The sequence below is a fragment of the Kosakonia sp. S57 genome (genome assembly GCF_016516575.1).
Lineage (GTDB): Bacteria > Pseudomonadota > Gammaproteobacteria > Enterobacterales > Enterobacteriaceae > Kosakonia > Kosakonia cowanii.
In genome coordinates, this window is the sequence record NZ_JACVUL010000020.1 from 1 (window position 1) to 57,671 (window position 57,671).

The 57,671-nt window shown below is 57.2% G+C and carries 46 protein-coding genes (1 of these 46 running past the window's edge); 30 read left to right on the forward strand and 16 right to left on the reverse strand.

The window, feature by feature from the left end; genetic code table 11:
- Positions 1-165: 165 nt before the first annotated feature.
- Complete coding sequence (locus IAE48_RS17955) at positions 166-756, reverse strand: nitroreductase family protein (RefSeq protein ID WP_370569038.1); 591 nt, start codon at positions 754-756, stop codon at positions 166-168.
- A 510-nt stretch (positions 757-1,266) separates the two neighbouring features.
- Here IAE48_RS17955 and IAE48_RS17960 point away from each other — a divergent pair.
- The gene (locus tag IAE48_RS17960) at positions 1,267-2,601 is read left to right on the forward strand and encodes a sensor domain-containing diguanylate cyclase (RefSeq protein ID WP_200135173.1); all 1,335 of its coding nucleotides are present in this window, start codon (positions 1,267-1,269) and stop codon (positions 2,599-2,601) included.
- 10 nt (positions 2,602-2,611) lie between these two features.
- Here IAE48_RS17960 and IAE48_RS17965 read toward each other — a convergent pair whose 3' ends face one another.
- From IAE48_RS17965 to IAE48_RS17975, 3 genes are read right to left on the reverse strand one after another with little or no spacing between them, the layout of a single operon-like run.
- On the reverse strand, positions 2,612-3,754 hold the full coding sequence (locus tag IAE48_RS17965; RefSeq protein ID WP_200135174.1) for a PLP-dependent aspartate aminotransferase family protein: 1,143 nt from the start codon (positions 3,752-3,754) through the stop codon (positions 2,612-2,614).
- A gap of 10 nt (positions 3,755-3,764) precedes the next feature.
- Positions 3,765-5,135, reverse strand: a complete 1,371-nt coding sequence (locus tag IAE48_RS17970) for a cystathionine beta-synthase (RefSeq protein WP_200135175.1) — start codon at positions 5,133-5,135, stop codon at positions 3,765-3,767.
- On the reverse strand, positions 5,110-5,328 hold the full coding sequence (locus IAE48_RS17975; protein WP_200135176.1) for a hypothetical protein: 219 nt from the start codon (positions 5,326-5,328) through the stop codon (positions 5,110-5,112). Before IAE48_RS17975 ends, IAE48_RS17970 begins: the two co-directional genes overlap by 26 nt.
- 202 nt (positions 5,329-5,530) lie before the next feature.
- Here IAE48_RS17975 and IAE48_RS17980 point away from each other — a divergent pair, with 202 nt between their 5' ends.
- From IAE48_RS17980 to IAE48_RS18000, 5 genes are all read left to right on the forward strand, one after another.
- Entirely contained in the window at positions 5,531-6,553 is a 1,023-nt protein-coding gene (locus IAE48_RS17980; protein WP_023481044.1) for a methionine ABC transporter ATP-binding protein, read from the forward strand.
- Complete coding sequence (locus IAE48_RS17985; RefSeq protein WP_042713275.1) at positions 6,546-7,214, forward strand: methionine ABC transporter permease; 669 nt, start codon at positions 6,546-6,548, stop codon at positions 7,212-7,214. The genes IAE48_RS17980 and IAE48_RS17985 overlap by 8 nt, the downstream gene beginning before the upstream one ends.
- Before the next feature lie 18 nt (positions 7,215-7,232).
- Positions 7,233-8,045 carry a MetQ/NlpA family ABC transporter substrate-binding protein gene (locus IAE48_RS17990; protein WP_200135177.1) on the forward strand — a complete coding sequence of 271 codons (813 nt, stop codon included), beginning with the start codon at positions 7,233-7,235 and terminating at the stop codon, positions 8,043-8,045.
- A 155-nt stretch (positions 8,046-8,200) separates the two neighbouring features.
- Positions 8,201-9,382, forward strand: a complete 1,182-nt coding sequence (locus IAE48_RS17995) for an acetyl-CoA C-acetyltransferase (protein ID WP_200135178.1) — start codon at positions 8,201-8,203, stop codon at positions 9,380-9,382.
- 441 nt (positions 9,383-9,823) lie between these two features.
- A complete protein-coding gene (locus IAE48_RS18000) occupies positions 9,824-10,504 on the forward strand; it encodes an oligogalacturonate-specific porin KdgM family protein (protein WP_042713273.1) in 681 nt (226 codons plus the stop codon).
- 420 nt (positions 10,505-10,924) lie between these two features.
- Here the strand turns inward: IAE48_RS18000 and IAE48_RS18005 are convergent, their stop codons facing one another.
- Entirely contained in the window at positions 10,925-12,100 is a 1,176-nt protein-coding gene (locus IAE48_RS18005; protein ID WP_094421950.1) for an oligogalacturonate lyase family protein, read from the reverse strand.
- 497 nt (positions 12,101-12,597) lie between these two features.
- Between IAE48_RS18005 and kduI the strand changes: the two genes are divergently transcribed.
- From kduI to IAE48_RS18020, 3 genes are all read left to right on the forward strand, one after another.
- Positions 12,598-13,434, forward strand: coding sequence for a 5-dehydro-4-deoxy-D-glucuronate isomerase (gene kduI / locus IAE48_RS18010; RefSeq protein WP_200135179.1), 837 nt, complete (start codon positions 12,598-12,600; stop codon positions 13,432-13,434).
- Positions 13,435-13,493: 59 nt separating this feature from the next.
- Entirely contained in the window at positions 13,494-14,255 is a 762-nt protein-coding gene (kduD, locus tag IAE48_RS18015) for a 2-dehydro-3-deoxy-D-gluconate 5-dehydrogenase KduD (protein ID WP_023480692.1), read from the forward strand.
- A gap of 313 nt (positions 14,256-14,568) precedes the next feature.
- Positions 14,569-15,987, forward strand: a complete 1,419-nt coding sequence (locus tag IAE48_RS18020) for a sugar porter family MFS transporter (protein ID WP_023480813.1) — start codon at positions 14,569-14,571, stop codon at positions 15,985-15,987.
- 254 nt (positions 15,988-16,241) lie between these two features.
- Here the strand turns inward: IAE48_RS18020 and IAE48_RS18025 are convergent, their stop codons facing one another.
- The 5 genes from IAE48_RS18025 to IAE48_RS18045 form a co-directional block, all read right to left on the reverse strand.
- On the reverse strand, positions 16,242-17,531 hold the full coding sequence (locus tag IAE48_RS18025) for an ABC transporter substrate-binding protein (protein ID WP_128482173.1): 1,290 nt from the start codon (positions 17,529-17,531) through the stop codon (positions 16,242-16,244).
- Between the two features lie 62 nt (positions 17,532-17,593).
- Positions 17,594-18,721, reverse strand: a complete 1,128-nt coding sequence (locus tag IAE48_RS18030) for an ABC transporter ATP-binding protein (protein WP_200135180.1) — start codon at positions 18,719-18,721, stop codon at positions 17,594-17,596.
- 12 nt (positions 18,722-18,733) lie between these two features.
- Positions 18,734-19,636, reverse strand: coding sequence for a carbohydrate ABC transporter permease (locus IAE48_RS18035; protein ID WP_023480718.1), 903 nt, complete (start codon positions 19,634-19,636; stop codon positions 18,734-18,736).
- A complete protein-coding gene (locus IAE48_RS18040; RefSeq protein WP_094421947.1) occupies positions 19,629-20,519 on the reverse strand; it encodes a carbohydrate ABC transporter permease in 891 nt (296 codons plus the stop codon). Before IAE48_RS18040 ends, IAE48_RS18035 begins: the two co-directional genes overlap by 8 nt.
- A gap of 479 nt (positions 20,520-20,998) precedes the next feature.
- On the reverse strand, positions 20,999-21,325 hold the full coding sequence (locus tag IAE48_RS18045) for a cupin domain-containing protein (RefSeq protein ID WP_094421945.1): 327 nt from the start codon (positions 21,323-21,325) through the stop codon (positions 20,999-21,001).
- Positions 21,326-21,472: 147 nt separating this feature from the next.
- Between IAE48_RS18045 and IAE48_RS18050 the strand changes: the two genes are divergently transcribed.
- Positions 21,473-22,165 carry an aspartate/glutamate racemase gene (locus tag IAE48_RS18050; protein ID WP_023480863.1) on the forward strand — a complete coding sequence of 231 codons (693 nt, stop codon included), beginning with the start codon at positions 21,473-21,475 and terminating at the stop codon, positions 22,163-22,165.
- On the opposite strand, the gene IAE48_RS18055 is transcribed toward IAE48_RS18050, so the two are convergent.
- A complete protein-coding gene (locus IAE48_RS18055) occupies positions 22,162-23,088 on the reverse strand; it encodes a LysR family transcriptional regulator (protein ID WP_200135181.1) in 927 nt (308 codons plus the stop codon). The two genes, IAE48_RS18050 and IAE48_RS18055, sit on opposite strands and share 4 nt — an antisense overlap.
- Before the next feature lie 121 nt (positions 23,089-23,209).
- Here IAE48_RS18055 and lysA point away from each other — a divergent pair, with 121 nt between their 5' ends.
- The 5 genes from lysA (at position 23,210) to IAE48_RS18080 (ending at position 28,734) form a co-directional block, all read left to right on the forward strand.
- Positions 23,210-24,472: a diaminopimelate decarboxylase gene (gene lysA, locus IAE48_RS18060; RefSeq protein WP_200135182.1), complete on the forward strand. Its 1,263-nt coding sequence runs from the start codon at positions 23,210-23,212 to the stop codon at positions 24,470-24,472.
- 240 nt (positions 24,473-24,712) lie between these two features.
- Positions 24,713-26,050 carry a PTS sugar transporter subunit IIC gene (locus IAE48_RS18065; RefSeq protein WP_076769149.1) on the forward strand — a complete coding sequence of 446 codons (1,338 nt, stop codon included), beginning with the start codon at positions 24,713-24,715 and terminating at the stop codon, positions 26,048-26,050.
- Between the two features lie 7 nt (positions 26,051-26,057).
- Positions 26,058-27,485 (forward strand): glycoside hydrolase family 1 protein, encoded by a 1,428-nt coding sequence (locus IAE48_RS18070; protein WP_200135183.1) that lies wholly within the window; start codon positions 26,058-26,060, stop codon positions 27,483-27,485.
- A gap of 29 nt (positions 27,486-27,514) precedes the next feature.
- Positions 27,515-28,288, forward strand: coding sequence for a GntR family transcriptional regulator (locus IAE48_RS18075; protein ID WP_023481037.1), 774 nt, complete (start codon positions 27,515-27,517; stop codon positions 28,286-28,288).
- On the forward strand, positions 28,285-28,734 hold the full coding sequence (locus IAE48_RS18080; protein WP_200135184.1) for a GNAT family N-acetyltransferase: 450 nt from the start codon (positions 28,285-28,287) through the stop codon (positions 28,732-28,734). Before IAE48_RS18075 ends, IAE48_RS18080 begins: the two co-directional genes overlap by 4 nt.
- A gap of 612 nt (positions 28,735-29,346) precedes the next feature.
- Here IAE48_RS18080 and galR read toward each other — a convergent pair.
- On the reverse strand, positions 29,347-30,357 hold the full coding sequence (gene galR, locus IAE48_RS18085; RefSeq protein ID WP_200135185.1) for an HTH-type transcriptional regulator GalR: 1,011 nt from the start codon (positions 30,355-30,357) through the stop codon (positions 29,347-29,349).
- A gap of 599 nt (positions 30,358-30,956) precedes the next feature.
- Between galR and aas the strand changes: the two genes are divergently transcribed.
- The gene (gene aas, locus IAE48_RS18090) at positions 30,957-33,116 is read left to right on the forward strand and encodes a bifunctional acyl-ACP--phospholipid O-acyltransferase/long-chain-fatty-acid--ACP ligase (RefSeq protein ID WP_094421934.1); all 2,160 of its coding nucleotides are present in this window, start codon (positions 30,957-30,959) and stop codon (positions 33,114-33,116) included.
- The gene (gene lplT, locus IAE48_RS18095; RefSeq protein WP_094421932.1) at positions 33,091-34,302 is read left to right on the forward strand and encodes a lysophospholipid transporter LplT; all 1,212 of its coding nucleotides are present in this window, start codon (positions 33,091-33,093) and stop codon (positions 34,300-34,302) included. Before aas ends, lplT begins: the two co-directional genes overlap by 26 nt.
- 3 nt (positions 34,303-34,305) lie before the next feature.
- Here the strand turns inward: lplT and IAE48_RS18100 are convergent, their stop codons facing one another.
- The 3 genes from IAE48_RS18100 to mutH all read right to left on the reverse strand — a co-directional run bounded on the left by IAE48_RS18100 (position 34,306) and on the right by mutH (position 36,590).
- The gene (locus tag IAE48_RS18100) at positions 34,306-35,346 is read right to left on the reverse strand and encodes an NADP(H)-dependent aldo-keto reductase (protein WP_094421930.1); all 1,041 of its coding nucleotides are present in this window, start codon (positions 35,344-35,346) and stop codon (positions 34,306-34,308) included.
- A gap of 133 nt (positions 35,347-35,479) precedes the next feature.
- Positions 35,480-35,698 (reverse strand): YgdI/YgdR family lipoprotein, encoded by a 219-nt coding sequence (locus tag IAE48_RS18105; protein ID WP_023481134.1) that lies wholly within the window; start codon positions 35,696-35,698, stop codon positions 35,480-35,482.
- 199 nt (positions 35,699-35,897) lie between these two features.
- On the reverse strand, positions 35,898-36,590 hold the full coding sequence (mutH, locus tag IAE48_RS18110; protein ID WP_023481128.1) for a DNA mismatch repair endonuclease MutH: 693 nt from the start codon (positions 36,588-36,590) through the stop codon (positions 35,898-35,900).
- A 680-nt stretch (positions 36,591-37,270) separates the two neighbouring features.
- Here mutH and rppH point away from each other — a divergent pair.
- From rppH to recD, 12 genes are all read left to right on the forward strand, one after another.
- Positions 37,271-37,801 carry an RNA pyrophosphohydrolase gene (gene rppH, locus IAE48_RS18115; RefSeq protein WP_034813806.1) on the forward strand — a complete coding sequence of 177 codons (531 nt, stop codon included), beginning with the start codon at positions 37,271-37,273 and terminating at the stop codon, positions 37,799-37,801.
- A gap of 12 nt (positions 37,802-37,813) precedes the next feature.
- Positions 37,814-40,060 carry a phosphoenolpyruvate--protein phosphotransferase gene (gene ptsP, locus IAE48_RS18120; protein WP_023481129.1) on the forward strand — a complete coding sequence of 749 codons (2,247 nt, stop codon included), beginning with the start codon at positions 37,814-37,816 and terminating at the stop codon, positions 40,058-40,060.
- A 570-nt stretch (positions 40,061-40,630) separates the two neighbouring features.
- On the forward strand, positions 40,631-41,506 hold the full coding sequence (gene lgt, locus IAE48_RS18125) for a prolipoprotein diacylglyceryl transferase (RefSeq protein ID WP_042713403.1): 876 nt from the start codon (positions 40,631-40,633) through the stop codon (positions 41,504-41,506).
- 6 nt (positions 41,507-41,512) lie between these two features.
- Positions 41,513-42,307, forward strand: a complete 795-nt coding sequence (gene thyA, locus IAE48_RS18130) for a thymidylate synthase (RefSeq protein WP_042713402.1) — start codon at positions 41,513-41,515, stop codon at positions 42,305-42,307.
- A 184-nt stretch (positions 42,308-42,491) separates the two neighbouring features.
- Positions 42,492-42,953, forward strand: a complete 462-nt coding sequence (locus IAE48_RS18135) for a prepilin peptidase-dependent protein (RefSeq protein WP_094421924.1) — start codon at positions 42,492-42,494, stop codon at positions 42,951-42,953.
- On the forward strand, positions 42,947-43,510 hold the full coding sequence (locus tag IAE48_RS18140) for a prepilin peptidase-dependent protein (RefSeq protein WP_200135186.1): 564 nt from the start codon (positions 42,947-42,949) through the stop codon (positions 43,508-43,510). The genes IAE48_RS18135 and IAE48_RS18140 overlap by 7 nt, the downstream gene beginning before the upstream one ends.
- Entirely contained in the window at positions 43,507-43,914 is a 408-nt protein-coding gene (locus IAE48_RS18145) for a DUF2509 family protein (RefSeq protein WP_200135187.1), read from the forward strand. The genes IAE48_RS18140 and IAE48_RS18145 overlap by 4 nt, the downstream gene beginning before the upstream one ends.
- Positions 43,899-44,222, forward strand: a complete 324-nt coding sequence (locus tag IAE48_RS18150; RefSeq protein ID WP_042713398.1) for a prepilin-type N-terminal cleavage/methylation domain-containing protein — start codon at positions 43,899-43,901, stop codon at positions 44,220-44,222. Before IAE48_RS18145 ends, IAE48_RS18150 begins: the two co-directional genes overlap by 16 nt.
- A 12-nt stretch (positions 44,223-44,234) precedes the next feature.
- Positions 44,235-47,606 carry an exodeoxyribonuclease V subunit gamma gene (gene recC / locus IAE48_RS18155; protein WP_200135188.1) on the forward strand — a complete coding sequence of 1,124 codons (3,372 nt, stop codon included), beginning with the start codon at positions 44,235-44,237 and terminating at the stop codon, positions 47,604-47,606.
- 152 nt (positions 47,607-47,758) lie between these two features.
- The gene (gene ptrA, locus IAE48_RS18160; protein WP_200135189.1) at positions 47,759-50,647 is read left to right on the forward strand and encodes a pitrilysin; all 2,889 of its coding nucleotides are present in this window, start codon (positions 47,759-47,761) and stop codon (positions 50,645-50,647) included.
- Complete coding sequence (recB, locus tag IAE48_RS18165; RefSeq protein ID WP_200135190.1) at positions 50,640-54,188, forward strand: exodeoxyribonuclease V subunit beta; 3,549 nt, start codon at positions 50,640-50,642, stop codon at positions 54,186-54,188. The genes ptrA and recB overlap by 8 nt, the downstream gene beginning before the upstream one ends.
- A complete protein-coding gene (gene recD / locus IAE48_RS18170; protein ID WP_200135191.1) occupies positions 54,185-56,023 on the forward strand; it encodes an exodeoxyribonuclease V subunit alpha in 1,839 nt (612 codons plus the stop codon). Before recB ends, recD begins: the two co-directional genes overlap by 4 nt.
- Before the next feature lie 27 nt (positions 56,024-56,050).
- Here the strand turns inward: recD and argA are convergent, their stop codons facing one another.
- Entirely contained in the window at positions 56,051-57,382 is a 1,332-nt protein-coding gene (gene argA, locus IAE48_RS18175; protein WP_023481070.1) for an amino-acid N-acetyltransferase, read from the reverse strand.
- 224 nt (positions 57,383-57,606) lie between these two features.
- Between argA and amiC the strand changes: the two genes are divergently transcribed.
- Positions 57,607-57,671, forward strand: partial view of an N-acetylmuramoyl-L-alanine amidase AmiC gene (gene amiC / locus IAE48_RS18180; RefSeq protein ID WP_200135192.1) — the 5' portion only. The gene runs 1,189 nt beyond the window's last position; 65 of the gene's 1,254 nt are visible here — the first part of the coding sequence; its start codon is at positions 57,607-57,609; its stop codon lies beyond the right edge, outside the window.

Consider the following 57,671-nt stretch of genomic DNA (forward strand, 5'->3'; position numbering starts at 1 on the left):
CAGATGCCGGATGGCGGCTTACAGCCTTATCCGGCCTACATTCCAGGCTGCCGGATAAGCGCATTTCAGGCAGTTACTCGTAGGCCGGATAAGCGCAGCGCCATCCGGCATTTTTCCCGTGTACAGATGCCGGATGGCGGCTTACAGCCTTATCCGGCCTACGACTTATCGGGCGACAATAAATCGCTTTTCGTCGTCGATAAACGTCTTCTCCTCCGCGGGCGCGAGGATGGCACCAAAATTCATCTCGGCGCGTAACGTCCAGCTCTCGGGAATATTCCACGTGGCGCGCACATCGGCATCAATCAACAGGTGATAATGCTGCAAATTGGCGCCAATCTGCTTATCCGCCAGCGCCAGCCACACTGCGTATTGCGCAATGCCGCTGCTCTGCTCTGACCAAACCGGGAAGTGCTCGGCATAGGCAACGTACTGGCGCTGCAGGTGGCTCACCACCTCCTGATCCTCGAAAAAGAGCACCGTGCCGGCCGCCGCGCTGAAACCATCGAGCTTATCGGCGGTGGCGTGAAAACTCTCCGCCGGGATCACATTGCGCATCTGCGCCCGCACCAGCTCCCAGAAGCGTTCATGCTCATGATCGAGCAGAATCAGCGCGCGTAAGGTTTGTGAGTGAAACGCCGAAGGCGCCTGGCGGATCGCCTCCTTGATCGTGGCGATCGCCTCTTCGTGCGATACCGGCAGATCTTTCCCCAGCGCGTAGATCGAGCGGCGCGCTTTCGCCAGCGCAAGAAACATCTCCACGGGCGGAACGAGGGTCTGTATGTTGAATACCGTTTCCAGCAACGCTTGCGGCGCTACGGCGGGCGGCGTCACCTCTGTACGGGCGATAGTCGACTTCAATATTTGCTGAAACGGATCCATAAACAGCGCTCCTGTTCTGAGCTGTAACGGTGAAAGTAGCAAAGTTATCTCAACACACGCCGATAAGATTCCATTCAGCAAATAGATGAAAGAAAGCGCGGTATTTAACGCCGCCTTGCGCGCGCGTGCTCAGCGAAAAGGTTAACGGAGTTATTTGCCGTCAGCTATTATTATCCGTCGTGGCGAACGGAGCCCTTTTCCCGATAAAAAAAGGCGCTTCTGACGCTTTTTTTTACGCAAATTTGTGGCAGACCATCTTCTCTTTCATCCTGCATTTGTGCAGTGTAGAGCCTATGGCAAGTATTTATGCAGTCAATGATTCACCCCTTCATCACCTTCTCCAGCTGTTATTGAGCGCATAGTAGGTCATGCGGAACCAATGAAATGAATAATGATAAAAAAGAGCACGATCACAGGGATGAAGAGATCAGCCATCTGTTTGAATTATTAAATAATAATTCAGACTGGGTCTGGGAAGTGGATGCACAAGGGCGTTACACCTGGTCGTCAGACGTGGTGACGGATCTCCTGGGGGTTTCCCCGGAAGAGGTGATTGGCAAAACGCCTTTCGATTTTATGCCGCCTGGCGAAGCCGAGCGCGTTGCGGGGGCATTTGGTGCCATCGTGGCGGAGAAGCGCGCCTTTTCCGGGCTGGTCAACCGCAACCAGCGCGCTGATGGCGGCATTGTGGTGCTGGAGACCAGCGGCGTTCCGCTTTTCGATGAGCAGGGCGAGCTGCGCGGTTATCGCGGCATCGACAGAAATATCTCCAATCTCGGCGAACGTGTGCTGCAACTGGAGACCATTTACGACACCACCGCCGTGGCGCTCTGCATGATCGACAGCCGCGGGCATCTGGTCATGTTCAACAAAGCGATGGCGAAACTGCTCGGCGACAGCGCGCCAAAAGATACCCATTGCCACTTTCAGCAGCTGATGCCAGAGTTCTGGCCCTTCTTCGTTGCCGATTTTGCCTTAGCAAAAGCGGGCGGCGTGCCGCCGTCGCGCGAGCTGAGCTGGCATGAGCGCAGTTACGATATCCAGGCGGTGCCGGTGCGCGACGCGATGGACATTGTAGTCGGGTTGTCGGTCACCTGGGTTGATATCACCGAGCGTCGCCTGGCGGAGCAGAAGCTGGCGAACGCCAATAAGGTGTTGCAGCAGTATGCCCAGCACGATCACCTGACCGGGCTGTTTAACCGCCGCTATATGGATGAGCGCCTGTTGCAGGAGATTAGCCGCGCGCTGCAGGAGGGCTTCCCGCTCTCGGTCTGCCTGGCGGATATCGACTATTTCAAATACTACAACGATTCGCAGGGCCACCAGGCGGGGGATGACTGCCTGCGGCTGGTCGCCACTACGCTGACCTCGGCGCGGCTGCGCAGCAACAACAACGTCAGCCGCTACGGCGGGGAGGAGTTTTTAATTATCCTGCCCGGCACCAGCCTGGCGCAGGCGATGCGCGTCGCCGAAGGGGTGCGGCATGATATCAGCGCCCTCCGGCGTCCGCACGCCGCCAGTCCGACCGGCTTTTTGACCATCAGCATCGGCGTCGCAACCCTGCAAAGCGATCTCCTGCCCCTTGATGAAAAACCGCTGCATATGATTGCCAGCGGGCTAATTCACCGGGCGGATACTGCGCTCTACGCCGCGAAAAAGCAGGGCCGCAACCAGGTGGTCTCTGCCAGAGATATGCCGACCACTTCGCAGGGCGCCTGACGGCGCTTTGTTATGACAGAGCCTGTTGCCAGTCGGCAATCAGATCCGCTTCATCCTCAATCCCCACCGATAAACGGATCAATTGTGGAGTGATGCCGTTTGCCAGCCGCTGTTCGAGCGGAATGGAGGCGTGAGTCATGCTGAAAGGCTGGCTCACCAGGCTCTCTACGCCGCCGAGGCTCTCTGCCAGCGTAAACAGCTTCAGCTTCTGGATGATCTGCGTCGCGCGCGGATCATCCCCTTTCACCACCACCGAGATCATGCCGCCCGGCAGCGCCATCTGCTTACGCGCCAGCTGATAGTGCGGGTGCGACTCCAGCCACGGGAACCACACTTTTTCAACCTGCGGATGCTGCTCCAGCCAGCGGGCCAGTGCCAGCGCGTTACTGCTGTGGCGCTCAACGCGCAGGGACAAAGTGCGGATACCGCGCAGGGTCAGGAAACTGCTGAAGGGATCGAGCACGCCGCCGACCGCGTTTTGCAAATAGCCCAGCTTCTCGGCAAGCGCCGGGTTATCGCCCACCACCGCGAGGCCTGCGACCACATCAGAGTGCCCGTTAAGATATTTGGTGGCGGAGTGCACCACAATGTCGAAGCCCAGTTCAAGCGGGCGATGGATCACCGGCGAGGCAAAGGTGTTATCCGCCACGCTCAGCACATTATGGCGTCTGGCGATGGCCGCAACCTGTTGCAGATCGACCAGCTTCAGCAGCGGGTTGGTCGGTGTCTCGACCCAAATCATCCGCGTTTGTGGGCGGATCGCCGCTTCCAGCCCGGCCAGATCGTCCGGTTTTACCCAGCTCACCTCAAGCCCGGCGCTGCGCCGACGCACGTTCTCAATCAGGCGATAAGTGCCGCCATAAACATCATCAATCGCCACGATATGGCTACCGCTATCCAGCAGCTCCAGCACCGTAGAGATTGCCGCCAGCCCGGAAGCAAAAGCGTAGCCGCGCGTTCCGCCCTCCAGCTCGGCTATCGCCGTTTCCAGCGTATGGCGGGTGGGGTTGCCGCTGCGCGAATACTCATATCCGGTATGCTGCCCCGGCGCCGGTTGCGCGAAGGTGGAGGTGGCATAAATCGGCGGCATCACCGCGCCGTGTTGGTCGTGAAAAACGCCGCTGTGGACGCTCTGCGTAGCCAGTAATTTCATCTCGTGTTCCTTATTGTTCCAGTCGATTACGCCAGGTTGTTAAGACATCGCTGCGGGTAATCAGGCCGACAAAGCGGCCGTTATCGGTGATCACCACCACCAGACCGCGATCGAAAATGTCACGCATGGCGCTTTCCGGCGCGTGTTTATCCAGCACTTCCAGATTGCGGGTCATCGCTGCCTTCACCGGCAGGGCGAAGCGCTCGCTGTCGCCCTGCACATGGCTTATCAGATCCCACTCATCAACCAGCCCGACAAGCTGGCTATTTTCCAGCACCGGGAGCTGCGAAATGTCATACAGCCGCATGCGCGCCAGCACCGTTGCAAGGCTGTCGTCGGGCGAGGCGGTCACCGTTGCGCCTTCATCATGGCGAAGCGCAATAAAGTCCGTCAGATCGCCCTGCGACGGGCGCGTCAGCAAACCCTGCTGGCGCATCCAGTCATCGTTAAACATTTTTGAGAGGTATTTATTGCCGCTGTCGCAGGCAAACGTGACCACCCGCTTCGGTGAGGTTTGCGCCTGGCAGTAGCGCAGCGCCGCGCTCAGCAGCGTGCCGGTAGAAGAACCCGCGAGAATGCCTTCCTGTTGCAGCAGCAGGCGCGCGGTGGCAAAGGCCTCTTTATCGCTAATGCGAAACGCCTGACGTACACCGTCGAGCTGCGCCAGCGGCGGGATAAAGTCTTCGCCGATCCCCTCTACCAGCCACGCGCCGGGTTCGCCGTAGCGACCCGTCTCCACCTGGTCGGCAAGAATGGAGCCTGCCGGATCGGCGAGCACAAATTCGGTGTCGGGAGAGTGTTCGGCAAACCATGCCTGCAACCCGCCGAGCGTCCCGCCGGAGCCGACACCCACCACAATGGCATCAATTTTCCCCTCCAGTTGCGCGAAGAGTTCCGGCGCGGTAGAGGTGGCATGCGCCAGCGGGTTAGCAGCGTTATTAAACTGGTCGATATAGAACGCGCCCGGGGTCTCGTCGGCGAGACGGCGCGCATAATCCTGGTAATAGGCCGGATGGCCTTTGTTCACATCGGAGCGGGTGATCACCACCTTCGCCCCGAGCGCGCGCAGGTGGAAAATCTTCTCGCGGCTCATTTTGTCGGGCACCACCAGCACCAGCGAGTAGCCCTTCTGCGCGGCGATCAGCGCCAACCCAAGGCCGGTATTGCCCGCCGTGGCTTCGATAATGGTTCCGCCCGGTTTCAGCACGCCTTGCCGCTCAGCTTCAGTGATCATCGATAGCGCGACGCGGTCTTTTATCGAGCCGCCGGGGTTCTGGTTTTCCAGTTTTAAAAACAGTTCGCACGGCCCGGTCGGTAATTTGTGCAGTTGCAGCAGCGGTGTATTACCAATTAATTCAGTTACTGAATGAGAAAGTGACATAACCCATTTGCTCGCTAATCAGGGGAGTGAGCGGATGATAGGTCTCTCTTTTTGCGTGTTTAAAGAATCTTTGTTTGGTATTTAGAACGAATAGAAATATAAAGCACTGTTTAGCCATCAGGGCGGCAAGCCGTGCAGTCGTCTGGATGGGTATATCGCTAAAACGATGCTTTTTTAGCGCTTTTTTACCCATTATCTTTACCTGTTCGCCGTCGTTATGCGTTTTTCGGCAATCTTATGCTGAATAAATTCTTAGTTTGCGACGCCGCATTATAACGCTTTTAGCGCTTTCTGCTATATCTAATGTCTATTTGGTTATTTGTATTATAACGCTGGCTGATTATTATCATCTGGACATCCATACTGCTAAACCGCCAAACGGAAAATACCAACGCATGATCGTCCTCAGGAATATCTCCAAGATCTTCGACCAGGGAAAGGCATCGATTACCGCCGTCGACAACGTCAATCTGACGGTTGAGCAGGGGCAAATTTATGGAATTATCGGTTACAGCGGTGCGGGCAAAAGTACACTGATCCGCTTACTGAACGGGCTGGAAAAACCAACCAACGGCAGCGTGGTGATTAACGGCCAGGACATCGCCGCCGCGCGTGGTGAAGCCCTGCGCCAGGCGCGCCTGAAGATCAGCATGGTCTTTCAGCACTTCAACCTTTTATGGTCGCGCACGGTAAGCGAGAACATCGCCTTTTCTATGCAGATCGCCGGTGCACCGAAGAAAGCGATCAACGCGCGCGTTGCCGAGTTGATTGAGCTGGTGGGGCTGAAAGGGCGCGAAAATGCCTATCCGTCGCAGCTGAGCGGCGGGCAGAAGCAGCGTGTCGGCATTGCCCGCGCGCTGGCCAACAATCCCGATGTGTTGCTCTGCGATGAAGCCACCTCGGCGCTCGACCCGCAAACCACCGATCAGATCCTCGACCTGCTGCTTGATATCAATCGCCGCTTCAAGCTGACGATTGTGCTGATCACCCATGAAATGCACGTGGTGCGTAAGATTTGTGACCGCGTCGCGGTGATGGAAGAGGGCAGAGTGGTGGAAGAGGGCGATGTATTGCAGGTCTTTACCCATCCGCAGCAGCCAATCACCAAACAGTTTGTGCGCCAGGTGAGCCAGTATAAAGAAGAGGAAGCTTTCAACCCGGATCTGAACAGCGATCTCGACGGCACGGTGATTAAGCTGACCTTTACCGGCCACAGCACCCATCAGCCGATTGTCGGTGAGCTGACGCTGCGCTACGGCCTGCCGTTTAACATTCTGCACGGCAAGATGTCGCAGACGGCGCATGGTGTATTTGGGCAATTATGGGTGCACGTGGTGGCAACTCCGGAACAACTGAACAACATTCTTACCGATCTCGGCAAGAGCAACATTGAGAGCGAGGTCGTGACCCATGGCTGAATCACTTTTTCCGCACCTGAAATGGGAGCAACTCTGGGCGGCGACGCAGGAGACGCTCTATATGACGGCGCTTTCAGGCGCGGCAACCTTCGTGCTGGGCATTCTGCTTGGGCTGGCGCTGTTTCTCACCGCGCGCGGCGGGTTGTTCCAGAACCGTGCGCTCTATAGCGTCATTTCGATTCTGGTAAACGTCTTTCGCTCGATTCCGTTCATCATTTTGATTGTGCTGTTAATCCCCTTTACCAAGGCGATTGTCGGCTCGATTCTCGGTGCTAACGCGGCGCTACCGGCGCTGATTGTCGGCGCGGCACCGTTCTATGCGCGGCTGGTGGAGATTGCGCTGCGCGAAGTGGATAAAGGGGTGATTGAGGCGACGCGCTCAATGGGCGCGCGTCTCGGTACCTTAGTCTTTCGGGTGCTGCTTCCCGAATCATCGCCCGCGCTGGTCTCCGGTATTACCGTGACGCTGATTGCGCTGGTGAGCTACAGCGCCATGGCCGGGGTGATCGGCGCAGGCGGTTTGGGCAATCTTGCTTATCTGGAAGGATTCCAGCGGAACCATAACGACGTCACGCTGGTGGCGACGGTGACCATTCTCATCATCGTCTTCATCATCCAGTTCTGCGGCGACGTGATTACTTCTCTGTTAGATAAACGATAACTATTGGAAACCAACAACATGAAAAAGACACTGACACTGATTGCCGCAGCTACCCTCAGCGTGCTGAGTTTCTCCTCCTGGGCCGATACGCTGACCGTTGGCGCGTCTAACGTACCGCATGCGGAAATCCTTGAGCAGGCGAAGCCGATTCTGGCGAAGCAGGGCATCGATCTGGAGATCAAACCGTTCCAGGATTACATCCTGCCGAACACCGCGCTGGCGGGCCGTGAAATCGATGCCAACTACTTCCAGCACATTCCGTATCTGAACAGCGTGCTGAAAGATCACGCGGGCGACAAAACCTATGATTTCGTCAGCGCCGGTGCGATCCATATTGAGCCGATTGGTATTTACTCCAAAAAATATAAGTCGCTGAAAGATCTGCCACAAGGCGGCAAAATCATCATGCGTGACGCGGTCTCTGAAGAGGGGCGTATCCTCTCTATCTTTGAAAATGAGGGCGTGATCAAGCTGAAGCCGGGCATCGATAAAGTGACTGCGCGCATCGACGATATCGTTGAGAACCCGAAAAAACTGAAGTTCCTGCCGAACGTTGAAGCGGCGCTGCTGCCGCAGATGTACAACAACGATGAAGGCGACGCGGTGGTGATCAACGCCAACTACGCGATTGATGCCGGTCTCGACCCGGTTCACGATCCGATTGCCGTCGAGAGCGGTGAAAATAACCCGTATGCCAACATCATTACCGTGCATCGCGGCGACGAGAAGAAGAAAGATATCGTGGCGTTGGTGAACGTGCTGCACTCAAAAGAGATTCAGGAGTGGATCCGCACCAAATACAAAGGCGCGGTTATCCCGGTAAACAACTAATCACCCCTGATGCGCGGCCGCCCTGGCCGCGCCTCTCTTCCGCTTCGACCACCCCTACAATTCCCTGTGATTAATCTCACCAATTTTAAACATCCCTGATAAACCTTTTTAACAATGCTCTACTATTGCCCGGTTCAGCCACCGTGGGGGTAGAGATGAAAGATGTGGTGATTGTCGGCGCCGTGCGCACGCCAATCGGCTGTTTTCAGGGGGCGCTGTCGCGTCACTCTGCCGTTGAGCTGGGCAGCGCGGTAGTGCAGGCGTTACTGGCGCGCAGCGGCGTACAGCCGCAGGATATCGATGAAGTGATTCTGGGCCAGGTGCTGACCGCCGGGGCCGGGCAGAATCCGGCGCGTCAGTCAGCGATCAAAGGTGGGCTGCCGAATACGGTTTCCGCTATCACCATCAACGACGTGTGCGGCTCCGGGCTGAAAGCGCTGCATCTCGCCTCGCAGGCGATACAGTGCGGCGAAGCCGACGTGATAATTGCCGGTGGCCAGGAGAACATGAGCCGCGCGCCGCATGTGTTAACCGATAGCCGCACCGGGGCGCAGCTTGGCAACAGCCAGCTTATCGACAGCCTGGTGCATGACGGGTTATGGGATGCATTCAATGATTACCATATGGGCGTCACGGCAGAGAACCTGGCGCGGGAATATGGCATCAGCCGCGAGCGCCAGGATGAGTGGGCGCTCAGTTCGCAACATAAAGCGCGAATGGCTATCGACTCCGGCCGTTTTCGCGACGAAATTGTCCCTGTGCAGACGCAGAGCGCCGACGGCAAGCGTGTGCTGGTCGATACCGATGAGCAGCCGCGCACCGATGCCAGCGCTGAAGCGCTGGCGCAGCTCAGCCCGGCTTTTGAAACCAGCGGCTCGGTGACGGCCGGAAACGCCTCGCCGATTAACGATGGCGCGGCGGCGGTGCTGATGATGAGCGCGGAACGCGCAGAGGCGCTCAACTTACCGGTACTGGCGCGTATTCGTGCCTTTGCAAGCGTGGGCGTTGACCCGGCGCTGATGGGCATTGCGCCGGTTTACGCCATGCGGCGTTGCCTTGAGCGCGCTGGCTGGCAGCTGGATGATGTCGATCTGATTGAAGCCAATGAGGCTTATGCCGCGCAGGCGCTGTCGGTGGGCAAAATCCTTGAGTGGGATGAGAAGCGCGTCAACGTCAACGGCGGGGCGATTGCGCTCGGTCATCCGATTGGTGCCTCCGGCTGCCGCATCCTGGTGTCGCTGGTGCATGAGATGCAAAAGCGTAAGGCGCGCAAAGGGCTGGCAACACTCTGTATCGGTGGTGGCCAGGGCGTCGCGCTGGCAATCGAGCGTGACTAATCTTGCCCGCTTGATAATAACGCCCTCGCCCTGAGGGCGTTATTATTTGTGATCCTTCTCGCAGCTTGCGTTTCAATAAAAATAAAACCTCCGCTTTACTTCCATAAGAATTAACGCAAACACCAAAAATAGCATTATCCCCTGCGTGACCATTCTGTTTTCAACTGATAAGCCTGCTTATTAATTTTATTTGCTTTAACTTCTGCACTTGTTTTTCTCTATTTAATGCTCTCTGTGTAAAACACAATAATAATTATGTGTTGTGATCTTAAACGCTTTTTTTAACCCTAAAGGGCAACTTTTATTGATGCTCGTCACGTGCTTTTACTTCGCTATTTTCTGTAGATATATTTACGATCCAGATCACTAAAATAAAGTTACTATAAAAATAAAATGCAATTCCATAAAAATGGAACATAATTTTAATTATTGAGGTGACTCATGTTTAAGAAAACTCTGGCCCTTGCTACCCTCCTTGGCGCGTCCTTCGCTTCGTACGCTGTTACCGTCGATCTGCGCCATGAATACATTGACAGTGGCTCCAACGCCGATCGCGTAGCCGTGTCGCATCGCTTTGATAACGGCCTGGGTTTTGGCGTCGAGGCGAAATGGAAATCGGGTGGCGATGACGCTGACAAGCCGTTAACAGAGATTGTCGGCAACGGTCATGAAGAGTCGATTAACTGGCGCTGGGCCGCGACCAAAAATATTGCGCTAACGCCAGGTTTTAATATTGAAAGCAAAGATACCTTCTCGATCTATAAACCCTATATTCATGCGCAATACAGCTTTGATAACGGCGTCTATATTGCGGGCCGTTACCGTTATGAATATACCCGTAACCCGGATTCCAACGTTGTCGATAACAAAGTCAATAAATTCGATGCGTGGGTGGGCTGGGCAATGGGCGACTTCCGCACCGAGCTGAACTACGTATATGCCAAGAGCACGGAAGATGTGGTGCGTGAAAATAATAAAAACTACTCCAACGAATATAACGCTAAGCTGGCGTACAAAGTTGATAAAAACTGGTCACCGTATGTCGAAATCGGCAATGTGGGCGTGAAAAATACCGACGAACGCCAGACCCGTTTCCGTTTGGGTGTCGCTTACTCTTTCTGAATCTCCGAATATCTTAAAAAACCCGGTGCCTGGCGCCGGGTTTTTTATGCCCGCTCTATGACCATCCTACTTCTTCGCGCCGCCCGTGCCCTACGCGTAGGCCGGATAAGCGCAAGCGCCATCCGGCAACAGAGTTCGCTGCAATTATGCCGGATGGCGGCGATGCCTTATCCGGCCTACATAGCTGCGGTATCCGCCATGGTTTTCGCCTTTAAAGCATGCTCCGCATATGCCCTAAATAATTCGTGTTGCAGGTAGGCGGCGACGCAGAGCATCCCCGGGAGCTTACTGAAGTAAGTGACCGGGGTGCGCGAGGAAAGCCAACGCCCCTGCGGCGCGAAGTATAACGGGCATTAAGAGTGGGCAAAAAAAGGCCCTCCATAGGAGGGCAAGGCCAGTTACAGAAACACTCACTCAAATTCAGGGTTGTAGCAGGGTGCGCTGCTCGGGCAGTTTGGCGATATAGAGCGCCGGTTTGCCGTCTTTATCGGAACTGAACAGCACTGCGCTGTCATCCGGGGTAAACGATGGATGCGGATGCGTGACCTGGCGGCTGTTGGCAAAGGTCGCCCAGGAAGTATCGTGACGCGCGACGCGGTAATACCCTTTCTGCGCCACATCGAACACATAGAGATAGGGGTCGTTATCAATGGTGTAGCCGCCGGTATCCTTCACATCCACCGGCGTGCCGGAGCCATCACCGACCAGCAGCGTACCGTCAAAGTTACTCATCAAATGCGAGCAGGCCGGCATCGGCATAATCTCTTCATTCACGCCGCTCTCCGGGTTGTAGCGGGAGATGGTGCGCCCCTGTTCGCCTTTCAGGTAAGAGACATAGACCAGCGCCGAGCCGTTCGGCACCCAGAACTCATGGGTACAGCTCTCACCTTCAGCATGATCCTTCACCTTGCGCACGTTGCTGCCATCTTCATTCACCAGCCACATCCGCGCATCGACCAGATCGTGCGGGCCTTCATGGCAAAACGCCACGGTGTTGTCATCAAACGGGCGATAGATCGGGTGACCGAGCCAGATCTTCTCTTCATGAATCACCTTGCTTTCGCCAGTCTGTAAATCAACGCGCAGCAGGCGGCAGTGTGGCCCTTTATGGAAGAAGTCATGGAATAGCTGCCAGTCATTGAGCGGCGTCCAGTCGCTGGCGGCAATCTCAATCCCGACCAGTTTGGTGCAGTCGCTGTTGGCGACCCAGGTACCGTAACCCACCCACTCCTCGGGGACGCGGTAGATCTCGCGTTCAGCCAGCGTGTGCAGGTTAACTTCGCGCAGGGTACGATCGTTTTTCACGTAGTAGAGCGCGCTGTCATCCGGTGAGAGAAAGCCGCCAAAAGTGTTATCGCCCGCGCCTTCGGTTAACTGCACCGCTTCGGCATTCTCAATATCCAGCAGATAGTAGTTCCAGTTGCCGTCAAACTCGCCGGCAAACAGCAGGTGGCTGCCATCGTTAAAGAAGCACTTTTGATAGAAGTAGTTGCGGTGACACGTCACCTCCGGAGGGGTTAAGCGGGTCACTTCCGCGCCGGTATCCGGATCGCGGCTCACTGCATAGTTGAGTTTTACCCGCATGCCTTTCGCCATTTTTCTCTCCTGTAGAGGGGCCGGCCGCCATGTTGCGTCCCCGCATGACCCCGTATCTGCTTAAGTTTAAAAATAGGATTTCAATTTATCAAAACATCGTTTCAATATGTGTGATTGCGGGCGCAATTTATAAGAAAATTATTACGAAAGGGCTTAACAGCGGTTCTGATATCACGGTCGTGAATAATGGGCTTTGATTTTAAACGAGAAATTTTGCTGCGACGGTCAAATTTCAAAGATTGTTTTAACTTGTTGATTATTATTAATTAATTAACATGGCGCGGAACGCTTCTGCGCCCCGTATCGCTTGTCAACGCTCAACAATCGTGATCCCACTTCCAGAACGGAAAATAACTAACATAAAAATTGAAACGTTGTTTTATATAAGATTGAAAACGTGTTTTAGCCGGGATAAGATGCAGCAAAAGTTGAAACGGAACACTGTTTCTCTGTTTCGTCTCAGGCCATTTTGCTGAACATTGATGTCGGAGGTAAGTGTGGAAGTCAGACAAAGCATCCACAGCGCACACGCTAAAACGCTGGATACCCAGGGGTTGCGCAACGAGTTTTTAATCGAAAAAGTGTTCGTCGATGATGAATACACCATGGTTTACAGCCACATCGATCGCATCATCGTCGGCGGTATCAAACCGGTAGCGAAAAGCGTGTCGGTTGGCGGCGAAGTGGGTAAACAGCTGGGCGTCACCTATTTCCTCGAACGCCGCGAGCTGGGCGTTATCAATATCGGCGGCGCGGGCACCATTACCGTTGATGGCGAGATTTATGAAATCGGCCATCGCGATGCGCTCTATGTCGGCAAAGGGGCGAAAGAGGTGGTGTTCGCCAGCGTTGACGCGGCGACACCGGCGAAGTTTTACTACAACTGCGCCCCGGCTCATACCACCTACCCAACCAAAAAAGTGACGCCTGCGGAGGTTTCGCCCGTCACCCTCGGCGATCCGTTAACCAGCAACCGCCGCACCATCAATAAGTACTTTGTGCCGGACGTGCTGGAGACCTGCCAGTTAAGCATGGGGCTGACCGAGCTTGCGCCGGGCAACCTGTGGAACACCATGCCGTGCCACACCCACGAACGCCGCATGGAAGTCTATTTCTACTTCAATATGGAAGAGGATGCCTGCGTATTCCATATGATGGGCCAGCCGCAGGAGACGCGTCATATCGTGATGCAGAACGAACAAGCGGTGATTTCACCAAGCTGGTCAATCCATTCAGGTGTCGGTACGCGCGCGTACACCTTCATCTGGGGGATGGTGGGCGAAAACCAGGTCTTTGATGACATGGACCACGTCGCCGTAAAAGATCTGCGCTAATTGCGGGCAGCAAACACTCTGCCTGTCCGTGACAGGCGCTGATAGATTAAGGAACTCACATGATTCTGGATGCATTTTCTCTTCAAGGTAAAGTTGCGGTAGTAAGCGGTTGCGACACCGGTCTGGGGCAGGGCATGGCGCTGGGCCTCGCGGAAGCGGGCTGCGACATCGTCGGCATCAACATTGTTGAACCGACTGAAACCATCGAGCGCGTCACCGCGCTGGGCCGCCGTTTTCTGAGCCTGACCGCCGATCTGCGTAAGATCGATGGCATTCCGGCCCTGCTTGAGCGCGCGGTCGCCGAGTTTGGCAAAATCGATATCCTGGTGAATAACGCCGGTCTGATCCGCCGCGAAGATGCGATCAACTTCAGCGAGCAGGACTGGGATGACGTGATGAACCTGAATATCAAGAGCGTCTTCTTTATGTCCCAGGCGGCGGCGAAACACTTTATCGCCCAGGGCAACGGCGGCAAGATCATCAATATTGCTTCGATGCTCTCCTTCCAGGGCGGCATCCGGGTGCCTTCTTATACCGCTTCGAAAAGCGGCGTGATGGGCGTGACCCGTCTGCTGGCGAACGAGTGGGCGAAGCACAACATCAACGTTAACGCGATTGCGCCGGGTTATATGGCGACCAACAACACCCAGCAGCTGCGTGCTGACGAACAGCGCAGCGCCGAGATCCTCGATCGCATCCCGGCTGGCCGCTGGGGTCTGCCGAGCGATCTGATGGGGCCGGTGGTGTTCCTCTCCTCTAAAGCCTCTGATTACATCAATGGCTACACCATCGCCGTTGATGGCGGCTGGCTGGCGCGTTAATCCCTGCGCGATAAATAAAAGAACCTGCTGCGGCAGGTTTTTTTATATCTGCATATTATTTGTCCATACGCAACAAATTGAAATATCCATATCATTTACTCTTAATTATTTCGCTAACGTTAAAATATGCTTAAAAATAAGCTAATTAAAAATAGTTTAGCGCTTAAACACTATTTTCAAAATTGTAAACTCCATCACAAAACAGTAGCTGACAGCTATTTTATCCATATCTTCGCGTTTTCCTCACTGACGCTTTTCCCGTCGCTGCCTTAATTTCATATAACGTCTTATTCTGTGCAGGCAGGAAATAATAATGGCTTTTCTCAGTAATGATTCTGTCGCTTTACCCCGTGCGCTGCGTGATACCCGACGCATGAATATGTTTGTCTCTGTTTCCGCCGCGGTCGCCGGGCTGCTGTTTGGCCTTGATATCGGCGTGATTGCCGGCGCGTTGCCGTTTATTACCGATCACTTCACCTTAAGCAACCGGCTGCAGGAGTGGGTGGTGAGCAGCATGATGCTCGGCGCGGCGATTGGCGCGCTGTTCAACGGCTGGCTCTCTTTCCGCCTCGGCCGTAAATACAGCCTGATGGTGGGGGCGATTCTTTTTGTGGCCGGTTCGCTCGGCTCGGCGTTTGCTACCAGCGTCGAAGTGCTGCTCATCTCCCGTGTGCTGCTTGGCGTGGCGGTCGGTATTGCTTCCTACACCGCGCCGCTCTATCTCTCCGAGATGGCGAGCGAAAACGTGCGCGGCAAGATGATCAGCATGTATCAGCTGATGGTAACGCTGGGGATTGTGCTGGCGTTTCTCTCCGATACCGCGTTCAGCTACAGCGGCAACTGGCGGGCGATGCTCGGCGTGCTGGCTCTACCAGCGGTGCTGTTGATTATCCTGGTGATCTTTTTACCCAACAGCCCGCGCTGGCTGGCGCAGAAAGGGCGTCATATTGAAGCGGAAGAGGTGTTGCGCATGCTGCGCGATACGTCGGAAAAAGCGCGTGAAGAGCTGAATGAAATTCGCGAAAGCCTGAAGTTAAAGCAGGGCGGTTTTCAACTGTTCAAGAACAACCGCAACGTGCGCCGCGCGGTCTTTCTCGGCATGCTGCTGCAGGCGATGCAGCAGTTCACCGGCATGAATATCATCATGTATTACGCACCGCGCATCTTTAAGATGGCCGGTTTTACCACCACGGAAGAGCAGATGATCGCCACGCTGGTGGTCGGTCTGACCTTTATGTTTGCGACCTTTATCGCCGTCTTTACGGTGGACAAAGCCGGGCGCAAACCGGCGCTGAAAATCGGCTTTAGCGTGATGGCGATTGGTACGCTGATCCTCGGTTACTGCCTGATGCAGTTTGATAACGGCACGGCGTCCAGCGGTCTGTCGTGGGTGTCTGTCGGGATGACGATGCTCTGTATCGCCGGGTATGCGATGAGCGCCGCGCCGGTGGTGTGGATTTTGTGCTCTGAGATCCAGCCGCTCAAATGCCGCGATTTTGGTATCACCTGTTCCACCACCACCAACTGGGTGTCGAACATGATTATCGGCGCGACCTTCCTGACATTGCTGGATGCGATTGGTGCGGCGGGCACGTTCTGGCTCTATACCGCCCTGAACCTGGCGTTTGTGGGTGTCACCTTCTGGCTGGTGCCGGAGACGAAAAACGTCACGCTTGAGCATATCGAGCGTCGTTTGATGTCCGGGGAGAAGTTGCGCAATATCGGCGTGTGAGGAGTTGCCGGATGGCGCGCAAGCGCTTATCCGGCCTACAAAACCTAATGAAACTGCATTCGTAGGCCCGGTAAGCGTAGCGCCACCGGGCATTTTTTGCCGGATGGCGCGCAAGCGCTTATCCGGCCTACAAAACCTAATGAAACCACATTCCCAGGCCCGGTAAGCGTAGCGCCACCGGGCATTTTTTTGCCGGATGGCGCGTAAACGCTTATCCGGCCTACAAAATCTCACAGCTTCGACTTTTTACCTGATTAGCGCATGGCGCGCTTGAGGATACGCTCGGCCTGGCGCTGGAAGTCCGTCGCGGTCTCTTCAACGGTTTTCTGGCCATAATCGATGTACTGAATCGCGGTACCGAACTGCGCCACAATCTGCGGATCGTCAAAATATGGCGACACGGAGAGTTTTGCCGGCAGCGACTGCGCCAGACGCAGGCCTGCGACCGCCGGATCCTCCTCTTTGATAACCCCGCTGGCGGTCAGCGTCTCAACCGCCGCTTTGCTCAGCGGTACACCGCGCTCAAGGCCCAGCGTCTGCACACCCTCTTTGCTATTGAGCAGGAAGTTAATCACCTGCGCCGCCTCTTTCGGATGTTTGGTCGATTTACCAATCGACAGCATCTGCGCCGGTTTAAAGAACAGCCCCGCATCGGTCGCACCCGGCAGCATCGGATAGTCGCCCAGCACCAGTTTGGCCGGTGGCTTCAGGTTGTCGGAGTATTTGGTGATGGTGGAGTTCCACATATAGGTGCCGCCCCATTCGCCCTCGATCCACGGCTTCATCTCATACATGTTGCTCTTACCGAACGAGGCGTAGTATTTCGAATCCGGCATCACGTGGCTATCGACCAGCTTTTTGTACATCTGGAAGAACTCAACCCACTGCTCTTTGCTGTAGCTGAATTTTTTCGTCTTTTCGTCAACGGCCGGAATGTTGTACTTCTGCACCATATAAGAGTTGAGCAGCGCCAGCGTATCCTGGTGCTCCAGCACTACCGGGTAGTACTGTTTGCCCAGCTTGCTCTCAAAGGTTTTGCCCGCCGCCATCAGCTCATCCCAGGTTTTCGGGAAGCTGACGCCCGCTTTTTTCCACTGCTCGTCATTGAAGTAGAAGACGCGCGCGGTTACCGAGATAGGAATACCGTTTAACTTGCCGTTAATGGTGGTGGTTTGCAGCTCTTTCGCGTCGAACTGGCTGAGATCGATAATATCTTTCACCTGGTTCAGGTCGTAAAAACCCTCGCCGTTTTTCGAGAAGATCGGCAGCCAGTTCCAGTTGGTCTGCATCACGTCCGGCTCGGTGCCGCCAGCGATCTGCGTGGTCAGACGGGAGAGGTGCCCGTCCCAGCCGGTATATTCGGACTTCACGGTAATATCGGGATGCTGTTTATGGAACTCTTCCAGCGCTTTTAAGGTGACCTGGTGACGACCGTTGCCGCCCCACCAGGACATACGCAAATCAACATTGTCAGCGGCGGTGGCGGGTAGAGCGCACATGCCCAGGGTTGCGGAGATAGCTGCGCCGATTAGCACTTTTTTCATTTTTATACTCCAGTTTATGTAGGTCACGCTGAGGCCGCCTGACGCGGCCCGCATGTTTTTAGCTATAGAGAGATGTTCTGTTCCGTTTTCGCGTCAAAGATATGGCACTTATTCATGTCGAACTTAAAGTAGACCTTCCGGTGAAGCCCCTTAGCAATCAACGGCCTGGATTCATCAGAGGGAATGCGGGCGGTCAGCTCATAGTCGGCGACTTTCAGGTAGACGAAGAACTCGTGACCCATATTCTCGACGCGCACCAGATCGCCCGCGCCGCAGTCGTCGCTGAAGGGCTCATCGGAGACGGAGACAAACTCCGGACGCACGCCAAAGAAGACCTCTTTGTCGGCATAAGCCGCGACTCTCTCCTGCTGATGAGCGTTAAGCGCCAGCGTCTCCTGGCCGACGGTAATGTGCAGGGAACCCTCTTTCTGCACGATTTTCGCCGGTTTGATGTTCATCTCCGGCGCGCCAATAAAGCCCGCGACGAACATGTTTTTCGGGAAGTGATAGAGGTTATCCGGCGTATCGACCTGCATGATATGGCCGAGCTTCATCACGCAGATGCGGTCGCCCATGGTCATCGCTTCGGTCTGATCGTGGGTCACATACACGGTGGTCGCCGGTTTACCGGAGCTTTTTAACTGCTTATGCAGATCCGAAATGCGGATGCGCATTGAGGCGCGCAGCTTGGCATCGAGGTTGGAGAGCGGTTCGTCAAACAGGAAGACATCTGGTTTTTTAACAATCGCACGGCCAACGGCCACGCGCTGCGCCTGGCCGCCGGAGAGCTGGCGCGGCAGACGATCCATTAACTCCTCCAGTTCGAGGATTTTCGCTGCTTCATCTACCTGGCGTGCGATCTCATCCTTCGGCATTTTGCTCAGCTTCAGGCCGAAGGCGAGGTTTTCGCGCACGGTCATATGCGGATAGAGCGCGTAGTTCTGGAACACCATGGCGATGCCGCGCGACTTCGGCGCGAGGTTGTTGACAATCTTTTCGCCGATGCGCACTTCGCCGCCGCTGATGGTCTCCAGCCCCGCCAGCATGCGCAGGGTGGTCGATTTGGCGCAGCCGGAGGGGCCAACGATCACCATAAACTCACCGTCGGCGATTTTCAGGTCGATACCATGTACCGCTTTGAAGCCGTTGGAGTAGACCTTTTCCAGTTTGTTGAAAATTACTTCAGCCATGATACTTCCCTCTTAACCTTTGATTCCGCTGCTGGTGACGCCCTGTACGAAGTAGCGCTGTGCCAGGAAGAAGACAATGATGGACGGCAGAATGGAGATACTCGCCATTGCCAGAATTTCGTTCCACGGTGCGCCTTCGGTCACGTCGATAGACATTTTCAGCGCCAGCGCGATGGGGTATTTATCCACGCTGTAGACGTAGATCAGCGGCCCGATAAAGTCGTTCATCGACCACATAAACTGGAACAGCGCCACGGAGATAATCGCCGGTTTCAGGATCGGCACCACCACGTACCAGAGCACCTGCCACGAGTTACAGCCATCGATCTGCGCCGCTTCTTCCATATCGCGCGGTACGCCGCGTAAGAACTGAATCAACATAAAGACGAAGAAGCCCTGGGTGGCGAAGGCCAGCGGCAGGTAGAGCGGCATGTAGCTGTTGAGCATGCCCATTTCACGGAACATCAGGTATTGCGGGATCAGCAGCACGGTGCTCGGCAGCAGCATGGTGGCGATCAGCGTGCCGAACCAGAAGTTCTTCCACGGGATCTCAAAGCGCGCAAAACCGTATGCCACCACCGTCGACGAGATGATCGTCAGGATCACTTTCGGGATCACATACTTAAAGGTGTTGAGCATGTAATGGCCGAAGGTGTATTCGGTGCCGGTTTTCCAGCCGTTGATAAAACCGTCCCAGGTGGCGTGGTTCGGCCACAGCCCGAGGGTGGTGAAGATCTCATGGTTCGGTTTGAACGACGCCGAGAACATCCACGCCAGCGGGTAGAGCATCAGCAGGCCGACCAGCAGCAGGATTGTGTAGCGGATCCAGGCGCTGATTTTCTCGCGGCGCAGGGTGCGCGCCACTTCACGTTCAGCTTCTTTCATGCCCGGCGTAAGGTGTTGAACATCAGCCATTTTTGCCTCCCTTATCGGCAGAGTAGAAGACCCAATACTTCGAGGACTTAAAGGCGACAGAGGCAAAGACCGCCACCACCAGGAAGAGCACCCAGGCCAGCGCTGCGCCGTAACCCATATCGAAATATTTGAACGCGGTGTCGTAGATATAGAGCGAGAAGAGATAGGTGTAGTAGGTCGGGCCGCCGCCGGTAATCACGTACGGGCCGGTAAACTCCTGGAACGCCTGCGTAGTCTGCATGATGAAGTTGAAGAAGATCACTGGCGTAATCAGCGGCACGGTCACCTTCATAAACATCTGCCATTTGCTGGCACCGTCGATCATTGCCGCTTCATACTGCGACTGCGGAACGTTTTGCAGCGCCGCCAGGAAGATCACCATCGCCGAACCGAACTGCCAGACGCGCAGCAGCGTGACCGACATCAGCGCCAGCGACGGTTCGCCGAGCCAGTTGATGGGATCAAGTCCAAAGACGCCGATAAAGCTGTTTAACAAGCCATCGATGGCGAACAGTGCGCGCCACAACACCGCGATAGCAACTGAGCTGCCGAGGATCGACGGGATGTAGTAAGCGGTGCGGAAAAAGCCGATGCCGCGCAATTTAAAATTGAGCACAAAGGCGATGCCCAGCGCAAAGGCCAGCTTCAGCGGAATGGTTAAAAAGACATAAGCAAACGTCACGCCCATCGATTTCCAGAAGAGGGTATCTTCAGTAAACATGTAGCGGTAGTTTTCAATGCCATTAAATACCGGCGGGCTCATCAGATCATACTCAGTAAAACTGAGAAAGAAGGATGAGATGAATGGGAAAGCGGTAAAGACAATCAACCCTATTATGTAAGGTGATATCCAGGCCAATCCCAGTAGTCTGTTTTCATTCATAGATACCTACCTGGCGAGCAATGTGTAATTCGGATTCGGAGAGCCGCCGCCCTTTCATGGGGTAAAGGGTGCGTTAGATCACAATATTTAATGAAATCAAAGCATTTTGAATCTGTAACTGCCGGAAAATATTGATGTTATTCCAGGTTTTAAAATCCTCTGAACTTGCGTTCTTGAATTGTAAAACATCGTTTTAAAATATTTTATTGTGTTTAAATGTGCCGTCATTCGTTAAATTGCTGAAATGTGATCGAAGTCGAAACGATGTTTCAATAAAGTGATTTGGCAGTCATTTTCAGGTAAAAAACGCGGACTTTTCAGTAAATAAAAAGCGGGTATTTCGACAAGCGAAGGGGCAGGGAAAAATATCGCGCGGTGAAATCATTCAATATTTAAACCATTATCCGGCGAAGGATTATGTTGTCGCGCAGAAATAAAAACGCCTCCACGGCGGGAGGCGCTTTTCACTGCTGAAAGACTCAGGATTGCAGAAAATCTTCGCGGATCGGCGTGAAGGTATCGAGCAGAGTGCCCGGCTTCAGACAGACGCAGCCGTGCATAATGTGCGGTTCCTTGTAAAGTGTATCGCCTGCGGTGACGATATGTTTCTCATCACCGATGGTAAATTCGAACTCCCCGGATAAAACATAGGTGAGCTGCTCATGAGGGTGGTTATGCATCGGGCCGATAGCGCCCTGTTCGAACATAACTTCAACCGCCATCATTTTGCCGCCATGGGCGAGAATACGGCGCGTAACGCCGTTGCCCAGGTCGTCAAGTTGCGTGTCTTTATGAAAGATAAACATCGGGCTGTCCTGTAGTCGGTAAGAGATAGTGAAACAATGTTTTAAATAATTTATCTCACGGTGGCGGAAAAATAAACGCCGGGCGGGAGAAGTTGAAAGTCGATCACAACTTTGCATGATTGCGCGAGAACGAGACGGAGAAAGGCGATGAAAACAATTGGACTGCTGGGCGGCATGAGCTGGGAATCGACCATTCCCTACTATCGGCTGATTAACGAGGGCGTTAAAGCACGCCTGGGTGGCTTGCACTCCGCGAGCCTGCTGCTGCATAGCCTCGATTTTCACGAGATTGAAACCTGCCAGGCCACCGCGCAGTGGCACAAAGCCGGAGATATCCTCGGCCAGGCGGCGGCGGGTCTTGAGCAGGCGGGGGCGCAGGCGATTGTGCTCTGTACTAACACCATGCACAAAGTGGCGGGGCAAATTGAAGAGCGCTGCCAGATCCCTTTCCTGCACATTGCCGATGCCACCGGCCATGCCATTGAAAATGCCGGCCTGCGCAATGTCGCGCTGCTGGGCACGCGCTACACCATGGAGCAGGATTTCTATCGCGGGCGGCTGGAGAAGCAGTTCGCCATCAGAACCACGGTGCCCGGCCCGGAAGATCGCCAGCGCATCAATGAGATCATCTTTGATGAACTCTGCCTTGGCACCTTCAGCGATGAATCGCGCTACTACTTTATGAATGTGATCAAACAGCTGGCGAGCGAAGGGGCAGAAGGGGTGATTTTTGGCTGTACCGAAATCGGCCTGCTGCTGCCTGAAACCCACAGCCCGATTAAGGTGTTCGACACGGCCGCGCTGCATGCTGCTGCCGCGGTCGATTTTATGCTCTCTTAATCCTCGCCGAGCATGGCGGCCAGCGGCGCGGTAATACGCGGCATGGCTGCCTTAAGATGTTCGGCAAAGGTATCGACCAGCGCGGAAGCGGGGCGGTGCAGCGGGCGCACAAGGCTGATGGTAAAGGGCACGTCGATGCTGAAACGCCGCACCGCCACGCCGCTGGTGGCATAGTCGAGAGCGGTCAGCGGGTTCACCACGGAAATGCCGACCCCGGCGCGCACCATCGCGCAAACCGATGCCGCGCTGTGGGTTTCCAGCACCATGCGGCGCTTCACCTGGTGCTCACTAAACAGAGCATCAAGCAGCTGACGATAGCTGTCGGTACGCGACAAACTGATGTAATTCTCCCCCTGAAAATCCGCCGGTGTCAGTACCCTTTTCTGCGCCAGCGGATGATCCTCTGGCATCACGCACACTTCATTACAGGTCAGCAGCGGCGTGCGCTCGGTGCCTGCGGGCGTCGAGAGCGTTTCGGTGAGGCCCAAATCGTGGCGCTGCGCCGAGAGCCACTCCTCCAGCAGCGGCGACTCCTGCGGCACAATGTTGAGGCTGACGTCCGGGTAGCGGGCGAGAAAGGGCTGCAACAGCAGCGGTAAGAAGGATTGCGAAAAGACCGGCAGGCAGGCGACCGACAGTTCGCCCTGGCGAAACTCGCGCAGGCTCTCCGCCGCGCTGACAATCCTGTCCAGCCCATACCAGGATCGCTGCACCTCTTCAAACAGCCGCAGCCCCTGCACCGTGGCGTGCAGCCGCCCGCGCGAGCGCTCAAACAGCGTCAGACCCAGCACCTTTTCAAAGCGCGCCAGCTCCCGGCTGACGGTTGGCTGCGAGGTGTGCAGCATCGCCGCGGCTTCGGTCAGGTTGCCGGTGGTCATCACGGCATGAAAAATTTCGATATGGCGCAGGTTAACAGCAGGCATAAGGTGATCCAGTTGCAGAAGGTTATCCATATCATTTTTGCATAGCCTCGCGATAAAACGATATTTTTTATTCGCTTCAACCTGTGGCGTAATCATAAAAAAGATTGCTGACGGAGTTGTTATGCCACGCTCGCTACACCAGACAGAAACCGACCTCAACGCCGCTAACCTGCTGCAACTGCCTGCGGAATTTGGCTGCCCGGTATGGGTTTACGATGCGCAAATCATTCGCGAGCAGATCGCCAAACTGCGCGACTTTGACGTCATCCGTTTTGCCCAGAAGGCCTGCTCTAACATTCATATTCTGCGCCTGATGCGCGAGCAGGGCGTGAAGGTGGATTCGGTATCGCTGGGCGAAATCGAGCGTGCGCTGGCGGCGGGTTACGATCCGAAAACGCACCCGGACGATATTGTCTTTACCGCCGATGTGCTGGATGAGGCGACGATCGCCCGCGTCAGCGAACTGGGCATTGCGGTCAACGCCGGTTCAGTAGATATGCTGGAGCAGCTCGGTGCCGTTTCGCCAGGCCACCGCGTCTGGCTGCGCGTTAACCCCGGTTTTGGTCACGGCCACAGCCAGAAAACCAACACTGGTGGTGAGAACAGCAAACATGGCATCTGGTATAGCGACATGAGCGCGGCGCTGGAGGTGATGCAGCGTTACGGCCTGCAACTGGCGGGCATCCACATGCATATCGGCTCCGGCGTTGATTATGCTCACCTTGAGCAGGTGTGTGGCGCGATGGTGCAGCAGGTGATCGACTTCGGTCAGGATCTGCCGGCTATCTCCGCCGGTGGTGGCCTGTCGATCCCCTATCACGAAGGCGAAGAGCCGGTTGATACCGCGCACTACTACGGCCTGTGGAACGCCGCGCGGGAGAAAATCGCGCAGCATCTCGGCCATGCGGTGAAACTGGAGATCGAACCGGGGCGCTTCCTGGTGGCAGAGTCGGGCGTGCTGATCTCTCAGGTGCGCAGCGTGAAAACCATGGGCAGCCGCCACTTTGTGCTGATCGACGCCGGGTTTAACGATCTGATGCGCCCGGCGATGTACGGCAGCTATCACCATATTACGGCGCTTGCCGCCGACGGGCGCGATCTGCGCGACGCAGCGCGCATCGACACCGTGGTTGCCGGTCCGCTGTGCGAATCGGGCGATGTCTTTACCCAGCAAGAGGGTGGCAAAGTGGAAACGCGCCTGCTACCGGAAGTGAAAGCGGGTGACTACTTAGTCCTGCACGATACCGGCGCGTATGGCGCGTCGATGTCCTCAAACTACAACAGCCGCCCGCTGCTGCCGGAAGTGTTGTTTGATGGCGGCGTGGCGCGCCTGATCCGCCGTCGCCAGACCATTGAAGAGCTGATCGGCCTCGAGCAGTTCTGAACCTGATCCACGATCCCGCTTGTAGATAGCGGGATCGCCCCTCCTTTTTTCCGTAAATCCCTGCAATCCGTAAGGTGGTATGCCAAATGCGCGCTATGCCGCATTTTGGAATACCAGATTGGGTGTTGCGAGGCGCATCACAGAACTTTTCGCCGGGCGTGGCTATTTTTGGTATGCCAAATGGGACGACAGCGGTATCCCTGCATCGATAAAAAAGCTCCTTTACTGAGGTGTTAACTCATGGCCCTACAAGAAAAGCTCATCGATTCGCTGGGGAGTTTCGCGACGAAATTCAACAGCTATCGCTACATCATGGCCATCAAGGCCTCGTTTATTACCCTGATGCCGGTGATTATTGTCGGCGCCTTCTCTGTGCTGATCTCCAATATGGTGCTGGACCCGAAAAACGGGCTCGCCAGCTTCCAGTCGCTCTCCTTTCTGGCGGCGCTAAAGCCGATTACCAGCGCCATCAACTACGCCACGCTTAACTTCCTCAATATCGGCGCGGTGTTCTTAATCGGTATCGAGTTGGGGCGTATCAACGGGATCCGCACGCTCTTTCCTGGCCTGCTGGCGGTGATCTGCTTTATCTGCGTGACGCCGACCACCGTTGAAATGCTGGTCGATGGTCAGATGCACGTGGTGAAAGATGTGCTGCTGCGCCAGTTCTCCGACACCCGCAGCCTGTTCCTCGGCATGTTTATCGCCATTTTGTCGGTGGAGATCTACTGCTGGCTGGAGACGCGCGAAGGGCTGAAGATCAAGATGCCGGACACCGTGCCGCCCAACGTCTCCGCCTCGTTCTCCGCGCTGATCCCGGCGATCATCACCACTACCGCGATCGCCACCTTCGGCTTTATTTTCCACCAGCTGACCGGCATGTATCTCTATGACGCGGTTTACCAGGTGGTGCAGCAGCCGCTGGAGCGGGTGGTGCAGAGCCTGCCGGGGATCTTGCTGCTGATGTTTGTCGCCCAGCTCTTCTGGGTGATTGGCATCCACGGCAACCAGATGATCAAACCGATCCGCGAACCGCTGCTGCTGGGGGCGATCACCGTCAATATGAGCGCCTTTGAACAGGGCAAAGAGGTGCCGAACATCATCACCATGCCGTTCTGGGATGTCTATATGAGCATCGGCGGATCGGGACTGACCATCGGCCTGCTGGTGGCGGTGATGATCGCCACTAAGCGCAAGGAGATGAAGGAGATCGCCAAGCTGTCGATAGGCCCTGGCATCTTCAACATTAACGAGCCGGTGATTTTCGGTATGCCGATCATGCTCAACCCGATCCTCGCGATCCCGTTTATTATCACGCCGCTGGTAACCGGCTCGATCGGTTACTTCGCTACTGCCAGCGGCTTTGCCGGTAAAGCGGTGGTGATGGTGCCGTGGACCACGCCGCCGCTGATCAACGCCTGGCTCTCTACCGCCGGATCGATGGGGGCGGTGATCACGCAGCTTATCTGCATCCTGACCGCCATCATCATCTATCTGCCGTTTGTGAAGATTGCCTCACGCCGCGCCGAGCAGGCGCAGCTGCAAGCGGAAGCCACCTCTTCAACGCCGAAAGTGTGAGGACGTTATGAGCACCAAAACCGTCACCATCCCGCCTGACTTTATCCTCGGTGCCGCCGCATCGGCCTGGCAAACGGAAGGGTGGAAAGACAAACGCGAGGGCCAGGATTCGTGGCCCGATCTCTGGTACAAAAACGATCGTCACGTCTGGCACCAGGGCTACGGCCCGGCGGTGGCGACCAACTTCTACCAGCGCTTTCGCGAAGATGTGCAGCTGATGAAGCAAGCGGGCTTAACCCACTACCGCACCTCCATCAACTGGTCGCGTTTTCTCACCGATTATGAAAATGGCGTGGTGGATGAGCGCTACGCCGCTTACTACGACGAACTGTTTGATGAGATGGCGCGTCACGGCATTGCGCCGATGATCTGCCTTGAGCACTATGAACTGCCCGGTTATCTGCTGGAAACTTACGGCGGCTGGGCGTCGAAAAAAGTGGTCGAACTCTATCTGCTCTATGTCGAAAAGGTGTTTGCGCGTTATCACCAGAAGGTGACGCGCTGGTTTACCTTTAATGAGCCGATTGTGGTGCAGACCCGCGTCTACCTTGATGCGCTGCGCTGGCCCTATGAGCAGAACACCTCGACCTGGATGCAGTGGAACCATCATAAAAACCTCGCCACCGCGAAAGTGGTGAAGCTGTTTCGCGAGAAGGGGTACAAGGGCAGCGTAGGTTGCATTCTCAACCCGGAAGTGACCTACCCGCGTTCGCGCGCGCCGCACGATCTGCTGGCAGCCGAGCGCTACGATCTCTTCTACAACCGGGTGTTTCTCGACCCGATGGTTAAAGGTCACTACCCGGCGGAGCTGCTGGCGCTGCTGGAGAAACATGGGGTGAAGTGGGAGTGCAGCGACGAGGAGCTGGCGATTATTCGTGATAACACCGTCGATGAGTTGGGGATTAATCTCTACTATCCGCACCGCGTCAAAGCGCCCTCCCGCGCCTGGCACCCGGAAACGCCTTTCCACCCGTCTTACTATTACGAGCCGTTTGAGCTGCCGGGGCGCAAGATGAACACCTCGCGTGGCTGGGAGATCCTGCCGGAGATCGTTTTTGATATGGCGATGCGCCTTAAAAATGAGTACGGCAATATTCCTTGGTTCGTGGCGGAGAGCGGCATGGGTATTGAGAACGAAGGGCAGTTTCGCAATGCACAGGGCACCATTGAGGATGATTACCGCATCAACTTTATCGCCGCGCACCTTTACCAGGCGCTGCGCGCGAGGGAGGCGGGGTCAAATTGCCAGGGCTACATGCTGTGGGCGTTTACCGATAATGTTTCGCCGATGAACGCCTTCAAAAACCGCTATGGGCTGGTGGAGATTGACCTGCAACACAACCGCGACCGCAGGCCGAAAAAGTCCCTTGGCTGGTTTCGTAAGCTCCGGGATGAGCGTCAGTTGACCCTGACCCTTGATGATGAAGTAAGATAGCGCAACGACTGATAAGTGCAGGTGATATCGTGGAGAAGGCCGTCGTCCCGCCGGAGAAAAAACAGTACCAGGAGATTGGCGACGATCTGCGTGAGCAGATCATCGAGGGTCACTATCCCGTTGGCTCGCGCTTGCCACCGGAGCGCAATATTGCCGAGAAGTATGGCGTCAGCCGTACCATCGTGCGCGAAGCCCTGCTGATGCTGGAGTTGCAGGGCACGGTGGATATCCGCCAGGGCTCCGGGGTCTATGTGATGCGCATTCCTCAGGCTCATGAAAACGAAGAGGAGCGCTTTTTAAGCAGCGATGTCGGCCCGTTTGAGATCCTCCAGGCGCGCCAGCTGCTGGAGAGCAATATCGCCGCCTTTGCCGCCAAAATGGCGACGCGGGCGGATATCGACAATCTTCGGCGCATCCTCGAGCAGGAGCAGCGCGCTATTGCCCTCAACGACACGTCGCAGGACAACAGCAAAATGTTCCACCTGGTGCTGGCGGGCGCGTCGCAAAACCAGATGCTGCTGGCAACGGTTGAGAGCATCTGGCATCACATGGACAGCAGCCCGCTGTGGCAGCAATTCAACGTGCATATCGCCAGCCGCGCCTACCGCCTGAAGTGGCTCGGCGACCGCCAAACCTTGCTGGCCGCGCTGCGCCGCCGTGATGTGATGGGGGCCTGGCAGGCGATGTGGCAGCATCTCGAAAACGTCAAAAAGAGCCTGCTTGAGCTGTCGGACGAAGACGCGCCGGATTTTGACGGCTATCTGTTTGAGTCAGTGCCTATTTTTCAGGGGAAGTTGATGTGACTATTCTGCCGCTTTATGAAGCACCGCAGCATGCGGAGCAGGTGACCGACTGGTTGTGGCAGGAGTTTGGCGACTCGCTGTCGCGAGAGTTTTTCGCCAGCATTATTGAGCACAGCCAGACGCCAGGGCAGCTGCCGCTGACTTATGTGCTGGTCGAGGGCGATGAACTGCTGGGCACCGTCGGGCTGTGGCGCTGCGATTTGATCAGCCGCCAGGATCTTTACCCATGGCTTGCAGCGCTCTATGTAAAAGAGAGTGCGCGCGGCCAGGGGCTGGCCGGGCAGTTACAGCGCCATGTTATGGATCAGGCGAAAGGGATGGGCTTTGACCTGCTGCACCTCTACGCCGCTTTCCGCGACTATTATGAGCGTTTCGGATGGGCGTATATCGGGGATGGCCTCGATTACCCAAATACCAGCGTGCATCTGTATCGCATTGCGCTTTGAGTGTTTAGCCGCTCAAACGACGTAGGCCGGATAAGCGACAGCGCCATCCGGCATTGTTTCCGCGGCACCGATTGCCGGATGGCGGCTGCGCCTTATCCGGCCTACATAATCTGAGCTACTGAAACCGCCCAGGCCGGATAAGCGATAGCGCCATCCGGCATTATTTCCGCGGCACCGATTGCCGGATGGCGGCTGCGCCTTATCCGGCCTACCAAAACGAGCCTGCAGCCACACCGATATTGCTTTTATCCAAGATTTTACAGCGAGGGGTTGTGTCCCCGCTGAAATCGGCGAACCGAAGTGTGAATGACAAGGTCTGGACGCCATGGATGGCGGACAGAGGCGAACCGAGACAGGATGTCGAGTCGAGCCGGCCGCAGTCAGGCACGCGGGAGGTGAGCGCAGTGCGCAGCACCGATTTCCTCGCGGGGCCGCGGGGATTGATAAGGGGAGCGCGGCCGCTTCCCTTATCCCGTTCACCGCAGCGGTGATAAAAATATTCCGCTATACGCCTGGTGAACGGAACCATTCCACCAATCCAACCCCATTGCCGGATGGCGCTAACGCTTATCCGGCCTACGTGGTTCCGGCGTTTCAGCAGCAATGAGCGCCTTATGAACTCTCCGGCGGTGCAATCACTGAATGACGGCGTACCAGCGTCGGGTTAAAGAGATGGGTGATCTCCGGCAGCGGGCGGTTTTCCGCCAGCGCCAGCGCCAGCTCGGCGGCCTGGGTCGCCATCGTCACGATCGGATAACGCACGGTGGTCAGCCGCGGGCGGACATAGCGCGACACCAGCACATCATCGAAGCCAATCAGCGAAATCTCGCGCGGCACATCAATCCCGTTATCGTTCAGCACGCCCATGGCACCGGCGGCCATCGAGTCGTTGTAACAGGCCACGGCGGTAAAGTTGCGTCCGCGTCCGAGCAGCTCGGTCATCGCCTGCTCGCCGCCGCTCTCGTCCGGCTCGGCGAAGGTCACCAGCCTGTCGTTGCACGGCAGACCATTCTCTTTCAGCGCATCGTAATAGCCCTGCAGGCGGTCGTCGGCGTCGGAGATCTCATGGTTGGAGCAGAGATAGCCAATGCGCGTATGGCCCTGCTGGATCAGATGGCGCGTCGCCAGCCAGGCGCCGTAGCGGTCATCCAGCGCCACACAGCGCTGCTCGAAGCCGGGCAGAATGCGGTTAATCAGCACCATACCGGGGATCTGCCTCATCAGCGACGCCAGCTCTTCGTCCGGCACCACCTTCGCGTGCACCACCAGCGCGGCGCAGCGGTGGCGAATCAGCTGCTCAATCGCTTTACGCTCTTTCTCTTCTACGTGGTAGCCGTTGCCAATCAGCAGAAAGTTGCCGGTGGCGGAGGCGACCTGCTCAACGGCTTTCACCATCGCGCCGAAAAAGGGATCCGATACATCGCTCACCACAAGCCCCACCGACTCGGTCGATTGCTGCGCCAGCGCGCGGGCGTTGGCGTTCGGGTGGTAATTAAGCGAATCCATCGCGCTCTGTACCGCCTGGCGCGAGTTTTCACTGGCTTTCGGTGAGCTGTTGATCACGCGCGACACCGTCGCAACCGAGACCCCGGCCAGCCGCGCAACGTCTTTAATCGTCGCCATTCTCTACCTTCCTGGGTAAGCGTTTACACTGCAGTTAGTGTTACGGAAAAGGGGCGTCTGTTCAAGGCGGCGCGTGTACCAGTCTTTGCAAACGTGAGCCAGCGCGGCGCGCATCGTGAAAACGTTACATGCGCGGCGTTGCAAATGCACACACTGAGAACCTTTACTTACACTTTGCGAAAGCCTGTTTCGATTGACCGCTGGTTGTCGGCGGCCCGACCGTGCGACTCTGTTCATCCCAGAGGTATTGATAGGTGAGCGCAACCCTACGTTGCACACTCGACTTACACCGACCTGCGCAGATGCGCAGGTTTTTTTTATCCTGCCGTGTAACAGTAATCGCTAATCGACACACCTCGTTTCACTTCGGCTCATTCTCTTGCTTTTTCCCGCTGGCAGCGCATCCAGGCGCAGGTGACAATCGACGTCCCAGAGGTATTGATTGGTGATTTATTCAGTACGCTTTTCGTACTTATTGATTGCACCAACCTGCGCGGACGCGCAGGTTTTTTTTTGCCTGCGTTTTATCCCTCCGCACTTCTCATGTAATCTGCCAGACTCTGAATCACATGCCTCAATGACTGGCAAAAGGAGTTGAAATGCTACTGGGCTTTTTCCGCGGCCTGTTTCGCGTCTTGTTCCGTGTACAGCTGACCGGCGATACCGCGCCTTTAAACGGCGACCGGGTATTAATCACCCCCAATCATGTCTCATTTATTGATGGCATTTTACTGGCGCTGTTCCTTCCCGGGCGTCCGGTCTTTGCGGTCTACACCTCAATTAGCGAGCAGTGGTATATGCGCTGGGTCAGCAAAATCATCGATTTTGTCCCTCTCGACCCGACCAAGCCCATGTCAGTTAAACATCTGGTTCGCCTGATTGGCGAAGGCCGCCCGGTGGTGATTTTCCCGGAAGGGCGCATCTCCGTGTCTGGCTCGCTGATGAAGATTTATGAAGGGGCCGGTTTTGTCGCCGCGAAATCCGGCGCGACGGTCATCCCGCTTCGTATTGATGGCGCGGAGCTGACCTTCTTCAGCCGCCTGAAAGGGCTGGTTAAACAGCGCCTCTTCCCGCGCATTACCCTGCATATTCTGCCGCCGACGCAGCTGCCGATGCCGGATGCGCCGCGCGCGCGCGACCGCCGCAAGATTGCCGGCGAAATGCTGCACCAGATTATGATGGAAGCCCGCATGGCGGTGCGCCCGCGCGAAACGCTGTTCGAAGCATTGCTCAGCGCCCAGTACCGTTACGGTGCCAGCAAGCCCTGCGTGGAAGATATCAACTTTACGCCGGACAGCTACCGCAAACTGCTGACCAAAACCCTCTTTGTGGCGCGCATCCTCGATAAATACAGCGCGCAGGGCGAGAAAATCGGCCTGATGTTGCCGAACGCCGGCATCAGCGCGGCGGTGATCTTTGGAGCTATCGCGCGTGGACGCATTCCGGCGATGATGAACTACACCGCCGGGGTGAAAGGGATGAGCAGCGCGATTACCGCCGCGCAAATCAAAACCATCTTCACCTCCCGCACCTTTATGGATAAGGGCAAGCTGTGGCATCTGCCGGAGCAGCTCACCCAGGTGCGCTGGGTCTATCTCGAAGATCTGAAAGGGGAAGTCACCTTTGAAGATAAGCTGTGGATTTTCCGCCATCTGCTAATGCCGCACCGCGCGCAGGTGGAGCAGAAACCGGAAGATCCGGCGCTGGTCCTCTTTACCTCCGGCTCCGAGGGCAACCCGAAAGGGGTGGTGCACAGCCATAAGAGCCTGCTGGCTAACGTCGAGCAGATCCGCACCATTGCCGATTTCACCGCCAATGACCGCTTTATGTCGGCGTTGCCGCTTTTCCACTCCTTCGGCCTGACGGTTGGCCTGCTGACGCCGCTGTTTACCGGTGCGCAGGTCTTCCTCTACCCGAGCCCGCTGCATTACCGCATTGTGCCGGAGCTGGTCTATGACCGTAACTGCACGGTGCTGTTTGGCACCTCGACCTTCCTTGGTCACTACGCCCGCTTCGCCAATCCGTATGATTTTTACCGCCTGCGCTATGTGGTCGCCGGGGCGGAGAAATTGCAGGAGAGCACTCGCCAGATCTGGCAGGACAAGTTTGGTCTGCGCATCCTTGAAGGCTACGGCGTGACCGAATGCGCGCCGGTGGTCTCCATCAACGTACCGATGGCGGCGAAACCGGGCACCGTCGGGCGCATTCTGCCGGGCATGGACGCGCGCTTAATGGCGGTGCCGGGCATTGAAGAGGGCGGTCGCCTGCAACTGAAAGGGCCAAACATCATGACCGGCTATCTGCGGGTGGAAAACCCCGGCGTGCTGGAAGCGCCAATGGCGGAAAACATTAACGGCGAGATGGAGCCAGGCTGGTATGACACCGGCGATATCGTGCGCTTCGACGAGCAGGGCTTTGTGCAGATCCAGGGGCGCGCAAAACGCTTCGCCAAGATTGCCGGCGAGATGATCTCGCTGGAGATGGTAGAGCAGCTGGCGCAGGCCGTTTCGCCGGAGAAAATGCACGCCACCGTGGTAAAAAGCGACGCCAGCAAAGGCGAGGCGCTGGTGATGTTCACCACCGATAGCGAACTGACACGCGACAAACTGCAACAGCAGGCGCGCGCGCAGGGCGTACCGGAACTCGCCGTCCCGCGTGATATCCGTTTCCTGAAACAGCTGCCGGTGCTTGGCAGCGGCAAGCCCGATTTCGTGACCCTGAAAGGAGTGGTGGATGAGGCAGAAACCGAACACGCATGAGTCAGTAAGCGCTAACTCGCCGCTCTTATCGCGAGGAATGATGGCGGTGATTGCCGCCCAGTTTCTCTCGGCATTTGGCGATAACGCACTGCTCTTTGCCACGCTGGCGCTGCTGAAAGCGGAGTTTTACCCCGACTGGAGCCAGCCTGTTCTGCAAATGGTGTTTGTGGGCGCTTACATTCTTTTCGCACCGTTTGTTGGCCAGGTGGCTGACAGCTTTGCAAAAGGGCGCGTGATGATGGTTGCCAACGCCCTGAAACTGCTGGGCGCGGCGAGCATCTGCGTGGGGGTTAACCCGTTTGTCGGTTACCTGCTGGTGGGCATTGGCGCTGCGGCCTACTCCCCGGCGAAGTATGGCATTCTCGGCGAGATCACTACCGGCGATAAGCTGGTGAAGGCGAATGGCCTGATGGAGTCATCAACCATTGCCGCGATCCTCATCGGCTCGGTAGCGGGCGGCGTGCTGGCCGACTGGCATGTGTTGGCGGCGGTTGGCGTCTGTGCGCTGGTCTACGCCGGGGCGGTGGTGGCTAACCTGATGATCCCGAAACTACCTGCGGCGCGCCCCGGACGCTCGTGGCGCTTTGGGCCGATGACCGCCAGCTTCTTCAGCGCCTGCAAAAGCCTGTGGCAGAACGGCGAAACCCGCTTCTCGCTGGTGGGTACCAGCCTCTTCTGGGGCGCGGGCGTGACGCTGCGTTTCCTGCTGGTGCTGTGGGTGCCGGTGGCGCTCGGCCTGACGGATAACGCCACGCCAACCTACCTCAACGCGATGGTTGCCGTCGGCATTGTGGTCGGTGCCGGGCTGGCAGCGAAGCTGGTGACGCTGGAAAAAGTCTCCCGCTGTATGCCTGCCGGGGTGCTGATTGGTATCGCCGTGGTGATCTTCTCGCTACAACACGCTCTGCTGCCTGCTTATGGCGTGCTGATGCTGATTGGCGTGCTCGGCGGTTTCTTCGTGGTGCCGCTCAACGCGCTGTTGCAGGCGATTGGCAAGGAGTCTGTCGGTGCGGGCAACGCCATTGCCGTGCAGAACCTCGGTGAAAACACCGCCATGCTGCTGATGCTGGGGCTTTACTCACTGGCCATCAAAGTGGGCGTGCCGGTGGTGGGAACCGGTATCGGGTTTGGGGTGCTGTTTGCGCTGGCGATTGCGGCGCTGTGGATCTGGCAGCGCCGCCGGTAAGTTTTACGGAGCGGGGTAGGTGTAGACCTGATGCACCGCCTCGATCTCCGCGATCACCTCATCGCTCAACTCCAGATGCAGGCTCTCAACGTTCGTTTTCAGTTGCTCCATCGTCGTCGCGCCCAGCAGGGTGCTGGCGACGAAGGGCTGACGGCGCACGAAGGCCAACGCCATCTGCGCCGGATCGAGATTGTGTCGTTTCGCAATATCGACATAGGCCGCTACCGCTTTTTGTGACTGCTCGCTGCTGTAACGGGTAAAGCGGCTGAACAGCGTGTTGCGTGCGCCAGCCGGTTTCGCCCCGTTCAGGTATTTGCCCGTCAGCGTACCAAACGCCAGGCAAGAATAAGCCAGCAGTTCAACGCCCTCATACTGGCTCACTTCCGCCAGACCCACCTCGAAGCTGCGGTTCAGCAAGCTATAGGGATTCTGGATCGTCACAATGCGCGGCAGCTCGTGCTTCTCCGCCAGTTGCAGGTAACGCATCACGCCAAACGCCGTTTCGTTCGAGACACCGATATAGCGGATTTTCCCGGCGCGCTGGCACTCGGTAAGTGCTTCCAGCGTTTCCAGTAAGGTGATGACCGGCGCGCTCTCAACCCAGCTGTAGCCCAGCTTGCCAAAGCAGTTGGTCTGGCGCTGCGGCCAGTGAACCTGGTAGAGGTCGAGATAGTCGGTTTGCAGGCGCTTGAGGCTTTCATCAAGCGCGGCGCGGATATTTTTGCGATCGAGTGCCTGGTTCGGGCGAATGCCGCTATCGCTGTTGCGGCTCGGGCCGCTCACTTTCGAGGCGATAACCAGTTTTTCGCGGTTGTTGCGCTTCGCCAGCCAGTTGCCGACGTAGGTTTCCGTCAGGCCCTGGGTTTCCGGGCGCGGAGGGACGGGGTACATCTCTGCGACATCAATCAGGTTAATGCCCTGGCTGACCGCGTAATCAAGCTGTGCATGGGCGTCGGCTTCGCTGTTTTGTTCACCAAACGTCATTGTGCCCAGCCCGAGGGTGCTTATTTCAAGCGAACTGTGGGGGATACGGTGATAGTGCATAGCCGGCTTCCTTAAACAAACATGCCACGTCAGTTGAGCTGACAAAGGAATATAACCATGGCAGAGGGGAAGCAAAAGGGAAAGGAAAAAATGGATTAAAGGCCAGCAGGTTACTGACCTTTATAGGGAATTTTTAACGCTCAATAATCTGGGATACGTCATCGCGGTTAATCTGCATTTTGTTGCCCTGCTGATCGTGATAGCTCACCAGCCCGGTGTCATCATCAATCTGCGGCTTACCGTCCGTCAAAATCATTCTGCCGTCTTTGGTCGACATCACATAGTCGCTGCTGCAACCGCTGACGGCGCATGCCAGCCCGACCGCGGAAATAATCACTGCCCACTTCTTCATCGTTCGTGTCCTCTCGGCTTTTCCTCACAGAAGTGTAGTAATAACGTGCCCTTATGCGATGAAAAAGCGGGATTATCTGAAAATTATTGCTGAGAGGGCGCAAACCGCCGATTACACCGCTATAAGACGAGGGCGTTTCCTTAAGCGCAGGCGCGCGTTGTTGCGCAGCGAAACGCGGTGGTTTAGTGGCTAAAACAGACTAGGTCGATAACGCGAAATGGCGCGCAAGCAGCGCACGGGTAAAGTTCTTTTTCAGATAAAAACCGCGCGGCAGGGTCAGAATCGGCTCGCCGTGCTCGCCGATGGCTTCGGTTAACGCTTTACTGTTGGCCGCTTTCGGGCGCAGTTGCAGCACTTCACCATGACGGGCGGTAATGCGCGTGACCTGGCCGAGCACAATCAGATCCATTAATTCTTCCCAGTCCTGGCGCAACTGCTGCTCCTCATCGGCGTCCGGGCTCCAGAGCAGGGGCGATCCTACCCGACGCTCAGCAAGGGGAATGGTGCGCGATCCTTCGACAGGTACCCACAGGACGCGCTTGAGCTTATGGCGGACATGGCTGGTTTCCCACACCACGCCTGTGTTGCCGGTCAGCGGTGCCACGCAGACAAAGGTGGTCTCCAGCGGACCGCCCAGCGGATCTATCGGGATGGTTTTCAGCTCCACGCCCAGCGCCGCAAAATCCTGCTCCGGCTTACTGCCTGCGCTCGCTCCCAGCCAGCGCTCCAGCAGCACGCCGATCCACCCTTTGTCGCGCTTCAGATCGCGTGGCGTCGGCATTCCGGCCAGTTCAGCCAGCTCGCCTAACGTATAGCCTGCCAGCCGCTGCGCCTGCGCCAGCAGCTGCGCTTCGGTTTCTGGCGGAGAGGTGAGGGGGGCGATTACACACATGCTAAGACCTTTTGGTTAAAAAATAGACAGCAGTTTTCCACCGCACGGCAGAAGTTTATCGTGTTCAGGGAAAAAAGAGCAATGCAATGATTTATAAGCTAATTTAGCAGAGCGCTTTGCGTGTTGCGCAACAGGCCGCGAGGTTTTCCAAATCTGGTCACTGACAATGAACAGGATCTTACACCCTGTTATCCACAGAAAAGTGGGATAAGTGGGAATAACCACGACTACTGTTTCCATTTACAGCCTTGACGCGGGAGCAAAATCGAATTTTTGCACAAAATGTGCCTAACTTAGTGGCATAATCTGTGGATAAATTCGGCTCTGCTCGATCTTTCATCAACGCCAGGATCCTAAGCGTGACGATCGTCACAAAACGGCAGCGGAAAGGGGTTTTCGATGCACTAAACCAATGAATTACGGAGAGTAATTTTTTGCGCATCTTAAGCCGTTATTCAGACTACTCTGGGTTTTCCCTGGGTAATTCCATACTTCTTCACAACTCTATCCACAGAAAAGGTGAATAAAACCCCTCGGCGTGATGCGGGTCTGTTTATAAGTGTGATGATAACTGTGAGTTATTCAATTGTTATTCGTTTATCTCCCTGTCATAGAGTGGTTTACCGTTTTCCGGGAGTGTGAAACAATCGCTTTATTCAGGTTTATTTTGAGGTAGTCCGGTGATTGATGACGATGGCTACCGCCCAAATGTGGGAATCGTAATCTGTAATCGACAGGGTCAGGTCATGTGGGCCAAACGCTTCGGACAGCACTCATGGCAGTTTCCCCAGGGGGGAATCAATCCTGGAGAATCTCCGGAGCAGGCCATGTACCGGGAGCTGTTCGAGGAAGTGGGCTTAAGTCGTAAAGATGTTCGTATCCTTGCTTCTACCCGTAACTGGTTGCGTTACAAGTTACCGAAACGTTTGGTGCGTTGGGACACAAAGCCGGTTTGCATCGGCCAGAAACAGAAATGGTTTCTTTTGCAGTTGATGAGCAACGACAGCGATATCAATATGCAAACCAGCAGTACACCCGAGTTTGATGGCTGGCGTTGGGTGAGCTACTGGTATCCTGTTCGCCAGGTCGTGTCGTTTAAACGCGACGTCTACCGGCGGGTGATGAAAGAGTTTGCAGCCGCTGTGCTGGCGCTTCAGGAGACCCCTGTCAAGCCGCAAAGCGCGCCTGCCTGGCGACGGAAACGAGGTTAAGCCACCCACATTATGCTCACCCGACTGCGAGAGATTGTTGAGAAAGTTGCCAGCGCGCCACGTCTTAACGAAGCGCTGGAGATACTGGTTACCGACGTTTGTCTGGCGATGGAAACCGAAGTATGTTCGGTCTATCTCGCAGATCACGACAGGCGCTGTTTCTATCTAATGGCGACGCGCGGTTTGAAAAAGCCGCGCGGCCGCACTGTTACGCTCGCATTCGATCAAGGTATCGTCGGCCTGGTAGGCAGGCTGGCGGAGCCTATCAACCTTGCCGACGCGCAAAAGCACCCCAGCTTTAAATTTATCCCCTCGGTGAAAGAGGAGCGTTTTCGCGCTTTTCTTGGGGTGCCAATTATTCAGCGCCGCCAGCTGCTTGGCGTGCTGGTGGTGCAGCAGCGCGAAATTCGCCAGTACGACGAGAGCGAAGAGTCCTTCCTTGTTACCCTCGCCACCCAGATGGCGGGTATTCTTTCCCAGTCTCAGCTAACCGCCCTGTTTGGCCAGTATCGTCAGACCCGTATTCGTGCGCTGCCTGCCTCGTCCGGCGTGGCGATTGCCGAAGGGTGGATGGATCAGACGCTGCCGTTGATGGAGCAGGTTTACCCGGCTTCAACGCTGGATACCTCCCTTGAGCGGGAGAGGTTAACCACCGCGCTGGAAGAGGCGGCGAATGAGTTTCGTCGCTACAGCAAACGTTTCTCCGCGGGCGCGCAAAAAGAGACGGCGGCGATCTTTGATCTCTATTCGCACTTGCTCTCCGATGCGCGTCTTCGCCGCGAGCTGTTTGAAGAGGTCGACCGCGGTGTGGTCGCCGAGTGGGCGGTAAAAACCGTTATTGAGAGCTTTGCCGCGCAGTTTGCCGCCCTTAGTGATGGCTATCTGAAAGAGCGCGCGGGCGATCTGCGCGCCCTCGGCCAGCGCCTGCTGTTCCATCTCGATGATAATATTCAGGGGCCGAATAGCTGGCCGGAACGCTTCGTGCTGGTGGCAGACGAACTCTCTGCAACGACGCTTGCCGAGTTGCCCCATGACAGGCTGGCGGGCGTGGTGGTACGCGATGGTGCCTCCAACTCCCATGCCGCGATTATGGTGCGCGCGCTGGGCATTCCTACGGTTATGGGCGCTGATATTCAGCCTTCAGCCCTTCATCGGCGGACGCTGATCGTCGATGGTTATCGTGGTGAGCTGCTGGTCGATCCTGAACCGGTACTGCTGCAGGAGTACCAGCGTCTCATCACGGAAGAGAATGAGTTAAGCCGTCTTGCCGAAGATGACGTTAACCTCGAAGCCCGCTTAAGCAGCGGCGAGCGGGTTAAAGTGATGCTCAACGCCGGGTTAAGCCCTGCCCACGAAGAGAAGCTGGGCAAGCGAATCGACGGCATTGGGCTCTACCGCACCGAAATTCCCTTTATGTTGCAGAGCGGTTTCCCCTCCGAAGAGGAGCAGGTGGCGCAATACCAGGGCATGTTGCAGATGTTCAACGACAAGCCTGTGACGCTGCGTACGCTGGATGTCGGCGCCGACAAGCAGCTGCCCTATATGCCGATAAGCGAAGAGAACCCCTGCCTTGGCTGGCGCGGCATTCGTATTACCCTCGATCAGCCGGAGATCTTTCTGATCCAGGTGCGCGCAATGCTGCGGGCAAACGCCGCGACTGGCAACCTCAGCATCCTGCTGCCGATGATCACCAGCATTGATGAGGTGGATGAGGCGCGCAGGCTGATTGAGCGTGCCGGGCGAGAAGTGGAAGAGATGATCGGTTATGCCATTCCGAAACCGCGCATCGGCGTGATGCTGGAAGTGCCCTCGATGGTGTTTATGCTGTCGCACCTGGTTAACCGCGTCGATTTTATCTCTGTCGGCACCAATGACTTAACCCAATACATTCTTGCTGTCGATCGTAACAATACTCGCGTAGCGAATATGTACGACAGCCTGCACCCGGCGGTGCTGCGCGCCCTGGCGATGATTTCAGGCGAAGCTGAACGGCTGGGGATCGATCTCTGTTTATGCGGAGAAATGGCCGGCGATCCAATGTGCGTCGCGCTGCTGATTGGCATGGGCTACCGGCATCTTTCCATGAATGGTCGCTCGGTGGCGCGTATCAAATATTTGCTGCGCCGCATTGATTGCGAAGAGGTTCAGGCGCTGGCACAGCGTGCGCTGGAGTCCCAGCTGACAACCGAAGTGCGCCATCAGATTGCCGCCTTTATGGAGCGGCGCGGCCTCGGCGGGCTGATCCGCGGCGGAATTTAAGCGACGGTTTATTATTCCCACATAGCCGGCCTTTCGGCTCTGTGGGCAATATGCCTGATGGCGGCTTCGCCTTATCAGGCCTACCAGGGCAGACCTTCTTCGGTGGCCGCATAAGCATTATTTTGTAGGCCGGATAAGCGCAGCGCCATCCGGTAGAGGCCGTGCACCGCGCTTTGCCTTTCGTAGGCCGGATAAGCGCAGCGCCATCCGGCAGAGGTTGCGCACCGGGCTTTGCCTTTCGTAGGCCGGATAAGCGCAGCGCCATCCGGCAGAGGTTATGCACCGGGCTTAGCTTTTTGTAGGCCGGATAAGCGCAAGCGCCATCCGGCAGAGGTTATGCACCGGGCTTAGCCTTTCGTAGGCCGGATAAGCGCAGCGCCATCCGGCAAGGGCTCTGCGTAGAACCTCCGCCTGCAGCCGTTTCGTTTATACATAACTTTTACAACATAGCGGCAACCTGCCTGGTGTGCCTTATGCTATGATTCGCAGCTTTGGAGCGGCCGCCAGGCGCGACCGCGTCGGTGTACCGCTGTCCACTTTCGGCGGAATAACAACAAGTTGTGGTGACAGATGAACAGTGGCTATCTGCATTTTCCGGATTTTGATCCGGTGATTTTCTCCATCGGACCCGTATCCCTGCACTGGTACGGTTTGATGTATCTGGTCGGTTTTGTTTTCGCTATGTGGCTGGCAACCCGCCGGGCTAACCGCCCGAACAGCGGCTGGACCAAAAACGAAGTTGAAAACCTGCTCTACGCAGGCTTCCTCGGCGTGTTCCTCGGTGGCCGTCTCGGCTACGTGCTGTTCTACAATTTCCCGCTCTTCCTCGACGATCCGCTCTATCTCTTCCGCGTATGGGACGGCGGCATGTCCTTCCACGGCGGCTTAATCGGCGTGATCGTGGTGATGATCATCTTTGCTAAACGCACCAAACGCAGCTTCTTCCAGGTCGCCGACTTTATCGCGCCGCTGATCCCGTTTGGCCTCGGTGCCGGTCGCCTGGGTAACTTTATTAACGGCGAGCTCTGGGGCCGTGTCGATCCCTCCTTCAAATACACCATGCTGTTCCCTGGCTCGCGTGCGGAAGATATGGCACTGCTGCCTTCTCATCCGGAGTGGCAATCGATTTTTGATACCTACGGCGTTCTGCCGCGCCATATGTCCCAGCTCTATGAATTGGCACTGGAAGGCGTGGTGCTGTTTATCATTCTTAACCTCTTTATCCGTAAACCTCGCCCGACCGGCGCGGTCTCCGGCCTGTTCCTGATTGGCTACGGCGCGTTCCGTATCATCGTTGAGTTTTTCCGCCAGCCCGATGCCCAGTTTACCGGCGAGTGGGTGCAGTACATCAGCATGGGGCAGATCCTCTCCATTCCGATGATTATTGCAGGCGCCATCATGATGATCTGGGCGTACCGCCATCGTTCGCCGCAACACGTTTCCTGAGGAACCATGAAACAGTATTTAGAGTTGATGCAAAAGGTGCTTAACGAAGGCACCCCGAAAAATGACCGCACCGGGACAGGCACGCTGTCTATTTTTGGCCATCAGATGCGTTTTAATCTGCAGGACGGCTTCCCGCTGGTGACCACCAAGCGCTGCCATTTGCGTTCAATTATTCATGAGCTGCTGTGGTTCCTGCAGGGCGATACCAATATTGCCTACCTGCGTGAGAACAAGGTCTCTATCTGGGACGAATGGGCCGATGAAAATGGCGATCTGGGCCCGGTCTATGGCAAACAGTGGCGCGCCTGGCCGACGCCGGACGGCCGCCATATCGATCAGATTTCAACGGTCATTGAGCAGCTGAAAAACGATCCGGACTCGCGCCGCATTATCGTTTCGGCGTGGAACGTTGGCGAACTGGATAAAATGGCACTGGCCCCGTGCCACGCTTTTTTCCAGTTCTATGTGGCAGACGGCAAGCTCTCTTGCCAGCTCTACCAGCGTTCGTGCGACGTCTTCCTCGGCCTGCCGTTCAATATCGCCAGCTACGCGTTGCTGGTGCATATGATGGCGCAGCAGTGTGATCTTGAGCCGGGTGACTTTGTCTGGACCGGTGGCGATACGCACCTCTACAGCAACCACCTTGAGCAGACGCACCTGCAACTGAGCCGCGAGCCGCGCGCGTTGCCGAAACTGGTTATCAAACGTAAACCCGCTTCGCTGTTTGATTACCGCTTCGAAGACTTCGAAATCGAAGGCTACGATCCGCACCCTGCGATCAAAGCGCCGGTTGCTATCTGACCTCGCTCAGCCTGACACAACCGGCGCGCTAACGTGCCGGTTTTTTTTGCCTGCAAATCGCTTTTTCGGCACAGCTTCCAGGCTTTATGTAACCCACTGCAATCCTCTTTTTTCCTTGCGTAACGCCTCGTAAACCTGCCTTTTGCTCCTCGACGAATTTTTCTCCCGGCGACAGACTGCCGCCATGAAAAAAGAAGATGGCTTTACACTGATTGAAACCCTCGTTGCTGTGGCGCTGATTGTCATTCTCAGCGCAGCGGGGATTTCCGGCTGGCAGAGCTGGCAAGCGCAGCAGCGGCTGTGGCAAACCGCCCTGCAGGCGCGCCATTTCCTTGAGCGCTTGCGGGAGGAGGCCAACTGGCATAACCAGTCGCAGGTTGTTTACAGCGTGCGGGAGGGCGAGCAGTGGTGCTTGCTTAACGCACCGGCGGCGCGGTGCTCAGCGCAGCAGGCGTTAATGATGCGCCCGGCCTGGCCGGACGTTGCACTGGCTGATGTTACGCCGTCGCTCGGCTTTTATGGTTTACGCAATACCGCCTGGCCGGGGCACATCCGCCTGCGCAGTAGCGCCGGTGAGTGGCGGGTGGTGGTCTCTGCATGGGGAAGGATCAGAATGTGTCAGCCTGGAGAGGGTAGTGCATGTTAAACGCTCAGCGTGGTTTTTCCTTACTGGAGACGCTGTTGGCAATGGCCATCGGTAGCGTGCTGCTGCTTGCCTCCGCCCGCTTTCTGCCGGGTCTACAGATTGCCCTTATGCAGCACACCCGGCTGCAGACTATTGAGGACGACCTCTGGCAGAGGCTGCGGGCGGTCGCTAAACACCTGCAGCGCGCGGGTTACTGCAACGGTAGCTGTAATGGTCAGCCGCTTTTTATCAGCGCCAAAGGGGAGTGCGTCATTGCGCAGTGGGATGCCAACAGCAATGGTCGCTGGGAGAGCGCACCCAATCATGAGGCGGAACAAACGGCCTTTCGCCTGCAAAACGGCGCGCTGGAAACGCTACGCGGTGCGACCTCCTGCACCGGGCGAGGGTGGGAGAAAGTCACCGATCCGGCGCAGATGCACGTCGAGCGCTTTAGCGTAACCCAACGGCAGACGGCAGGTTTGTCGCCGCAGCTCACGATCCAGCTTGCCGCCAGCCTGCCGGGCGCTGCTGAGAAAATGGTGAGCGGCGAGCTAACCGTCACCGGGTATAACCTGTGAATCGGCAGCGCGGCGTATCCTCCCTGGCGCTGGTGCTTCTGTTGCTGCTGCTGGGTAGCCTGATGCTCAACGGCCTTAGCCAGCAGCTAACCAGCCATATCTGGCGGGTCAATCGTGAAGGGCAAGGGATACGCCGCACTGCAGAAGTCTCATCGGCGATGGAGGCGGCGCGGCACAGGCGATGGCCAGCAGAGCCTGCGCTGCAATGCCTGCAGCCTGATGCAGAGGGCGTGCGAAGCTGTCTGCGTATTTTTGCCGACGGCTCCGCTTTGCTGATCGCCGCCAGCGCAGAAGCGGCATTATGGCGGCTGGGGCGGGTAGAGGGTGAGCAGGTTCGCTTCTCTCCCCACGGCTGGAGCGATTTCTGCCCGCTTACGGAGAACGCATTATGTCAACTTCCCTGAACCGGGAGCGGGGCTTCAGCCTGACGGAAGTCCTGCTGGCGATGGTGCTAATGGTGATGGTGGTCACCGCCCTTGGCGGGTATCATCGCGCGCTGTCCGCCGGGTTTTCCACCGCCAGCCAGTGGCGACAGCTCTGGCGCTATGCATGGCAGCAAGCTCAACCTCACGCGACGCCGCTCCCTTCGGGCTGGCAGGTTTCACGGGGGCAGACAACAACAGAAGGATGTGTCAGCATCAACGTCACCGTTATCTCGCCGCTGGGCAGGCAGGGGAAAATGACGCAACTTTTTTGCCCAAATAGTCAGTAGCCAGGAGCACGTATGTTAAGGGTTTATCACTCCAATCGTCTGGATGTGCTTGAAGCACTGATGGAGTTTATCGTTGAGCATGACAGGCTCGACGATCCCTTTGCGCCGGAAGTGATCATGGTGCAAAGCACCGGGATGGCGCAGTGGCTGCAGATGACCCTGGCGCAAAAATTTGGCATCGCTGCCAATATCACCTTTCCACTGCCCGCGAGCTTTATCTGGGAGATGTTCGTTACCGTCCTGGAGGACATTCCCAAAGAGAGCGCCTTCAACAAACAGAGTATGAGCTGGAAGCTGATGTCGCTACTGCCTGCGCTGCTGGAGCATGAAGATTTTGCCATGCTGCATCACTATCTTCACGATGATGATGACAAGCGCAAACTGTTCCAGCTCTGCTCACGCGTGGCAGATCTTTACGATCAGTACCTGGTTTATCGCCCGGAGTGGCTGACGCGCTGGGAGGCGGGAGAAAGGGTCGACGGGCTGGACGACGCGCAGCGCTGGCAGGCACCGCTCTGGCGTGCGCTGGTTGAACATACCCGCGAGTTAGGCCAGCCCCACTGGCACCGCGCCAACCTCTATCAGCGCTTTATCTCCCGGCTTGAATCGGCGAAAGAGCCGCCAGCCGGGCTGCCTGCCCGCGTCTTTATCTGCGGCATCTCCGCGCTGCCGCCTGTCTACCTGCAAGCCCTGCAGGCGCTGGGCAAACATATTGATGTGCATCTGCTGTTTACTAACCCCTGTCGCTACTACTGGGGCGATATCAAAGACCCGGCGTTTCTCGCACGGCTCGTCACGCGCCGCCGCCGTCATCACCGGGATGACCGCCAGTTTCCTCTTTTCCGCGATACGCAAAGCGCGGAAGGTCTGTTCAATGGCGAAGGGGAGCAGGATGTGGGTAACCCACTGCTGGCCTCCTGGGGCAAGCTGGGGCGCGATAACATCTTTCTGCTGGCGGGGATGGATCGCTATGAAGAGCTGGATGCCTTTGTCGACATCACCCCGGGCTCGCTGCTACAAAACCTGAAATACGACATCCTTGAGCTGCAAAACAGCGCGGTAGCTGGCGTTACGGCAGAGGAGTTCGCGCGCAGCGATAAGAAACGCCCGCTCGATCCAGAAGATCGCAGCGTTACGGTGCATATCTGCCACAGCCCGCAGCGGGAAGTGGAGGTGCTGCACGATCGTCTGCTGGCGATGCTGGAGGAGGATCCGGAGCTGACGCCGCGCGATATCGTAGTGATGGTGGCAGATATCGACAGCTACAGCCCCTATATTCAGGCGGTGTTCGGCAGCGCCAGCGGTGAGCGCTATATTCCCTATGCGGTATCTGACCGCCGTGCGCGTCAGGCTCACCCCGCGCTGCAAGCCTTTATCAGCCTCTTATCCCTGCCGGACAGCCGCTTCGTCTCGGAAGATGTGCTGGCCCTGCTGGATGTGCCGGTGCTGGCGGCCCGCTTCAACATTACCGAAGAGGGGTTGCGCTACCTGCGCCTGTGGGTAAACGAGTCCGGCATTCGCTGGGGGATGGACGATGACAACGTGCGCGAGCTCGAACTGCCGCCTACCGGGCAGCACACCTGGCAGTTTGGCCTGACGCGTATGCTGCTCGGCTACGCCATGGAGAGCCACCGGGGCGAGTGGCAGTCAATTCTGCCCTATGACGAGTCGAGCGGGCTGATTGCGGAGCTGGTCGGTCACCTGGCCTCGCTGCTGATGCAGCTCAATATCTGGCGCCGGGGGCTTGCCGAAGAGCGCCCGCTGGAGGAGTGGCTACCGGTCTGCCGGGAGATGCTTAATGATTTCTTCCTGCCCGATCAGGAGACCGAAGCCGCACTGGCGCTGATTGAGCAGCAGTGGCAGGCGATCATCGCCCAGGGCGTTGGCGCGAGCTATGGCGAAGCGGTCCCGCTCTCGCTGCTGCGTGATGAACTGGCTCAGCGTCTCGATCAGGAACGCATTAGCCAGCGCTTCCTCGCTGGCCCCGTCAATATCTGTACGCTGATGCCGATGCGCTCGATCCCCTTCAAGGTGGTCTGCCTGCTGGGGATGAACGACGGCATCTATCCGCGTACGCTGCCTCCGCTCGGCTTTGATCTGATGAGCCAGAAACCGCAGCGCGGCGATCGCAGCCGCCGTGATGATGACCGCTATCTCTTCCTGGAAGCGCTAATCTCCGCGCAGCAGCAGCTCTATATCAGCTATATAGGCCGTTCGATCCAGGATAACAAAGAGCGTTTTCCGTCTGTGCTGGTGCAGGAGCTGGTGGACTATATCAGCCAGAGCCACCATTTGCCGGGAGATGAGGCGCTCAACTGCGACGAAAGCGAGCGGCGGGTGAAGGCACATATCACCCATCTGCATACCCGCATGCCGTTCGACCCGGCTAACTATACGGTGGATGAGTGGCAGAGCTATGCCCGCGACTGGCTGCCCGCCGCCAGCCTGCAGGGCGAAGAGCATCTGCCTTTTATCCAGACGCTGGAGACGCCAACGCTTGAGACGCTGGCCTTTGACCAGCTTCAGCGCTTCTGGGCGCACCCGGTGCGCGCCTTCTTCCAGATGCGTCTGCGGGTTAACTTCCGCCCCGAAGAGAGCGATATACCTGACGCCGAGCCCTTTATTCTTGATGGCCTCGATCGCTACCAGCTTAATAACGAGTTATTGAATGCGCTGGTTGAAGATCAGGATGCGGAAAAACTGTTCCGACGGTATCGGGCTGCGGGTGTGCTGCCATACGGGGCGTTTGGTGAGATTGTCTGGGAGACGCAGTGCAAAGAGATGCAGGCGCTGGCCAGCCGCGTTATTGAGCATCGCCAACCGGCAGACAGCCTCGAAATCGACCTGCACTGCGCGGGTGTTCACCTGACCGGATGGCTGGCCCACGTGCAGCCGGACGGGTTGCTGCGCTGGCGTCCATCGCAGCTGAAGGTCTCCCAGGGGCTGCAACTTTGGCTGGAACATCTTGTCTACTGTGCCAGTGGCGGAACGGGAGAGAGCCGTCTCTTTGTGCGCAAAGATGGTCAGTGGCGTTTCCCACCGCTGCCGCCCGAAGAGGCGCTGCGCTACCTGGCGTTAATGATCGAAGGCTATCGCGAAGGGATGGCGAAACCCTTGCTACTGCTACCGGAAAGCGGCGGCGCGTGGATAAAAGCCTGTTATGACGCGGCAAATGATGCCATGGTAAAGGACGACGAGACGTTGCAAAAAGCGCAGAGCAAATTTTTGCAGGCGTATGAAGGCAACATGGTGGTCAGCGGAGAAGGTGCCGATGTCTGGTATCAGCGTCTGTGGCGAACCCTCGAGCCGGAGTACTTCGCAGAGATTACCGCGCAGGCGCAACGTTTCCTGTTACCGCTTTATCGACACAATCAGCCCGCCTGACGGTATAAAAATTGCGCAGAGGGGAGCCATCCCTTATTATGCGCGACGGTCACGGACTGATATAACACGCGTGCTGACGCTGTCAGCACACATTTACCTGCTACTCCGGCGGTTATCGGGGGAGCAGGAAAAGTTAATGATGAGGTTCGTGAATGCCCCGCAGCACCTGGTTAACTATCTTCGTTCTGTTTTTTGCCCTGTGGGCGCCACTCAGTCAGGCTGACACCGGCTGGCAGCCTGTTAAAGAAACTATCCGTAAGAGCGACAAAGATACGCGGCAGTATCAGGCGATCCGCCTCGATAACGGCATGGTCGTGCTGCTGGTCTCGGATGCGCAGGCGGTCAAATCTCTTTCCGCACTGGTTGTGCCGGTCGGCTCGCTTGAAGATCCCGATAGTCACCCAGGTCTTGCTCACTATCTTGAGCACATGACGCTGATGGGGTCGAAAAAGTATCCGCAGCCAGACAGCCTCGCTGAATACCTCAAAATGCACGGCGGTAGCCACAACGCCAGCACCGCGCCTTATCGCACCGCTTACTATCTGGAAGTGGAGAACGATGCGCTGGACGGCGCCGTGGATCGCTTAGCCGATGCCATCGCCGAGCCGCTGCTGGCAAAGAAGTACGCCGAGCGGGAGCGTAACGCGGTCAACGCGGAGCTGACCATGGCGCGTACCCGTGACGGCATGCGCATGGCGCAGGTGAGTGCGGAGACCATCAATCCCGCTCACCCTGGCGCGCGCTTCTCCGGCGGCAACCTTGAAACCCTCAGCGATAAACCGGGCAGCCCGGTGCATGACGCGCTGCTGGCGTTTCGCGATAAGTTCTACTCGGCCAACCTGATGAAAGCGGTGATTTACAGCAATCGCCCGCTTAACGAGCTGGCGACGCTCGCGGTGCAGACCTATGGCCGGGTTCCCAACAAAAATATCACCCGGCCTGAGATCACCGTGCCGGTGGTAACGGATGCGCAAAAAGGCATCATTATTCACTACGTGCCGGAAGTGCCGAACAAGGTGCTGCGCGTTGAGTTTCGTATTGATAACAACACGGCGGCCTTTCGCAGCAAAACCGATGAGCTGATTACCTATCTGATTGGCAATCGCAGCCCGGGCACGCTCTCGGACTGGCTGCAAAGCCAGGGGCTGGTTGAAGGTATTCGCGGTGACTCCGACCCGGTAGTCAACGGCAACAGCGGCGTGCTGGCTATCTCTGCCACGCTGACGGATAAAGGGCTGGCGAACCGCGATCGGGTGGTCGCCGCCATCTTCAGCTACCTGCAACTGCTGCGTGAAAAGGGGATCGATAAACGCTATTTCGACGAGCTGGCGCACATTCTCGATCTCGATTTCCGCTACCCGTCGATCACCCGTGATATGGATTACGTTGAGTGGCTCGCCGACACGATGATCCGCGTGCCGGTTGCTCACACCCTCGATTCCGTCAACATCGCCGACCAGTTTGATGCTAAAGCGGTGCAGGCGCGTCTTAATGAGATGACGCCGCAAAACGCGCGTATCTGGTATATCAGCCCCGATGAGCCGCACAACAAAAAAGCCTACTTTGTTGATGCCCCTTACCAGGTGGAGAAAATTACGCCCGATCGCTTCGCCGCCTGGCAAAAGGATGAGGCGGGGATCGATCTGCAATTCCCGGAGCTTAACCCCTACATTCCGGATGACTTCTCGCTGATTACCCCGGCGAAAAAATATACGCACCCGGAGCTTATTGTTGATGAACCGGCTTTGCGCGTGGTCTACATGCCAAGCCGCTACTTCGCCAATGAACCGCGCGCGGATGTCAGCGTGGTGCTGCGTAATCCGCAGGCGATGGACAGCGCGAAAAATCAGGTAATGTTTGCCTTAAATGATTACCTGGCAGGGCTGGTGCTCGATCAGCTCAGTAACCAGGCTGCGGTCGGTGGCATCGGCTTCTCCACTAATGCCAATAACGGTTTGATGCTGAATGCCAACGGCTACACGCAGCGCCTGCCGCAGCTCTTCAGCGCCTTGCTGGAGGGGTATTTCAGCTATACGCCCACCGAGGAGCAGCTGACTCAGGCGAAATCCTGGTACAGCCGGATGATGGCCTCGGCGGAGAAGGGCAAAGCGTTTGACCAGGCGATTATGCCGGTGCAGATGATATCGCAGGTGCCCTATTTCCCGCGCGAAGCGCGCCGTGCCCTGTTGCCGTCGATCACCGTGCAGGACATTCTCCATTATCGCGATGCGCTGAAGCACAACGCCCGCCCGGAGTTTCTGGTGGTGGGTAACCTGAGCGAACAGCAGGCGAAAGATCTGGCCCGTAATGTGCAAAAACAGCTTGGCACCAGCGGTAACGAGTGGTGCCGCAACAAAGACGTGCTGGTGGATAAAAAGCAGAACGTCATGTTTGAGAAAGCGGGCAACAGCACCGATTCCGCGCTGGCTGCCGTCTTTGTGCCGAGCGGTTTTGATGAGTACAGCAGCTCGGCGTACAGCGCGATGCTCGGGCAGATTGTGCAGCCGTGGTTCTACAACCAGCTGCGCACCGAAGAGCAGCTCGGTTATGCCGTCTTTGCTTTCCCCATCAATGTTGGCCGCCAGTGGGGAATGGGCTTCCTGTTGCAGAGCAATGAGAAGCAGCCCGCCTGGCTCTGGGAGCGCTATAAAGCCTTCTTCCCGACCGCTGAAGCGCGCCTGCGCGCGATGAAGCCGGAGGAGTTTGCGCAGATCCAGCAGGGTGTCATTGCGCAAATGCTGCAAGCGCCGCAGACATTAGGCGAGGAGGCTTCCAAATTGAGCAAAGATTTCGATCGCGGCAATATGCGCTTCGATTCACGTGATAAAGTAGTGGCCCAAATAAAAGCGCTGACGCCGCAAAAACTTGCGGACTTCTTCCATCAGGCGGTGGTTGAGCCGCAAGGTATGGCGATACTGTCACAGATCTCCGGAAGCCAGAGCGGAAAAGCCGACTATGCCCGCCCTGACGGCTGGAAGGTGTGGAAGGACGCCAGCGCGTTGCAGCAATCCTTACCCTTGATGAGCGAGAAAAATGAGTGAAACGACCGCTGAGACCCTTGATCCCCTGCGCCTGCCGCTTACCGGCGAGCGCCTGATTGAAGCCTCGGCGGGCACAGGTAAGACCTTCACCATCGCCGCGCTCTATCTGCGGCTGTTACTCGGGCTTGGCGGCAATGCCGCCTTTCCCCGCCCGCTCAATGTCGAAGAGCTGCTGGTGGTCACTTTCACCGAAGCGGCGACGGAAGAGCTACGTGGGCGTATTCGCAGCAACATCCATGAGCTACGTATTGCCTGCCTGCGTGAAAGCAGCGACAACCCGCTCTATGCCAGCCTGCTGGCAGAGATTGAGGATAAACAGCAGGCCGCCCACTGGCTGATGCTGGCGGAGCGGCAGATGGATGAAGCCGCGGTCTTTACCATCCACGGTTTTTGCCAGCGCATGCTCAGCCTCAATGCCTTTGAATCCGGCATGCTGTTTGAACTGAAACTGCTGGAAGATGAAACCCTGTTGCGCTACCAGGCCTGCGCCGACTTCTGGCGTCGCCACTGCTACCCGCTGCCGCGCGACATTGCGCAGGTGATCCACGATTTGTGGAAGGGGCCGCAGGATCTGCTCAGGTCCATCGACCGCTATTTACAGGGCGAAGCCCCGCAGATCAAAGCGCCGCCGCCGGAGGAGGAGACCCTTGCGTCACGCCATGCGCAGATTGTCTCGCAGATTAATGCGGTGAAACGTCAGTGGCTCGACTCCGTAAATGAGCTGGAGCCGTTGCTGGAAAATTCCGGCATCGACCGGCGCAAGTTCAACCGCGGCAACCAGGGAAAGTGGATTGAGAAGATCTCCGCCTGGGCACAGGAGGAGACCAGCACCTATCTGCTGCCGGACGCGCTGGAGAAGTTCTCGCAGGCGTTTCTCGCCCAGCGCACCAAAGCGGGCGGCGTGGTGCCCGAGCATCCGCTGTTTGTCGCCATCGAAACGCTGCTGGCGCAGCCGTTGACTCTGAGCGATCTGGTGCTCACCCGCGCGATGCGCGAAATCCGCGACGCGGTGGCAAAAGAGAAGCGTCGCCGCGGTGAGCTCGGTTTTGACGACATGCTCAGCCGGCTCGATCACGCCTTACAAAGCCCGAACGGCGAGGCGCTGGCTGCGGCTATCCGCACCCGTTTTCCGGTGGCGATGATCGATGAATTTCAGGATACCGACCCGCAGCAGTACCGCATCTTCAGCCGTATCTGGCTGAATCAGCCCGAGTGCGGCCTGCTGCTGATTGGCGATCCCAAGCAGGCGATCTACGCTTTTCGCGGCGCTGATATCTTCACTTATATGAAAGCGCGCGACGAAGTGAGCGCCCGCTACACCCTCGACACCAACTGGCGCTCGTCGCCGGGGATGATCGCCAGCGTCAACCGGCTCTTTAGCCAGATGGACGACGCATTTATGTTCCGCCAGATCCCCTTCCTGCCGGTGAAAGCGGCTGCGCGCAACAGCGGCCTGCGCTTTGCGGTGAAGGGAGAAACCCAGCCGTCGATGAAGCTGTGGCTGATGGAGGGCGAAGGCGTTGGCGTCGGTGATTACCAGAGCTTTATGGCCCAGCTCTGCGCGATGCAGATCCGCGACTGGCTCAGCGCCGGGCAGAGAGGCGATGCGCTGCTCTACGAAGGGGAGAAAGCGCGGCCGGTAAAAGCCTCGGATATCACTGTGCTGGTGCGCAGCCGCCATGAAGCATCGCTTATCCGCGATGCGCTGACGCTGCTCGGCATTCCCTCTGTCTACCTCTCCAACCGCGACAGCGTGTTTGAAACGCCGGAAGCGCAGGAGCTGCTCTGGTTGCTGCATGCGGTGCTGACGCCGGAGCGTGAAAACACGCTGCGCAGCGCGCTGGCAACCTCGATGCTCGGGCTGACGGCACGGGATATCGACGCGCTCAATCTTGATGAAGATGCCTGGGATCGGGTGGTTGAGGAGTTTTCCCACTACCGCGAGCTGTGGCAAAAACGCGGCGTAATGGCGATGCTGCGCACGCTGATGAGTGCGCGTAACGTGGCGGAAAACCTGCTCGCCACGCCCGGCGGAGAGCGTCGTTTAACCGATATTCTGCATGTCAGCGAACTGTTGCAGGAAGCGGGCACGCAGCTTGAAAGTGAGCACGCACTTACCCGGTGGCTGACGCAGCATATCGCCGAGCCGAACACCAGCGCCGCCAGCGAGCAGATGCGTCTGGAGAGCGATAAACACCTGGTGCAGATTGTCACCATTCACAAATCGAAAGGCCTTGAGTATCCGCTGGTCTGGCTGCCATTTATCGCCAACTTCCGCGTACAGGACCAGGGTTTTTACCACGATCGCGCCTCGTTCAACGCGGTGCTCGATCTCAGCCATGCCGAAGAGAGCATTGAGCTGGCGGAAGCGGAGCGGCTGGCGGAGGATTTACGCCTGCTCTATGTGGCACTGACCCGTTCGGTGTGGCACTGCAGCCTTGGCATTGCGCCTCTGTTTCGCCGTCGTGGCGAGAAGAGCGGGCCCACCGATTTCCACCTCAGCGCGTTGGGTCGTCTGATCCAGAAGGGCGAGGCGCTGGACGCCGCCGGGCTGCGTCAGGCGCTGGCAGAGATCTGCAATGAAGAGATTGTGCTGGCGACGCCGCCCACGCCGGACACTGAGCGCTGGGAGTTACCGCAGCCGCAGCCCCCCGCGCTCAGCGTGCGCGAAGTGATGCGCCGGGTCGCCGATGACTGGCGCGTGACCAGTTACTCCGGCTTGCAGCAGCGCGGTCATGGCCTTGCTCAGGATCTGCTCCCGCGTCTGGATGTCGACGCCGCAGGCGAGCGCGAGGTGCAGACACAGCCGATGCTAACGCCGCACGAGTTTCCGCGCGGCGCGGCACCTGGCACCTTTTTGCACAGTCTGTTTGAAGATATCGACTTTACCCAGCCGGTATCACCGGAGTGGGTGGCGGAAAAGCTACTGGTGGCAGGATATGAGGAGCACTGGCAGCCGGTGCTGAGCAACTGGCTGGAGACGGTGCTGCACGCGCCGCTCACCACAGCCGGGGTCTCTCTTAGCCAACTGACGGCTAAAGATAAACAGGTTGAGATGGAGTTTTATCTCCCCATCAGCGCCACGCTGAGCGCAGAGGCGCTCGATGGGCTGATCCGCCGCTACGATCCGCTGTCGGCAGGCTGCGCGCCGCTCGATTTTCGCGACGTGCGCGGGATGCTGAAGGGCTTTATCGACCTGGTGTTTCGCCATCAGGGGCGCTACTACCTGCTCGATTACAAATCCAACTGGCTCGGCGAAAACGCGCAGGCCTATACGCAAGAGGCGATGGCGGCGGCCATGCAGTCCCATCGCTACGATTTGCAGTACCAGCTCTATACCCTGGCGCTGCACCGCTATTTACGCCATCGCATCGCTGATTACGACTATGAGCGCCATTTCGGCGGTGTGATCTACCTCTTTTTACGCGGCGTGGAGGCGCAGCAACCGGAGCAGGGGATTTTCACCACCCGCCCGGAGGCAGCGCTGATCGCCCGCATGGATACCCTGTTCGCAGGTGAAGTACCGGAGATGACGCCATGAATGTGCAGGCTTTACTGCAAGAAGCGATGGAGCAGAAGCTGCTGCGTCCGCTGGACGTGCAGTTTGCCCTGACGGTGGCTGGCACGGAAGAGCCCGCCCTGCTGCTGGCCGCCGCGCTGCTGAGCCGCGATGCCGGAGAGGGGCACGTCTGTCTGCCGCTCTCGCGCCTGACGCCCGAGGTGTTCGGCAGCGATTCGCCGCTCGCACGCCAGCTGTTTGAAATGGCCGGGCCGCCCGACGACTGGCAGGCGCTGCTGCTTGCCTCGCCAGCGGTTGGCGACGGCAGCGGCGCGACGCCGATTATTCTGCATGACGCGCGCCTCTACCTGAACCGTATGTGGTGGAACGAGCGGCGCGTTGCGGAGTTCTTTGCCGCCCAGGAAAGCGTTGATGAGGCGGATGAAGCCCGGCTTTCAGAGGCGCTGGCCTCACTCTTTCCGCCAGACAATGAAGCCGATGTGAACTGGCAAAAAGTCGCCGCCGCCGTGGCACTCACCCGGCGAATTTCGGTGATCTCCGGCGGGCCGGGAACCGGTAAAACCACCACCGTGGCGAAGCTGCTGGCGGCGCTGGTACAAACGTTGAATGGCAGCCGCTGCCGTATCTGCCTGGCTGCGCCCACCGGTAAAGCCGCCGCGCGGTTAACCGAATCCCTCGGTAATGCGCTGCGTCAACTGCCCCTTGATGAGGCGCAAAAAGCGCTGCTGCCGGATGAGGCCAGCACGCTGCACAGGCTGCTCGGTGCGCAGCCGGGAAGCCAGCGCATGCGCCATCACGCCCTCAACCCGCTGCATCTGGATGTGCTGGTGGTGGATGAGGCGTCAATGATTGACCTGCCGATGATGTCGCGGCTGATTGATGCCCTGCCGCCGCGGGCGCGGGTGATCTTCCTCGGCGATCGCGATCAGCTGGCCTCCGTTGAGGCCGGTGCGGTGCTGGGGGATATCTGCGCCTGGGTAAATGCCGGGTACAGTGCGACGCGCGCGGCGCAACTCTCACGCTTAACCGGCGCGGAAGTGCCCGCAGGCGAAGGCGAGGCGGCTACCGCGCTGCGTGACAGCCTCTGCCTGCTGCAAAAAAGTTATCGCTTCGGCAGCCACTCCGGCATCGGTCAACTGGCCGCCGCGGTTAACCGCGGTGATAAGCGCGCCACCCAGGCGGTCTTCAGCCAGGGCTTTGAGGATATCGAGCGGAAACCGCTCAACAGTGCCGAAGCCTATCAGGAGATGATTGACGACGCGCTGGCGGGCTACGGGCACTATCTCTCGCTGGTGCAGGGCCACGCCGAACCGGAAGCGATTATCGCCGCCTTCGGCGAGTACCAGCTGCTCTGCGCGCTGCGCGAAGGGCCGTTTGGCGTCAGCGGGCTGAATGAACGGCTTGAGCTGGCGTTGGTGCGCCAGCGTAAAATTACCCGCCAGCCCTTCTCGCGCTGGTACCACGGCAGGCCGGTGATGATTTCGCGTAACGACTCCGCGCTGGGGCTGTTCAATGGTGATATCGGCATTGCGCTGGATCGGGGGCAGGGGATGCGCGTCTGGTTCCCGCTACCTGGCGGGAAGATCAAGTCGGTGCAGCCGAGCCGTTTGCCGGAGCATGAAACCGCCTGGGCGATGACGGTGCATAAATCGCAGGGTTCTGAGTTCGATCACGCCGCGCTGATCCTGCCTGCGCAAAACGTGCCGGTGGTGACGCGCGAGCTGGTCTACACCGCGATTACTCGCGCACGTAAACGGCTCTCGCTCTATGCCGATGAGCGCGTGCTGGGCCAGGCGATTGCTACCCGCACCGAGCGGCGCAGCGGACTTGAAGCGCTGTTCAGCGCCCTGAAATAAAACGCCCCGCACAGGGCGGGGCGTGAATCAGGTCAGATCGGCCATCAGCACTTTTGAGCGCCGCTGGTAGTTGTACATCTGCTTTTTGGTTTCAGGCAGCGAGTCGATATCCACCGGCGTAAAGCCGCGCTCCTGGAACCAGTGAATGCTGCGGGTGGTGAGCACAAACAGCTTGCTGAGCCCCATCTGCCGCGCCTGCAACGCAATGCGCTCCAGCAGCGCTTCGCCGCGTGACGAGCTGCGATAATCAGGATGCACGGCCACGCAGGCCATCTCGCCAATCTTCTCTTCCGGGAAGGGGTAGAGCGCCGCGCAGGCAATAGTCAGGTTGTCGCGCTCAATGATCGTGAACTTATCGATCTCCATCTCCAGCTGCTCGCGGGAGCGGCGCACCAGAATGCCCTGCTGTTCGAGCGGGCGAATCAGTTCCAGAATGCCGCCGATGTCGTTAATGGTGGCGCGGCGGATCTGCTCGGCGCTCTCCATCACAATCTGCGTACCAATACCGTCGCGGGAGAAGAGTTCCTGCAACAGCGAGCCATCTTCCTGATAGCTGATTAAGTGGCTGCGACGCACGCCGCTGCGGCACGCTTTTACCGCGCCGCGCAGGAAGCGCACGGTGCCGGAGTGGTAGTCGCCGCGCTGCTCCAGCTCTTCGACACGCGCCTGCGCGTCATTAGGGAACAGTTCGGAAACAATTTCGCCTTCATCATTCATCACACCCTGCGACGAGCAAAAGCCGATCATCTTCTCCGCTTTCAGCTTGATCGCCAGCTGGGTGGCAATCTCTTCGGAGGTGAGGTTAAAGCTCTCCCCGGTCACGGAGACCGCCACCGGCCCCATCAGCACAATTGCGCCGCTGTCGAGCTGGCGGTGGATCGCCTCTTCATCAATACGGCGAATACGCCCGCTGTGGCAGTAGTCAACGCCGTCATCAACGCCCAGCGGCTGCGAAATAATAAAGTTACCGCTGACCACGTTGATGTGCGCGCCCTGCAACGGCGTATTGTTGAGGCTCATCGACAGCCGCGCGGTGATATCCAGCTGCAAAAGCCCTGCGGCCTGTTTCACCAGTTCAAGGGTTTTGGCGTCGGTAACGCGGGTGTGTTTGTGGTAGATCGGTTCGTGGTGATGTTCAGCAAGGTTGGCGTCGATTTGCGGGCGGGCACCATAGACCACCACCAGCCTGATCCCGAGGCTATGCAGCAGGCCGATGTCGTTGACAATGCTGGAGAAGTTTTCATGCTCGATGGCTTCACCCCCGAGCATAATGACGAATGTCTTTCCCCGATGGGCGTTGATATAGGGAACGGAATGGCGAAATCCCTGCACCAGTTCGGTTCTGCGCTCTTTGACCACGGCCTGTCCTCACTGCATGATTATTCGTAAAAAGTGTATTTTTATTCTTTTATTGCCTTCGCTGCAAGCACAAATTTTCTTAACTCAGGATTCTCCCGTCTTTGTGAAGCATAGCGCCAGACATATGTTTACCCTTTAAAAGATGACAGTTTATGCATCATTCGCTAAAGTTTTCCGTCAATTCTGACGTTAAGCATTATTTAAACAAATTGCTCGGGAGAAGCATGTCGGGAAGTCATTCAGCGCTGAGCCGCCGCAAATTATTACAGGGTGCGGGGGCGATGTGGTT

Coding starts and splice junctions, on each gene's coding strand:
- IAE48_RS17955 (WP_370569038.1), bottom strand. CDS start 756: ATGTTTCTTGCGCTGGCGAAAGCGCGCCGCTCGATCTACGCGCTGGGG.
- IAE48_RS17960 (WP_200135173.1), top strand. CDS start 1,267: ATGAATAATGATAAAAAAGAGCACGATCACAGGGATGAAGAGATCAGC.
- IAE48_RS17965 (WP_200135174.1), bottom strand. CDS start 3,754: ATGAAATTACTGGCTACGCAGAGCGTCCACAGCGGCGTTTTTCACGAC.
- IAE48_RS17970 (WP_200135175.1), bottom strand. CDS start 5,135: ATGTCACTTTCTCATTCAGTAACTGAATTAATTGGTAATACACCGCTG.
- IAE48_RS17975 (WP_200135176.1), bottom strand. CDS start 5,328: ATGGGTAAAAAAGCGCTAAAAAAGCATCGTTTTAGCGATATACCCATC.
- IAE48_RS17980 (WP_023481044.1), top strand. CDS start 5,531: ATGATCGTCCTCAGGAATATCTCCAAGATCTTCGACCAGGGAAAGGCA.
- IAE48_RS17985 (WP_042713275.1), top strand. CDS start 6,546: ATGGCTGAATCACTTTTTCCGCACCTGAAATGGGAGCAACTCTGGGCG.
- IAE48_RS17990 (WP_200135177.1), top strand. CDS start 7,233: ATGAAAAAGACACTGACACTGATTGCCGCAGCTACCCTCAGCGTGCTG.
- IAE48_RS17995 (WP_200135178.1), top strand. CDS start 8,201: ATGAAAGATGTGGTGATTGTCGGCGCCGTGCGCACGCCAATCGGCTGT.
- IAE48_RS18000 (WP_042713273.1), top strand. CDS start 9,824: ATGTTTAAGAAAACTCTGGCCCTTGCTACCCTCCTTGGCGCGTCCTTC.
- IAE48_RS18005 (WP_094421950.1), bottom strand. CDS start 12,100: ATGGCGAAAGGCATGCGGGTAAAACTCAACTATGCAGTGAGCCGCGAT.
- kduD (WP_023480692.1), top strand. CDS start 13,494: ATGATTCTGGATGCATTTTCTCTTCAAGGTAAAGTTGCGGTAGTAAGC.
- IAE48_RS18020 (WP_023480813.1), top strand. CDS start 14,569: ATGGCTTTTCTCAGTAATGATTCTGTCGCTTTACCCCGTGCGCTGCGT.
- IAE48_RS18025 (WP_128482173.1), bottom strand. CDS start 17,531: ATGAAAAAAGTGCTAATCGGCGCAGCTATCTCCGCAACCCTGGGCATG.
- IAE48_RS18030 (WP_200135180.1), bottom strand. CDS start 18,721: ATGGCTGAAGTAATTTTCAACAAACTGGAAAAGGTCTACTCCAACGGC.
- IAE48_RS18035 (WP_023480718.1), bottom strand. CDS start 19,636: ATGGCTGATGTTCAACACCTTACGCCGGGCATGAAAGAAGCTGAACGT.
- IAE48_RS18040 (WP_094421947.1), bottom strand. CDS start 20,519: ATGAATGAAAACAGACTACTGGGATTGGCCTGGATATCACCTTACATA.
- IAE48_RS18045 (WP_094421945.1), bottom strand. CDS start 21,325: ATGTTTATCTTTCATAAAGACACGCAACTTGACGACCTGGGCAACGGC.
- IAE48_RS18050 (WP_023480863.1), top strand. CDS start 21,473: ATGAAAACAATTGGACTGCTGGGCGGCATGAGCTGGGAATCGACCATT.
- IAE48_RS18055 (WP_200135181.1), bottom strand. CDS start 23,088: ATGCCTGCTGTTAACCTGCGCCATATCGAAATTTTTCATGCCGTGATG.
- lysA (WP_200135182.1), top strand. CDS start 23,210: ATGCCACGCTCGCTACACCAGACAGAAACCGACCTCAACGCCGCTAAC.
- IAE48_RS18065 (WP_076769149.1), top strand. CDS start 24,713: ATGGCCCTACAAGAAAAGCTCATCGATTCGCTGGGGAGTTTCGCGACG.
- IAE48_RS18070 (WP_200135183.1), top strand. CDS start 26,058: ATGAGCACCAAAACCGTCACCATCCCGCCTGACTTTATCCTCGGTGCC.
- galR (WP_200135185.1), bottom strand. CDS start 30,357: ATGGCGACGATTAAAGACGTTGCGCGGCTGGCCGGGGTCTCGGTTGCG.
- aas (WP_094421934.1), top strand. CDS start 30,957: ATGCTACTGGGCTTTTTCCGCGGCCTGTTTCGCGTCTTGTTCCGTGTA.
- lplT (WP_094421932.1), top strand. CDS start 33,091: ATGAGGCAGAAACCGAACACGCATGAGTCAGTAAGCGCTAACTCGCCG.
- IAE48_RS18100 (WP_094421930.1), bottom strand. CDS start 35,346: ATGCACTATCACCGTATCCCCCACAGTTCGCTTGAAATAAGCACCCTC.
- IAE48_RS18105 (WP_023481134.1), bottom strand. CDS start 35,698: ATGAAGAAGTGGGCAGTGATTATTTCCGCGGTCGGGCTGGCATGCGCC.
- mutH (WP_023481128.1), bottom strand. CDS start 36,590: ATGTGTGTAATCGCCCCCCTCACCTCTCCGCCAGAAACCGAAGCGCAG.
- ptsP (WP_023481129.1), top strand. CDS start 37,814: ATGCTCACCCGACTGCGAGAGATTGTTGAGAAAGTTGCCAGCGCGCCA.
- lgt (WP_042713403.1), top strand. CDS start 40,631: ATGAACAGTGGCTATCTGCATTTTCCGGATTTTGATCCGGTGATTTTC.
- thyA (WP_042713402.1), top strand. CDS start 41,513: ATGAAACAGTATTTAGAGTTGATGCAAAAGGTGCTTAACGAAGGCACC.
- IAE48_RS18135 (WP_094421924.1), top strand. CDS start 42,492: ATGAAAAAAGAAGATGGCTTTACACTGATTGAAACCCTCGTTGCTGTG.
- IAE48_RS18140 (WP_200135186.1), top strand. CDS start 42,947: ATGTTAAACGCTCAGCGTGGTTTTTCCTTACTGGAGACGCTGTTGGCA.
- IAE48_RS18150 (WP_042713398.1), top strand. CDS start 43,899: ATGTCAACTTCCCTGAACCGGGAGCGGGGCTTCAGCCTGACGGAAGTC.
- recC (WP_200135188.1), top strand. CDS start 44,235: ATGTTAAGGGTTTATCACTCCAATCGTCTGGATGTGCTTGAAGCACTG.
- ptrA (WP_200135189.1), top strand. CDS start 47,759: ATGCCCCGCAGCACCTGGTTAACTATCTTCGTTCTGTTTTTTGCCCTG.
- recB (WP_200135190.1), top strand. CDS start 50,640: ATGAGTGAAACGACCGCTGAGACCCTTGATCCCCTGCGCCTGCCGCTT.
- recD (WP_200135191.1), top strand. CDS start 54,185: ATGAATGTGCAGGCTTTACTGCAAGAAGCGATGGAGCAGAAGCTGCTG.